Origin of the sequence: Thalassotalea profundi, from assembly GCF_014653195.1 — a bacterium.
GTDB lineage: Bacteria > Pseudomonadota > Gammaproteobacteria > Enterobacterales > Alteromonadaceae > Thalassotalea_B > Thalassotalea_B profundi.
Genome location: NZ_BNAH01000003.1, coordinates 115,343 through 173,013, shown reverse-complemented (window position 1 = coordinate 173,013; position 57,671 = coordinate 115,343). Strand labels below are relative to the sequence as shown.

The following is a 57,671-nucleotide window of genomic DNA, read 5'->3' as shown; positions in this document are numbered from 1 at the left end:
ATTACAGAATTAGCTAAACAGGCATTAGCTCACGTTAAATAATATAACATTGAGTCGTCTGTTTTGGTTGGTATAAATAAAAAGCTAGGTTTTATCCTAGCTTTTTTGTTGATTATTTTGAGGTGAACGCTAACGAATAGCATGCGTAATAAAAGTATTTACCGCATTATTTTTAACCGGATCCCTGAATGCGGGGCTGATAAATTGAGGCTCTATAAGGTATTTTTTATCAATCAAGCGCGAGATCAAAGGTAAAAATTCTAAAGATGTTTTCCCCGCTAACAGATGATTAAAGTTATTTTCATGCTCGTATGCATTTAATATCAAACTAAAGCCTTTAAGATAAAGGTAGTCTTTGGTATAGCCTCCGCCTCGATAAACGCGCGCTGTAATGGTATAAGCTTGGTTTTCTTCAACGCGATATCTTTCTTTAAGCATTAAAAACGTAGTCCGAAAGCTTTTATCCTCTATCATTGATTTAACCGCGACCACTCTTAAAGCTAATGTTTTGAGTCGATGTAAAGTTAAATTACCTGAAAGATATTCACTTAAAATAGCTAAACCTTCTTGTGTCATGGTATTTAGGGGGCAACCGAGCGACAAAATTCCTAAAGGTTGTTTGCGAGCGTTTAATGATGTGGCTAAATGCACCCCTAATTCGTGATGTGCTAAAGCGTTCGCATCTTTTTCATAGAGCTTAGCATGACTATTAATTTTAACACTAGTACCAGATACTAATGCGTTGGCCACCATCGATTCATCAAATTGCACTGTCCATTGGTACCCTTCGTCTTCAACCATCTTTGAGAGTATCTCTTTAATCCCTTGTGCATCCACTATATCTCCTTTTTTGTCGTATGGGTTTGTAGGTAAATGTAATACAAACTGAGCATTATGGAGATCTTTATCGCTAGGCTCACCATAGTATCTCAGCGAGTCATACAAAAATTCATTACTTCCAATAGATTTAAACTGATCTATTTTATCCACGTAGGAATCAATAACGGCTAAATATAGTGTGTATAAATCTTCATCTTTTATATTTTCTAACGGTAAGTTAAATAGCTGACGTTTTAATTCAAAAGGATCAATATTGGTCGTTTTGTAAGTGAAATTTGGCTCACTTGAAAAATTACTGGCAAAAAATCTTTCTTTTTCAGTTAAATAATTGAGTGGCTTTACTGCATCTAAGATATCAATACCTTTTACAAGTGAAAAAAGTTTGGCATCAATTTTAGGTATTAATGGTTCAACAATGCTTTCCATAAGAATGACTCGATAAGTTTAGTGATAACGAAAAATGTTAACACTGAATATTTATTTAAAGATGCTTAAAAATAGCGGTTGATTGGCATAGCAGTCAATCGTTATTTTAGATAAATATTTAAGTAAATTCTAAGGTTTACTCAGGGAGAGGCAATAAAATCTGATTGGTATATAAAGTTCAAAAAAACGGTAACCTAAGTTACCGTTTTATAAATGATAGCGTGTGCTATTAATTGTTTGAAATATAACTCACTAAATCTAACACTTTGTTTGAATAGCCAATTTCATTATCGTACCAAGAAACAACTTTCACAAATGAATCTGTTAACGCGATACCAGCACCGGCATCAAAAACAGAAGTGCATGTCTCACCTAGAAAATCATTAGAAACAACATTATCTTCTGTGTAACCTAATACACCAGCAAGTTCGCCTTTTGAGGCAGCTTTCATAGCGTCACAAATTTCTTGATAGCTTGCAGGATTTTTAAGATTAACCGTTAAATCTACTACAGACACATTTGGAGTAGGGACACGAAATGCCATGCCTGTTAACTTACCGTTAAGCTCAGGTATAACTTTACCTACAGCTTTTGCAGCACCTGTTGATGATGGAATAATGTTTTGTCCCGCACCACGGCCACCACGCCAATCTTTCGCTGATGGTCCATCTACCGTCTTTTGTGTTGCTGTCATCGCATGAACGGTTGTCATTAATCCGTCAGCAATACCCCAGTTATCATTTAATACTTTAGCAATAGGTGCTAAACAGTTGGTAGTACAAGATGCGTTTGAAACAATATCTTGTCCTTTGTATTCTTTGTTATTAACGCCCATAACAAACATTGGCGTGTCATCTTTTGATGGTGCTGAAAGAACAACTTTTTTAGCGCCAGCTTCAATGTGTTTACGGGCTGTTTCATCTGTTAGAAATAAGCCTGTTGATTCAACTACAACATCAACGTTAATTTCACCCCATTTTAAATCAGAAGGGTTACGTTCAGCAGTTACTCGAATTGGCTTACCATTAACGATTAATTGATCACCTTCAACTTCTACAGAGCCATTAAATCGGCCATGAGTTGAGTCATATTTCAACATATAAGCCATATAATCTAAATCAATTAAATCATTAATACCCACAATTTCAATATCAGATCTTTCTGCCGCTGCTCTAAAAACAAAACGGCCAATGCGACCAAAACCGTTTATACCAACTCGAATAGTCATACTGACTCCATAGAAAAACAATAATGTAGTAAAATTACACCAATTGTGAAAAATATCAAGTAAAATCTGACAGTAAGAGCTGTATAATATAGATTAATCACTTATAAGTTGTATTATTACGAATGAGTGGAAGCTTAATACGCTAGATTTTGCCGTAAACTGATATTAAACAACTTACTTACGTGGTAAAATATTTCGAATTTTTAAAGTGTAATTTTTGGACGTATAAGAATGACTCAGAGTACTCGCTGTGACATCGGCTTTATTGGCCTTGGTGTTATGGGTAAAAACCTCGTATTAAACCTTGCTGATAATGGCTATTCTATCGCTGCTTTTGATCTTGATAATGAAAAAGTTAAAGCTGTTATAGCTCAAGATAAATTTGAAAGTAAATCAGATAATGCGCGAGTTGTAGGCTGTTCATCTTATACAGAGTTATTATCAAAATTAAAAACCCCGCATTTAATTGTCTTATCTGTTCCTGCTGGAGCGCCTGTTGATCAAGTATGTGAAAGTTTGATCGGTGGTGGTGTTCAACCTGACGATATTGTTATTGATACTGGAAATAGCTTATGGGTTGATACCGTAAAACGAGAAGAAAAATATAAAAATAATTTTATTCTTTTTTCATCAGCGGTTTCTGGTGGTGAAGTTGGGGCCAGATTTGGTCCTGCACTTATGCCGAGCGGTTCTGCTTATGCATGGACTCGAATTCAACCTATTTGGGAAGCTATTTCAGCCAAAGTAGACAGCGTAACCGGTAAGCCGCTTGAACGGACTAAGCCAGGAGAAGTTGTCAACGAAGGTGAACCATGTACAACTTATATTGGTCCTGCTGGAGCAGGGCACTACGTAAAAATGGTTCACAACGGCATTGAATATGCTGATATGCAAATTATTTGTGAAGCCTATCAAGTATTGCGTGATGGTTTAAAGCTTAGTGCTGAAGAAATAGCTGATATTTTTGCACAATGGAATAAAGGCCCATTAAATAGTTATTTAATGGAAATATCTGTTGATGTTTTACGACATAAAATTGATGTAGACGGAAAACAAATTCCCCTTGTTGACGTAATTTTAGATAAAGCCGGCCAAAAGGGAACGGGGTTATGGACTGCTATGAGCAGTTTAGAATTAGGCACCCCAGCACCGACTATTTCACAGGCGGTTTATGCTCGTTCAATTTCATCAATGAAAAATATTAGAGTACAAGCATCAGAATTGTTAATAGGGCCAGAAACGCTTTCGTTATCTGAAGAAGAAAAACAATCATTCATCAAAAATTTACATGATGCTGTATATTGTTCAAAAATATGTGCCTATGCACAGGGCTTTCAGCTAATGAAACAAGCTGAAAATGAACATGGTTGGACACTTAACTTTTCGAGTATTGCTAAAATTTGGCGAGCAGGCTGTATTATTAGAGCGGCCTTCTTACAATCAATAACAGCAGCATTTGAGCGTAACGAACAATTAGAAAATTTATTGTTAGATCCTTACTTTGTTGAGCAATTAAATAATAATCAACTCAATTGGCGCCAAGCAATTTCTACCATTTCGTTAATGGGAATACCTGCTGGTGCTTTATCATCGTCACTGTCTTATTTTGATTCAATGCGCAGTAATGTTTTACCAGCTAACTTATTACAAGGGCAACGTGATTACTTTGGTGCTCATACTTTTGAGCGGGTAGATAAAGCCGCAGGGAAGAAGTATCATGTGGAATGGGCAACAGCTGACAAAGAAATGAAACAAGTTGAATAATGACTCAAGATCCTTATAAAGATAAATTAAGTGAAGCCGCCTATCGTGTTTGTCGATTAGCGGCAACAGAACAGCCATTTTCTGGTGAGTATAACGATCATTGGCTAGAGGGTACATATCATTGTGCTTGTTGCGAACAAGCACTTTTTGAATCATCGGCTAAGTTCAATGCTGGTTGTGGTTGGCCGAGTTTCTATCAAGGTGTTAATGAGTCAATTGCGTATTTTACCGATAATTCACACCACATGGTGCGTACCGAAATACAGTGTAAAAACTGCCAATCTCATTTAGGTCATGTATTTGATGACGGGCCAGAGCCTACGGGCAAACGTTATTGTGTCAACTCGTTAAGTCTTACTTTTATTGCTAAATAATGTGACGTTAATAGACATTATTAACAAGTGCATTTAATAAATAACTACACCTAATTGTTTAACGCTAATACTTTGGCGCTTTAAATTCACCTGCTTGTATTTTATTTAGTGTTGCACTGGCTATCTTATTGAGAAAAGCATCATCTAATTGATAACCTTTAATATAATTATCAAGGGTTTCTTGTTTTATATCTTCATCTTCGGGGGCATATAAACGTAGGACTTTAAGCCAAATATATGTTTGTTTAGCTTCCTGTTTATCAGCAAAGTAAGTCGCTATGGCTTTAAATACCTCAACATTAATTTGCTGCTTAGGTTTGACCAATTCGAGAGAATGATAAAGTAACCCTAACGTTTTAATAGGATCACGTTTGGTGTAATAGGTGGCTAGCTCGAATTGAGATTCGTGTGTCTTTAACAGTTCTGTATGCTCCAAAGCCAGAAATTTCGCTAATGCGTTTTTATCTAAATAACGTGACCAATGATAGTAAAGTAGACGTGGGTGTTCGGAATGTTTGGTGATTTCTGAGATTCTTTTAATTTTTTCTTTGGTGATAGCTAAATTATTTAAACGTCTTGTTTGCTTTTCTTTAAGTTTTATATGTTCGATTAAAGAGGCTTTAGCGATACACTTCTCATATTTTTCATACGCAATTAGTTGATTAAATTTTTCTAGATCGTGTGGGTTTTCTTTATGCTCCCAATTAGCATAGGCCACTTCAATGCGTTCTCTTTTACACCAAGTATCTTTGGTAAACTCTTGACATATTTCTGGATTTTCAGCACATAACGTTGAAAAGCTTGGACGCGAGTCACAAGCACTTAATGCTAAGATAAATAAAAGATTGATGTAAATAATTCGATTCATTAAATAAACCAATATTTATCAATTAATTTTTTGTAACTTGTGGAGAAATATTTCATGTTCTATTACAATAGCGCCGCATTTCGTTATTAATAATCTAGAATAAGATTATAATAGCTTATCGTTCATTTGACTGAAATAAAAAGGTTTACGTAATGACGTCTCATCTTGAGGAAGAATATCAAATTAGTTGGCAAGAACGCCAAACATTTGCTGAAAACATGCAACCGATTATCGGACAACTCTTTAGAAATAAAGGTGTAGAGATTTCGGTGTATGGTCGTCCATTAGTGACAGCAACATCAATTGACATTATTAAAGCGCATAAATCTGTAGCTTTGCATGAAGGAAGCAAACTACGTTTACGTGAAAGTTTTCCTTTTGTTGAAGCATTAAGCAAAATGGATTTATCACCGGCACGTATCGATGTTGGTAAACTCGCTTATCGTTATTTATTTAAAGGTGAGTCAAACGGCCTTTCAATTGAACAATATTTAGAAAAAGAGCTTGCTGATATTGGTAAATCTGCCGCCGAGCAAGCGCCTAAAGATGTAGTTTTATATGGTTTTGGACGAATTGGTCGATTACTTGCTCGATTACTAATTGAGCGAGCAGGTCCAAGTTCTAAACTTAATTTACGGGCGATTGTTATTCGTCCAGGTAAAGACGGTGATCTTGAAAAACGTGCCAGTCTATTAAGAAGAGACTCAGTTCACGGCGCGTTTAATGGAAGTATTACTATTGATGAAGAGCATAAAGTAATAAAAGCGAATGGCGCATTCATCCAAGTTATTTATGCTAAATCGCCATCAGATATCGATTATACCCAATATGGTATTAACAACGCATTAGTGGTTGATAACACAGGTATTTGGAGTGACGAAGAAGGTTTAGGTCAACATTTGCAATCGAAAGGTGTTGATAAAGTGCTATTAACAGCACCAGCGAAAGGCGATATCAAAAATATTGTTTATGGTGTGAATGAAGACATGATCTCAGCTGAAGATAAAATAGTTTCTGCAGCAAGTTGTACAACAAATGCTATAACACCAGTGCTTAAAGCAATTAATGATGAGTTTGGTATTCGTAACGGTCATGTAGAAACAGTTCATTCTTATACTAATGACCAAAATTTAATTGATAACTATCACCCAGCGCCACGCCGTGGCAGAAGTGCACCTTTAAATATGGTTATTAGCACTACAGGTGCCGCAAAGGCAGTTGCTAAAGCATTACCTGAATTAAAAGGGTTATTAACAGGCAACGCAATTAGAGTACCTACGCCAAATGTATCAATGGCAATAATGAATTTAAACCTTAAGAAATCTACAGATAAACAAGCATTAAATGATTATTTACGTAACATTTCTTTAAATTCTAAGCTGCAAAACCAAGTTGATTATACGGCGTCTACTGAGATTGTATCAACTGACTTAGTTGGATCACGTTATGCCGGTGTTGTTGATTCGCAGGCAACAATTGTTGATGGTGATCGCGCTGTATTATATGTTTGGTATGACAATGAATTTGGTTATAGCTGTCAAGTGGTCCGAGTGATGCTTGAAATGGCTGGTATATTAGTTCCAACGTTACCTGCAAACTAATACCACTTTACTAATATTTAATTAAGGCGCTACTGGTTAGCGCCTTTTTTATGCTACAACCATTAAATAATTATTAAAGTTATAAAAGAGGTTGCCGATACAGTGATGTAAGCCAATGTACTATAAAATAATTGAGGTTAGTTAAATGGCACTGAGTATGAATACTACAACCCCTGTAAACACTGAAACAGCCCATGGTATTAAAACCGCTAACTTAGTAAAAGATCAAACTGAATTAGAAGGTCAAATGGCATTAAATTTAATTCAGTCAGCTGATATTAATATGCAAGTTGCTGCGCCTACAGGGCATAAAGGTCATATCGTTAATATAAAAGTTTAGTCATAGTATTTGATAACTAAATACAGCGTGCAGGTTTTGGTAAGCCTGCATATTTTGTTGCTTGTTTGGCCGGCCCTTCAGGAAACAAGCGATACAAATAACGACTACTGGCTTTTTCTTCGCCAAATTGTGCTTTCATTGCTTTTGTCAGTGCTCTAATCGCTGGTGACGTGTTATACGTGAGATAAAATTCCCTTACAAAACGAATAACTTCCCAATGAGCTTCAGTGATTTCTACATCTTCTTGCTCAGCAATTTTTAAAGCTAGGGCTTCACTCCATAAGGTATGATCTAACAAATACCCCTGTGGGTCGGTTTCAATTATTTTATCGTTAAATTCAATCATTACTGCCAAGTGATCACATTTTGGTGGTTAAAAATTAATTCGAGTAAATATTCGTAGTTTATTACTATTGCTGTATTTACCTGAAGCCCTCTAGCGTTAATATGTTCCTCAATGGCATAACATTGCTTAAGTGGTATTATTTTTTGTGCATCACTAATAAATGCGCTATTAATATTATAACAACCGTCATCAATCAGCACTATCACATCGGTCGCACTGAGATTCGTTAAGCATAAATTTATGCTGTTATTACTTAATGCTGAATCTCTAATTAAATGTAGTGTTGTCATCAGTTACCTTAAAATGTTAGTACAGCATTGTGTTGGTGAAGTAATAATGAAAACTCTTCAGGTGAAACTACCATAACGCCTTCAATATGAAATTCAGGGGGTAAATTTCGTTCAATTAAACTTTGTTGGCACACATAAATTTTTTCAAGATCATAAAACTCGAATGCCGAAAATGTTTTTAAGAAGTCTTTAGTACCAATGATATCTGGTTGTTGTTTATCAATTAACTGATATACGCCATCGCCTTGAAAAAATAAACTTGTTTCTTGTTCAAAGCTTCCATAGATCAGCGCAACATCAAGCGCTGCTTTTGCCGCTGTTTGAGAGAAGGGCGCTTTTGTATTTAAAATAGCAACTTTTTTACTGTTACTTGTCATTATAATTGCACCAACCTGTCGGCTTGATTTGTTAGCATCACCAATTCACCTAATCCTGAGAGGGTAAACTCTGGGTGAATTAAAAAATTATCATCATCAGGAAAAATTAACCCCCGCTTTTCTGCAGCTGTAGAGCATAAATGCAAAGGCACCTGATTTTGCTGATTTAGCTTTTTCCATAACGAAATAATTTGTAATTCATCACTTGGAATAGCTAAGTATTTACTGGCATTTAGCACGCCATCTTGATAGAAAAACACACCTGTAACCGTAATATTACTTTGTATTGCTTGTTCCACAATTTTAAATGCCGTATACGATAGGTTGCTTGTGGGTGCGCTTGTAACTACAACAGCTAGAGATTGAGTCAATGAATTTACCTTTGTGAATTAAAAACCATAAAAAAAGCCTCGATTAACGAGGCTTTTTATTATAAATCAATTTATTGTAAATGTTTAATCATCGCCGCCAAAAGCACCTAATAAATGAAGTAGGCTGGTAAAGATGTTATAAATATTTAAGTATAATGATACGGTAGCGCGAATATAGTTACGCTCACCACCATTAATAATACGGCTTGTATCAAATAAAATAAGTCCTGACATGATAAAAATAATGGCAGAGCTAATTGCTAGTGATACAGCAGGTACTTGGAAAAATATATTGGCAACTGCAGCAATTAAAACCACAATTAAACCAACCATTAAAAATCCACCCATGAAAGAGAAGTCTTTCTTAGTGGTTAATGCATAACCTGATAATGAAAAGAATATTAATGCCGTTCCGCCTAAAGCTTGCATGATTAATGAACCACCGCCAGGCAATGATGCATAATAATTAAGCATTGGTCCTAAAGAAGCTCCCATTAAACCTGTAAATGCGAAAATCCAGAAAATTCCGTTCGCTTTATCTGCTTGCTTATGAACAACAAATAATAAACCAAAAGCAACAAGTGTCATTACTAAAGCCGCCATGTGAGATAAACCCATAGCCATTGATATACCAGCAGTAACAGCACTAAATGCTAAGGTCATAGACAAAAGCATGTATGTATTTTTTAATACTTTATTGATTTCAAGAGCAGAGCTTTTACTCGCTGTTTGAAAACCCATATTAGTTTGCATAAAAAATTCCTCTAAAAACTTCATTATGTTGTTATTAAGATAAGGACATTAATGTAAAGTTCAAGTGTTTAAAACAATACTTTGCAACCCTTTGACATATTATGGCATGGGTTATTTCAAATTACTACGTTATAGTTGATTAAACCGATCAATTATTTGTTTCCGTTTGTAACAGTCAAGACTATGGTCATTAATCAAGCCACACGCTTGAAGATACGCATAACAAATTGTAGACCCAACAAACTTAAAACCTCGTTTTTTCAAATCTTTACTCAGCTTATCAGAGATAGCAGAGGTAGTAGGGTGGTCGTCATTATTATTGAATTGATTAACGATAGTTTTATTCTCAACAAAGCCCCATAAATAGTCACTGAATGCTCCAAATTCATTTTGAATTTCAATAAAGCGTTTCGCATTATTTATTGTTGCAGTAATTTTAAGTCTATTTCGAATGATCTCATTATTAAGCATAAGCGATTCAACTTTGTTCTCATCGAAAGTGGCAACCGTTTTTATGTCAAAGTTTGCAAAGGCTTTACGATAACCCTCACGTCTTTTTAAAATGGTATACCAACTTAAACCTGCTTGAGCTGACTCTAATGTTAAATTTTCAAATAATTGTTGATCATTGTGAACAGGAACTCCCCATTCGTTATCATGATATTCTACATAATCGGGCTTGCTTGTATCTAACCATAAACATCTAGCTAGCGGAGTATCAGTCATAAAAAACCTTTAAATTGATTGAATCAACAACAATGTGATTAAAAAAATAGCAAACACACCAAATGTTTAAATAAGTACTTTACAAGGTGTTTTTGACACTTTAATATTCGCTCCGTTCAAAAGCAAACAGCTTTTGCACACACATGGTGAGATGGCTGAGTGGTCGAAAGCACCGGTCTTGAAAACCGGCAAGGGTTTGTAGCCCTTCTAGAGTTCAAATCTCTATCTCACCGCCATATATAGAAAAGCCGCTATTTATAGCGGCTTTTTGCTTTCTGGTGTTTTAAAATGTTAAATGAACAATTTAAAAGGGTTGGTAGCGCTAAACCTTCGAGTAGAGTTCAAATCTCTATCTCCAGGTTTTTATCACATCCCTGTGAAAACCACATAACTTCGTCCCTGAAGTTAACAGCCATATTCTAAGAAACCGTTAATTTATTAGCGTTTTTTTTCGTCTAAATATTATTTAATTACAAACAGTGGGTTTGTAACAACATACCGTCTTAATAAAATACTAATCTACATCGATAGAAATACTTAAATACTTTAGGTCGTTAAAGCTACACACTTAATCAAAAATATAATTTTAAACACTGTTATTTTGTACAGTAATAGTTAAATCCGCCTTTCCACAAGAAAGGCGGCAATTAGCCTTCTTTCACACAAATGAAAAATAGCAGCTTTTGTATAAGGTTTTGTAATTTAATATTTAATCAAGTAACCTTAGCTACAATAAAATAATCGAGGTGGATACTGTACGTTTATGGAAAGGCGGATCGTAGCCGCCTATTAAGCTGTTATGTGAAAGGGATAAATAGATACTATGGAGCAAGTGTTTTGGTTATAAGGGTGTTGGGAGTTATCGTCGGTTTGCTTTTTGTAGCTCTATCTCCGTTTATGGCGTATTCCGGCGAGGAAACTCTAACCATGTGTCTATCTATATTTATTCTAGGGGTATTGTTTTTAGTTTACGGTGTAAAAGGCAACCAGGGGTTGCTCAAAATACTTCCTAAAAATACTAATCTAAAACTGTGGTAATTACACATAACAAAAACATCAACTGGAAAACTACTCGCTGTAAAGCGCTCGTATTTTCCCGTTATATTAAGCGTTATGTGCTTCAATAAGTCTGAGCATTACTCAAGCGAGGAGAGAGTATTTTGACATTAGATGAATACAGAAAAGAATTTGAACAATCTTCAAACAGATCTATTTCAATGCCGGTTGCTGGAACCATTATTTGGAGTTTAGTTGGGCTTTTAAGTACACAATTTAGCGCAAATATTTCTATTTATATTTTACTTTTTGCAACAGGCGGGATTTTTCCTATAGCTTTATTAATTGCTAAATTTAGAAAAGAGAACTTAGTTTCCTCATCCAACCCTTTAGCAAAACTAATGGGCTTATGCATAATTATGGTTAATCTGCTTTGGGCTGTCCATATACCATTACTTTTAAATGCACCTGAATTTGTTCCTTTGAGTTTAGGCGTTGGATTAGGACTTCATTGGGTAGTATATTCTTGGATCGTTAAACATCCTGTTGGCTTAATTCATGCTGTGTTAAGAAGTATTTTAATTGTAGCAGCTTGGTATTTATTCCCTAACAGTATTATTTTAGCTATCTCTTGCGTTATTGTTTTAACTTATTTAATAAGTATTTATCAAATGTTAACCAGAGATATATCAAGCACATAACAAGCCAAATAAAGCGGGACTGCTAACAGTTTGCTCGGTTTCGCTTCGCTACACATTTTAGTAAACAATTTTTAGCTCCTTATTGGGCGTTAGAGCTAAAAGGAGAAAGCTTTGAATAAATCATAGCTATTGTTACCACTTGCACTTTTTGTTGTTTCTTGTGCTACAACAACTAAAGTTGAAGAACCAAAAATAAATTACCTCGATATATCAGATAAAGATCAAATTAAATTAATTGATGAGTATTGGACTGTTGCAAAAAGGATTGAACCTAGATATCCAATTTCAGCAGCTAAAAAAAATGTATCTGGTTGCGTTGATCTAATCGTTGGTATTGATCAAAATGGAAAAGCCCAAGGATATAAGGTTCGTTCATCGTACCCTAAAGGCGTATTCGATAAAAATGCAGCTGCTACTTTGGTTAAATGGAAGTGGCAAGCTACAGAGAAAAATAAAGATAATACACCTGTTTTAACTTCTATCCGTATGGATTTTTCAACTAGCAGGAATCCTAGTGATCCGGAATATCTACAAAACTGCCAAAACGGGAAGTTTGGCTCTATAAGGTTTTAAAGTCGGACACGTACAGTTTGCTCGCGCTCCGCGCATTTTAGCAAACTGTTACTCGCCGCTTAAAATGGCGTTGGTATGACTTCCCTTTGTCAGGCATAAGCAGTCTATGGCAACAAGAAGATTTGACAGCAGATCTACAGCGTTTATTAACAATGTGCATGTTTACTTAAAGCACTAAAGTTGATAAAAACGTTAAACAAAATTATGGTTATGTAAAGAAAAACGCAGTATTTAACTGCGTTTTATGTTGATAGATACAAGATAACGTATCTAACTATCAGGTAATTAAACTTATCAGCCTGTTAATTCTTGACTGTGCACATACTCATTTAACACCACAACTTCTGCGCGTTTGAAAAAGTTGAAATCGGTAGCGGTTGCTAAGGTGTAAGCGCCCATCATTCGGCTAATAATTAAATCACCATTGTTAAGTTTAGGTAACATGATTGATTCGCTTACTACATCGATACTATCGCATGTTGGACCTGCAAGTACTGAATCAAATCGCACACCGTCTTGTTTAACACTGTCGATCGGATAAGCAGCTTCATCAAATATTAAACCGCTGAACGAACCGTATATACCGTCATCTAAGTAGTACCATGTTTTACCTTCTCGCATAGCTTGTCCCATTACAGATGCAACACTCGTTACAGAGCTTGCAACAATAAAGCGTCCAGGTTCTGCAATTATTTGCATGGTATCGGGCAATTGCGCAAGGGCTAAGTTAATTGGCGCACAAAAAACGTCAATTGGTAGCACATCAGCGCTATAAGGCACAGGAAAACCACCGCCAATGTCTAAAGTGCTTAATGCGGGTAAACCAAGCTCGCTTACTTGTGTAATAACCTTTGCACAGGCGTTTATAGCTTCTACATATTTTGTAGGGCTTGCTGTTTGTGACCCTACATGAAACGATAAACCCTTAATACGAATACCCAATTGTTGTGCGTAGGTAATAATTTCAATTGCCATTTCTGGGCTACAACCAAACTTTTTAGATAAATCAGCAAATGCATCTTTGTTGCGAAAACTTAAACGTACTAATATTTCTGCTTGATCTTTATAAACAATAAATTTTTCTAGCTCGTTAATGTTATCGACAACAAACACAGTACAGCCATAAGCTAGTGCATCACGAATGTCGCTATCACGCTTAATTGGGTGTGTGTGAATGGTTCGTTCGCTTGGTACGCCTTCACTTGCAACTAATTCAATTTCGCCGCTGGTGGCTAAATCAAAACTGGCACCTTCAGCTAATAATGTACGTACTACTGCTGCTAATGGTAAAGGCTTTAATGCAAAGTGAAGCGTAACACCCGGTAATGCATTTTTAAGTGCATGGTATTGGCGACGAATAGCTTCGCAGTCAAGCACCATTAATGGTGCGCCGAACTGTTCTGCTAGTTGCTCAATTTCTTCATTGGTCGGTTGCACATAAGCAAAGTATTCACTTTGGTTAGCGGCAACCGCAGTTGCAGGTACTTTAATGGTGTAATCTTTTAATTGTGTTGATAAAGCCATGGTATTCTCCGAGTAACAGGGCGTTTGTATTACACCCTAAGCAACCGCTCGGATAATATTTATCTACGAGTCGGTTGAGTGATATTAATAGTGCATATGCACAGTCAAATTCACTCTTGGATAGTTACTCATTTGCCTTGCTACAAACTAAATTTGTAATGTACTCGGATTGGCTATCATCAAGAAGTGGCGAGATAGTATAGTGGCTTTTAAATTTGTGCAACAGTTAATTTCAAATAAAATAAAATAATTTTATTTTTATTTAAAACAATAGGTTGCGTGATTAAAAATAATTGTTTTATCGATAAATAAAATGAATTAAAGTCCTAAAAAGGGTTTAAATATTAAGTTGTTTATTTCATTAATTTTGTCTGTATTATAATAGTAACACTAGGGAATGTACGCTCTTACAGTTAACGTTTTTCGTTATTAGGAACTGTAGTTTCCGCAGGAATAAACTCGCCGGTTAACCCGTCAACAATACGGCCATGATCTAAACGATTTAACCAATCTATATAATCATTAAACGCCATTGGCTTAGCATAGTAATAACCTTGACCAATGTCACAACCAAAGCCTCTTAATATATTTTCGTCTTCTTTGCTGTTGATCCCTTCAGCAACCACTTCAAGTCCTAATCCTTTGGCCATCTCTACAGTAGCTTTAGTAATAACTTTACGTTTAGGATCGGCATCAATGTTTTCAACAAATTGTCGATCTACTTTTAGCTCTTGAAAAGATAAGGTATTTATTTGTGACATTGATGAATAACCCGTACCAAAATCATCAATACTAATGGTTATGCCAATATCTCTGAGCTTTTCTATCAACTCTATGGTCTGTTTGTTTGAAGAAAATGAGGCTGATTCGGTAAGCTCAAAAATAATCTTATCTGCAGGAATTTCTGATGCTTCAATAATACTTATCACATCTAAAAAGAAATGCTCTCTCGCAATGTCTTTACCGCTAATGTTAATAGACACCATGTGATTATATCCGTATTCATCTATTAAATGTTTTTGTTGTTTTAAGGCGGTTTTTATTACCCATAATGTAATTGAATTAATTAACCCAATATCTTCTGCTAAGGGAATGAAAACCGTAGGAGGAATAAACTCACCTTGAGTATTACTCCAACGTATTAAACATTCACTGCTACAAACTCGTAAAGTTTTTAAATCAATTTGTGGTTGATGATATAGTGCTAATTTATTTTGTTCTAACGCTTGTTTTAGCTCTACAGCCATTTTCATGGTGTCGCTTTCTTTTCGTAATGAGTCATCATGAAAATAAGCCCATTTTTTAGACGACTTTTCTGCAATATTTAATGAAAGTAATGCATTATTTATTAATTCATGTGGGTATTTACCATGTTTTGGGTAATGAGTTATGCCAATAACACCAGATAAAGGAATTTGTAAGTCATTAATACGAAAGTTATCAGAAATTACATCTTGCGTTGATTTTACTAGATGCTCAATGGGTTGATGACTTAATTCATTATTTAAAATAAAGGCTAGGCAATGATTATTAATAAAACATAATTTTTCATGATTATCGGTAATCGCAATAACAGCATCGTTGTATGCATATAAAGATGACAATTTATTACTGAGGTTTTTAAATAGCTCTGTGTTGGTTTTATCGTCGATGTATAAAGCAATGCGTTCAATATGTTCAGGTTTTATTACCACCACAGAAATATCATTATTGCCATTTCGAATAAGTTCAGTAACCGTAGTTTCTAAGTTGGACTTACGAGGTAAGCCACTAGCATTATGATACCTTATGGTTTGTAGTCGTTCTTTTTCATTTCTTCGCATGCGCTCAGCCAAGGCAAAAGCCATTAAAATTAGCTCAATAATAACGGCAAAAAGAAAGGCATTACGTGTATAAAAATTATTGGTAATAATATTCATCAACGATAGTGGCTGTATGGCAGCACCAATTAATAAGGGGATCCACGATAAAATATAATATCTAGCCCAAGCAAAATCAGTTTTGACACGTTTAACAACTAAAACAATGCATAACAGATAAAATAAAGGTTGAAGTGAAAAGAATATTTTAGCTTGCAGTACATGGTCAAAAAATAGTGAGCATAACGCAATAGCAGTGGTTAAACCGCATATAGTTATCGACAATTTAAATAGCCAAGACTGCTGACCATTGTATTGAAGAAAATACACAGTAAATAATATTAAAAATATAACGAGGGAGTAATGAAATATTAACGTGTATTCATTAAACCATTGATGTATCTCAAATGGAAAAATATAACGGCCAAAACCATTAATACTCGCCAATACTATTAACGCTGATATTAAATAGCCAATATAAAATAAATACACTTTATCTTGAACGGCAAAATAAATGATTAAATTATAGAGTGTCATTAATACGACAACGGCAACAAATACTGTTGATAAAACAATTGTCAGTGTTGTTAATCGTTCAAATGCTTTTGTTTCGACCAATAATACGGGGATTTTAGGTGCCGCGTCGCTTTTCAACTGAAATAAATACTTTGCTTGTTGTTTTGCTTCTAAAGAAATTGCGACATTTGGATAAAAGCTTAATAAAATATTATCATTATTTAGTTGATAAATTGGTGCGAGAGATTCAGTTAAATTTTCATCAACTTTAAATACGTTAAATGATGTTAAAATAAAATTATCGGTAAATAGTGTGACCGAACGATTAACGTTACTTGTATTCGTTAAAGTGACCAATACCCAATAACTATCATTACTTAGCGTAAACGGTACTTGGTTATCGGGTGCCGCTTTAAAAAAATGAATGTTTTTTGTTACCCAATCAACCGAGTATTTGCTGTTTTCATCTATTAAAAAAGACGTTTCTTTACGTATATCTGTAATTGATGATTGTAATAGTGGGGCAATTATTTTTTGATTATGTGAATATATGCCATAGCCTATTAAGAAAAGCACCATTAATGTAATCAAAACACTAAGGTTGACCAAGCGGTATTTAATAACCGTCGATGTTCTTTGCATGTGTAAAGAGCTGTAAGTTGGCAATAAGTATTTTTAATTTTAGCAAAATTTAGCGATTTTTTAAAAAAACTTATAAAAAGTAAGCAAATAAAATTATTTGTAAAGTGCTTGATAATATTTTCAGATAATTTTTTATCTAATAAATGTAGCTAAAAAATATAAGGTAAGATGAAACATTACTCTATTTAATGAAATGTATGAACATACCGATTAAAGATATAACCTCTGAAGTGACTTGCTCAACTTGTCAGGCATGCTGTTGCCATTTAGAAGTAATGATAATTACTGATACAGGTGTGCCTGATAATCATATTACCTATGATAAATGGGGAGGACAAACCATGTTGCGTTTAGACGATGGTTGGTGCTCTGCATTAGATAGGGACACGTTAATGTGCTCAATTTATGAAAATCGCCCTTTGATTTGTCGCGAATTTGAAATGGCATCATCAGAATGTAAAAGTGAGCGAGCTGTGCATGGAATTATTCCATAAAAATATTGTTGGTGTAAAAGTAAGAATTACGTTGGAAACCTAATGAAAAAATCAATTAAAGCCGCACTTTTATCTGCATTAATTTATCCTGGTGTTGGACATTTTTTTCTTAAAAAATATAAACATTGTATTGTTTTTTTAGTTGCTTTTACTGTGCCTTTATTTTTTATCGTAAGTGAAATAATAACGAAAGCTCAATACATTGTTGATCAAATTAATAAGGGAGTAATTCCTTTAAATGTACCTGCGATATCTCAGGCATTAAATGATTCAATGGCCGGAAATAATCCCCAAGAATTAAATATTAAAATATATGTATTGATTATTATTTGGTTGCTTAGTGTTATTGACGCCTATCGTAACGGCTAAAAAATTCAGTAATATTTGATTAAAACGTTTAACTCCTAAACATTATTTGTAATTATATAAAATTAGCTTCCTAAAATCAGTTTTAACGGTTTAGATGTAAAAGGGAGTGCTACACATTTAAATTTGCTTATACAACAAGGAATAGTAAGTGATTGATAACGTAGAATTAAAAAATATAAAAAGTGTTCTTTTTATTTGCATGGGCAATATTTGCCGTTCACCGTCAGCTGAAGCCGTTTTCCGACATAAAATTAAACAACACGAGTTAGATTTAGTGATTGATTCAGCAGGTACAACGGGAGCGCATGCTAAGCAAAAGCCTGATGCAAGAGCACAAAAGGCAGGTATTGCCCGAGGGTATTCATTTGATAACCTTAAAGCACGTAAAGTTGTAGTTGATGATTTTGAAAAATTTGATCTTATTTTAGCAATGGATAAGCACAATGTCAGTGAGCTTTTAAGTATTTGTCCTTCACATTTAACCAGTAAAGTTAAGTTATTTCTCGATTTTGCTGATGACTTTGAAGAAAACGAAGTGCCCGATCCATATTATGGTGGCGCTGGGGGCTTTAAACTTGTTTTAGATATGGTAGAAAATGCAAGTGATGGTTTAATTACTAAATTAAAGAGTAATTAATAAACGCATTCTTTATAAAATTAGATAAAAAGATGTAGTTCACTGAGTCAACCACATCTTTTATTTAGTGATCATCTATTAAATGTTTTACTAAGTAGCTCTTGCGGTAATTACCGCATTAGCCAACGTTTTTAACATGGTTTCGCTTGTTGTTAAGTCAACACAGGCATCAGTAATACTTTGTCCATAGACTAAAGGCGTGTCTGCTAATACTTTCTGATTACCCGGCACTAAAAAGCTTTCTATCATAACGCCTGATATTTTATCTTCGCCTTTACTAATTTGCTCGGCAATACTAACGGCGACATCATTTTGTTTATTATGGTCTTTAAAGCTATTACCGTGACTACAGTCAACCATAATACCCGCATTAATATTAGCAGCTGCTAGTTTTTGTTTGGTATCAGCAACATCTTGTGGAGAGTAATTAGGGGTTTTACCACCACGTAAAATAACGTGTGCATGAGGATTACCATGAGTTTGATAAATGCACATTTGACCACTTTTATCTGGAGAATAAAGTACATGCGGAACACTCGATGCTTTGATCGCATCTAATGCAATTTGAATATTTCCATCAGTACCATTTTTAAAACCAACAGGGCATGACAATGCCGAGGCTAACTCTCTATGTACTTGGCTTTCTGTTGTACGCGCACCTATGGCACCCCAGCTGATTAAGTCAGAAATATATTGCCCAGTAACCATATCGAGGAACTCAGTACCCGCAGGTAAGCCAAGGTTGTTAATATCAAGTAATAGGTTACGTGCTAAATTTAAGCCTTTAGCCACTTTAAACGATTTATCTAGATCAGGATCACTAATTAAGCCTTTCCAGCCAACGGTGGTACGAGGTTTTTCAAAATATACTCGCATAATGATCAAGAGTTCATTTTTATACTTATCATGTAAGGGCTTTAATTGTTTAGCGTAATCAATTGCTGCTGTTGTGTCATGAATAGAGCATGGGCCGATAACAACTAATAATCTGTCATCATCGCCATTAATAACAGCTTCAATTTCTTGACGACTTTTAATGATAAAATTAGCGGTATCATCGGTTAAAGGAATTTGTTCTGCTAATTCTGCAGGAGTCACTAAATTTTCTATTAGTGTAGTTCTAAACTCATCGGTTTTTATGGTCATTGCTGTCCAAATTCAATATTAATACCCGTAATTCAATTAATACGGGGAAATTTATCGCGCTAACATAGCGAAAAAGCGGCCTTATGTGAACCGCTTTATTTATCTAAGCTTAAATTTATTGATATAAAAACGTTAAATTTAATATTTATGACGATGTAAACCAGTTTCAGCTAATATTTTTGCGGTAATTTCTTCAACTGAAAACTTAGTAGTATTCAAGAAAGGAATTTTTTCTTTTTTGTAAAGCGTTTCTACGGCTCTTAGTTCCATTCGGCATTGCCTTGCTGATGCATATTTACTATTGGCGAGCCGTCCGTCTCTAATATCCATTAACCTTTGCGGATCAATGGTTAAGCCATAAAGCTTCTTTTTGTGTGGAATTAAGAAGTCCGGAATTTTAAGATCATCCATATCATCGTCAATAAAGGGATAATTTGCTGCTTTTATTCCATATTGTAATGCTAAATATAAGGAAGTTGGGGTTTTACCCGAGCGAGAAACACCCACTAAAATAACATCAGCTTGAGCATAGTTAGCTATATTTCCACCGTCATCATTCGCTAACGCATAATTAACTGCATCTATTCGATAATCATACGTATTTTCATGAATACTGTGTGTTCGATGAGCTTTTGGCATAGCTTTAATGCCTAATTGATCCTCGATTGGTGATATAAAGTGTTCTAAAAAGTTATAAATAACACCGTCACAACTATCAATTATTTCTCTTATTTCATGATTAACAAAGGTGTGAAAAACTAACGGTGCCTCGCCTGATTTTTTTGCTACTTTATTTATTATTTCTTTGGTTTCTAAGGCTTTTTTCTTTGTTTCAACGAAAGCTATTGTTTGATGGTTGAACTCTACAGGAAATAAAGAAAGTAGGGCGTGACCAAAAACTTCAGAGGTGATCGCGGTACCGTCTGAGATATAAAAAGCCGTTTTCATTAAATTTAATCCTTTTTAATACTGTAACTCTTGGTGAAAGGTTTTATAATTGTCAACATCTCGTAATTTATAGCAGTTTATAAAGTCTTAAGCATTAAATAAAGGCGAATCACTTTTTAAAACCATAATGAGGAAGTTGTTGTGCAAGAAAATGTACTTTGGTATGAAAATTTAGGAATGAACGATGTAGAACGAGTAGGTGGTAAAAATGCCTCTCTCGGTGAAATGATTTCAAATCTTGCCAATGTGGGTGTTCAAGTACCCGGCGGCTTCGCAACAACAGCTCATGCGTTTAATGAGTTTTTAGAGCAAAGTGGTTTAAATGAAAAGATTCATCAACTTTTAGACACTCTTGATGTTAGTGATGTAAATGCATTATCGGCCTGCGGTAGTACTATTCGCCAATGGATTATAGACACGCCATTTCTCCCTGCAATGCAGACTGATATAGAGCAAGCGTATAAACAACTTGCGGGTGAATTTTCTGAAGATGCTTCTTTCGCTGTGCGTTCTTCTGCAACAGCCGAAGATATGCCTGATGCATCATTTGCAGGTCAACAAGAAACTTTCCTTAATGTTCGTGGCTTCGATGCAGTTATGGTTGCTATAAAACATGTATTTGCTTCTTTATTTAATGACCGAGCAATCTCTTATCGCGTTCACCAAGGCTATGATCATCGTGGTGTAGCTTTGTCTGCTGGTATTCAGCGAATGGTTCGCAGTGATATTGCATCATCAGGTGTTATGTTTTCAATTGACACTGAATCAGGCTTTGAAGATGTTGTTTTTGTAACTTCCAGTGTCGGCTTAGGTGAGATGGTGGTTCAGGGGGCGGTTAACCCTGATGAATTTTACGTTCACAAGCCAACCCTTGCTAGTGGTAAGCCAGCTGTTGTTAGACGCAATATTGGTAGTAAAGCAATTAAAATGGTTTATGCCCAAAACCAAGACCATGGCAAACAAGTTGAAATAGTTGATGTAGAACCTGAAGTTTCTAATCAATTTTCATTGTCTGATGAAGAAGTTATGGAATTAGCTAAACAAGCAGTGATTATTGAAAAGCATTATCAACGTCCTATGGATATTGAGTGGGCTAAAGATGGTTTAGATGGCAAACTTTATATCGTTCAGGCGCGTCCAGAAACAGTTAAAAGTCGTGAAAATACTAATGTAATGGAGCAATTTCAATTACAATCGACAGCCGATGTTATTTGTGAAGGTCGTTCTATTGGGCATAAAATTGGTAGTGGTCAGGCAAAAGTTTTAGCATCGCTTGATGAAATGGATAAGATCCAACCAGGGGATGTTTTAGTTACAGACATGACAGACCCTGATTGGGAGCCTATTATGAAAAAAGCATCTGCCATTGTCACTAATCGCGGTGGTAGAACCTGTCACGCGGCTATCATAGCAAGAGAAATGGGCATACCTGCTGTTGTTGGTTGTGGCGATGCTACCAGTAAAATCGCTTATGGCGACGAAGTTACCGTTTCTTGTGCCGAAGGTGATACCGGTTTTATCTATAAAGGGAAATTAGATTTTAAGGTTACCACGTCAGAAATTGACTCAATGCCTGAATTGCCACTGAAAATTATGATGAATGTGGGCAATCCAGATCGCGCTTTTGCTTTTGCTCGTTTGCCTCATGCTGGAATTGGTTTAGCGCGATTAGAGTTTATTATCAATAAAATGATTGGTGTTCACCCTAAAGCGTTATTGAATTTTGATCAGCAATCAGAAGATTTAAAAGACGAAATTCGTGATTACATGGCTGGTTACTCTGATCCTGTTGAGTTTTATATTGCTAAATTAACCGAAGGTGTTTCTACATTGGCCGCGGCATATGCTCCTGAGAAAGTTATAGTGCGTATGTCTGACTTTAAATCTAACGAATATGCCAATTTAGTGGGGGGCGATGAATACGAGCCGCACGAAGAAAATCCAATGATAGGTTACCGTGGCGCTGCACGTTATATATCTGAAGACTTTAGAGAATGTTTTGCGCTTGAGTGTGAAGCTATTAAGCGCGTTCGAAACGATATGGGGTTAACGAATGTTGAAGTGATGATCCCGTTTGTCCGTACGCTTGAAGAAGCTGAACAAGTTATCGACATACTAGCTGAAAATGGCCTTAAACGTGGTGAAAATGGTTTACGCGTTATTATGATGTGTGAATTACCCTCTAACGCCTTATTAGCGGATCAATTTTTAGATCATTTTGACGGTTTTTCTATTGGTTCAAACGATTTAACTCAACTAACTCTTGGATTAGATCGAGACTCTGGTTTGATTGCCCATTTATTTGATGAACGTAATCCGGCCATTAAAGTATTACTAGCGATGGCGATTAAAGCTTGTAAAGCACGAGGTAAATATGTGGGTATCTGTGGTCAAGGGCCTTCAGATCATGCGGATTTTGCAGCTTGGTTAGTAGAGCAGGGAATAGATAGCGTATCGTTAAACCCTGATACTGTTTTACCTACGTGGTTATATTTAGCAGAGCAACACGCTAAGTAATTAGGTAAAGGCCTTAACATTTAAATGACAGTATTTAATGTTGAGGCCTTTATAAAGTCGTTCACTAAATTTTGTTAACAGACTGCTTGTACCTTTTACTCATTACTAAAAACAGCACAATCACGACCATTTTCTTTTGCTTGATAAAGTACTTTATCAGCTCGTTTTAACCAACTATCAGCTGTTGTATTAGGAATCCAAGTAGCCACACCAAACGAAACAGTAATACTCTTGTTGTTAGGGGTTTTTAACTCTTTTTTAATAGACTTTCTTAGGTTATCAATAAAGTTTTGCTGCTGTCCTTCAATATCAGAGACTAAAAGCACAAATTCTTCGCCTCCAAAACGATACAATCTATCGTATTTTCGAATGTTGGCTTTAGTAATAGCTACAAAGTCTTTTAACACTTTATCGCCAACAGCATGACCGAATTCGTCATTTACTTTTTTAAAATAATCTAAATCTAAAATAGCTAATAATGGCGAGTCCCCCCTACGTTCAGAGCTTGCTATTATTTCATCAATATCTGTTTTAAGCGCTCTGCGGTTGAAAGCACCTGTTAGGTCATCAATGGTATTGAGTGTTTCTAATAAGCGAAATTGTTTGAGGCTATGATTAGAATAAACAAAAGCACTCATTGTTAGCATTAACGTGGTTATAATAAATGAGTCTAGTGACATAAAAGTTAAAATATCAGCGAATAAAAGTAGTGATATTCCAGCGAGTATATTCACTATAAAAGCTTCTAAAGGTTTTAGCAGGATATATATACTTGCAAAAACAGGGTAAACCCAAAAAAAACTATCGTATCCGTTTTTAACTACAACAACGACAACTCCAACATTAATAAATACTGCGATTAACGCACTTAATATTCTAATTTTTTTAGTATAATAAGCCAATGAAACCAATACAATAATGCCAAGTATTAGAGATAAATCAATTAACGAAGAAGTGTAATTCCCTTCCAAATAGCGGCTGACGACGTATGGTGAAACACCACAAATCGCAACTGATGCTAGTAGTAATAATAATGAAAGTTGATACTTTTCTTGTAACTGGTTGATCATAATGCTCTCAAAAAATAATTTATATCAATTGATTATGTATTTTAATTGTTTAAATAAAAACTAATATTAAGTAAATTGTATATTAGCTTTTAAATTTAAATTCATTCTATATTAATTAAGCATTCAAAAGAAAAACTTCAAATTATACGATGGGATACAACTGATATATGTGGGATCAACGATACGGAGCAAAAGAGTTTGCATATGGAACGTCACCAAATGACTTCCTAAAAGAACAATATTCATGCATACCTAAAGGTGGCAATGTACTTTGTTTGGCAGAAGGTGAAGGCAGAAATGCTGTTTTCTTGGCTAAATTAGGTTATGTAGTTACAGCGGTTGACCAATCTCCTGTTGGTCTTGAAAAGGCTCAAGCATATGCTAATGAAAATGGGGTAGAAATTACTACGGTTGTAACTGACTTGGCCGATTATGATATTGGAGAGAAAATTTGGGATGGTATTGTATCTATATCAGCGCATGTACCCAGCGTTTTACGAAAAAAAATTCATCAACAAGTCGTTAGAGGGTTAAAACCTAAGGGCGTTTTTATTCTAGAAGCCTATACCGAACATCAACTAGTAATGTCTGGAATAGGCGGACCTCCAGCATCGCAAAGAGATTTATTTATGTCTCTAAACGCATTAAAAATAGAACTTAAAGGCTTGCATTTTAACATTGGAAATGAAGTTGAGCGTTTCATTTCTGAAGGGGAACATCATCAAGGTGAAAGTGCAGTTGTTCAGGTGGTTGCTTATAAAGATATCTAAGGCTCTGAATATTAGTGGTTATTCATCTTTTAAGTGATCGTTTTATTAATAGTTTAAAAAGTTATTAGTCTTTTTACTTTGAGGTCTCATTTTTGAAAAAGAGCATGGTATACTTTGCCTACTTTCCATTTTAATACTTTATTAAGCTATGTTACCTCGGTTAGATCCTCAAGAGCTGTTAGCTCCTTTATATCAAAAGTACGCAAAGGCACTTTCAGCTAGTACCTATTCAGGTGAGATCAGTACAAGTTATGGTGCTCGTTTAGCCGTTGCTACCGACAACAGTATTTATCAACAATTACCACAATTGGTTTTACATCCCAAAACGTCAACAGATATTCAAACTATTTGTTTATTAGCTAGTGAAACTCAATTTGAAGCAATTAAGTTCAGTGCCAGAGGCGGCGGAACAGGTACTAATGGACAAAGTTTAACCCCAGGTATTGTCGTTGACCTTTCTAAGCACATGAATCGTATTTTAGAAATTAATGTGGAAGAAAATTGGGTCCGAGTGGAAGCAGGAGTGGTTAAAGATCAGTTAAATGATTATTTACGCCCTTATGGTTTTTTCTTTTCTCCCGATTTATCAACAAGTAATAGGGCAACTATTGGCGGTATGGTCAATACCGACGCTTCTGGACAAGGCTCTTTAGTGTATGGCAAAACCTCTGATCATGTTTTAGGGCTAAGCTCTGTTTTAGCCAATGGTGATCTTATAAATACGCGTCCACTCACTATTGAACAAGCTAAAGAAATAGTGGATGAAAATAATAGTTACGGAAAAATACTTGCACAAGTGTTTGCAACAAGTATTGATAAACGCGAACAAATTTTAGCTAAATTCCCACGTTTAAACCGCTTTTTAACAGGTTATGACCTTGAACATGCGGTTTCTGATGATTTGAACACCATTGATGTATCGCGCTTAATTGCCGGTTCAGAGGGTTCATTAGCTATTGTTTGTGAAGCAAAACTAAACCTTACGCCAATTTCAAAAGCGAAAACGCTGATCAATATTAAATATGACAGTTTTGATTCTGCATTAAGGCATTCGCCTACCTTGGTTAAAGCAAATGCTACGTCTGTAGAGACTATAGATTCAACTGTTTTAAACTTAGCAAAGCAAGATATTATTTGGCACTCAGTTAGTGACTTAATTGAAGATGTTGAAGGTAAAGTCATGGACGGCATTAATATCGTTGAATATAACGGAATTGATGTTGAGTCTCTTGCTACACAAGTGGCTGATTTAACGGCACAACTTGATAAAGATATTGTAAATAATACAGGGGTGATTGGTTATCAAATTACTTCTGATTTAGGCAGTATAAATAAATTATACGCAATGCGTAAAAAAGCAGTAGGGCTATTAGGGAATACTAAAGGCAGTCAAAAACCATTGGCATTTGCTGAAGACACTGCTGTACCACCTGAAAATTTAGCAGATTATATTGTTGAATTTCGTCAATTGCTTGATAGTTATCAATTGCACTATGGTATGTTTGGTCATGTGGATGCAGGTGTTTTACATGTTCGACCAGCATTAGATATGTGCGACCCTGAACAAGAGAAATTGCTACGGGTTATATCAGATAAAGTTGTCGCATTAACCGCTAAATATGGTGGTTTAATGTGGGGTGAGCATGGCAAGGGGTATCGTAGCGAATATAGTCCTGAATTTTTTGGTGAAGAACTCTTTAATGAATTACGAAAAATAAAAACAGCTTTTGATCCATTCAATAAGATGAACCCTGGAAAAATTTGTACACCCATAGACTCAAGTGAAAAACTCGTTTCTGTAGATGGTAAGAAACGCGGTAGTTTCGACCGAACTATTCCTGTCACCGTAAAAGATTCATTCTCATCGGTGATGGAATGTAATGGTAATGGTTTATGCTTTAATTACGACGAAGATAGCCCAATGTGTCCATCAAGCAAGGTAACGCGTGACCGAAGACATTCGCCGAAAGGTAGAGCTGGCTTGATGCGCGAGTGGTTGCGCTTATTAGAACAAAAGGGCGTTGATGTTCTAGCGTTAGAGCAAAATATTAGTGGTTGGTCGGTAAAACAGTTATTAGATAAAGTGAAAAACCGCATAAATGGCACTAAAGAAACCGATTTTTCTCACGAAGTGATGGAAGCCATGTCTGGCTGTTTAGCATGTAAAGCGTGTGCCAGCCAATGCCCAGTAAAAGTAGATGTACCAGATTTTCGCGCAAGATTTGTTAATTTATATCATTCTCGTTACTTCAGACCACTGAAAGACCACCTTGTTGCCAACGTTGAAGTATTAACGCCGCTAATGGCAAAAACACCTGCATTGGTGAACAAAGTTTTATCGTCAAAAATATACGATAAGATATCTCAATCCACTATTGGATACGTTGATACACCATTACTTTCAATCCCCACTTTGTCAGAGCAAGTTAAACAATGTCGATATGAGAGTTTTTCATTAGAAAAGTTTACTTCGATGAGTCTTGAACAACGTAAAGAGTATGTGTTTATTGTTCAAGACCCATTTACTTCATTTTACGATGCCGACGTCGTATTAAATATGATGAAACTTATTAGTAAACTTGGCTTTAAGCCGGTATTACTTCCATTTAAACCAAATGGTAAACCACAACACGTTAAAGGCTTTTTAAAGCGCTTTGCTAAAACAGCAAAAAATACCAGTGAGTTTTTAAATCAGTTAAGTCAATTAGCTATCCCAATGATAGGTTTAGATGCCTCACTTGCATTGTGTTATCGAGATGAATATAAGCAAATTCTCAAAGGGGAAAGAGGGAATTTTGAAGTGTTATTAGCCCATGAGTGGTTAATTACGTTACTCGATCACCAAAATATTAAGACAATATCAACTGATAAAGTGACAGAGTATAAGTTGTTTGCCCATTGTACAGAAAAAACAGCGTTAGCTGGCAGCGAAAAGCAATGGCAACAAATCTTTGATGCTTTTGGTTTATCATTATCTAGTGTTGCAGTAGGTTGTTGCGGTATGGCGGGAACTTATGGCCATGAAAAAGTGAATTTAGACAATTCGACTCAACTTTATCAAATGAGTTGGCAAGAAAAAATTGAAAAGCTACAACCTAAGCAAATTGTTGCCACAGGTTATTCATGTCGTAGCCAAGTAAAACGTTTAGGTAAGGTTAAAACTCGTCATCCTATTGAAGTACTGCTGACGGCACTTACTTAAGATAAAGGTAATTAAAAAGTAAAAGGCCAGCGATATAGCTGGCCTTTGTGACTAAATTGTTTATATTCGCGATTTAATTACGACCTTTTGCAATAATGGCTCTTGCTATTTCGTCTGCTACAATTCCTGTTGGTTTATCTTCTGCTTTAGCTTTTTCAAAGACATTCATTAACGTATCATAAATTCTTTCAACAAGTTTGGTTGCTTGCTTTTCACAATAAGGTTCTGGATAAATTTCTAAAGCTACATTAATAATACCACCCGCATTAATAACATAATCAGGTACATACAAGATTGATTTGTCTTTTAATATTTGATCATGACGAGCTTCTGCGAGTTGATTATTTGCACAACCTGCAATGATAGAAGCTTTTAGTTGTGAAATTGTACCATCGTTAATTGAAGCACCTAATGCACATGGCGAGTAAACATCGACATCTTGGCTATAGATATCATCTAAGCCTACTACGGTTGCATTAAATTCAGCGGCAGCTTTCTCTAATGCCATTGGGTTAATATCAGTTACAACGAGTTCAGCACCAGCGGCGTGTAATTTTTTACATAAATCATAACCTACACTGCCTAAGCCTTGCACCGCTACTTTTACACCGGTTAAATCATCTTTACCTAATTTAAATTTAACCGCGGCTTTAATACCTAAAAAAGTACCAAGGGCAGTAAATGGGGCAGGGTTACCACTTTTACCGTCAAGGCCTGCTACATAATCAGTGACTTGATTGACGGTTGCCATATCACTTGTAGTGATGTTTACATCTTCAGCCGTATAGTAACGACCTGCAATATTATTAACAGCTTTACCAAAGGCTTTAAATAACTCAGGAGATTTTAGAGTTTTAGGGTCACCAATGATAACCGCTTTACCACCGCCAAGTTTTAAACCTGCCATGGCATTTTTGTATGTCATACCACGAGATAATCTTAATACATCAGTTAATGCCGCTTCATCATTAGCATAATCCCAAAAACGACAACCACCAGCAGCAGGGCCAAGGGCAGTATTATGTACGGCAATAATTGCTTTTAAGCCTGTTTCTTTATCACTACAGAAAACGACTTGCTCATGATCATCAAAATCTACCAAATCAAAAAATGACACTCTCTTTACTCCATACGTGTTTTAAGCTTGCTTTATATAGTTTTATCTCTATTTAAAAGCTATTCAGTGGTAATATGCGGCGCAAGATACCACTAAGGAATAAGTATATCTAGTGTTGTTTTTAATATTGTTGAAGTAAGGCTGTAAAGCTTTCAAGGCACTTTTAAACCGGCATACCAGAAAGTTAAAATTTATCTATTTAGCTAAAGTGTTCACAAAGAATTTGGTGATATATTGAACGGCAATGAAAAAAAGTGCAATTAATGACTGAGGTAAACTTTTGTATTGGTTATGTCTTCTAACGAACACACCATTCGTTGTCTCGGCATACCTGCTTCCATAAATACAGCCCCTGCGGGTATAAAGTTGTGTTTACGAAAATAGTCAACAGCGTCGAGAGGACTATAGATAAAAACTTCATCTAGCTTTAAGTCTTCTGCAATTGAAATCAATGCTTTGATTACTAACTTATCTACTTGGTATTTTCTAAAATTAGGTATTACTGCAATCCGGCTAATTTCTCCGGTGGGAAATATTCGACCTGTGGCAATCGGTTCTTGGCTGTGATCATCACATACTAATATATGTACGGCATGATGATCACGGCGATCAAATTCAATTTTTTTGGGTATACGTCGTTCGCAAACAAATACTTTTTCTCTAACTGTTTTAAGTAAGGGGGCTGCTTGTTCCCACTCTACTCGACTTATACTGAATGAAATCATATAATTTAATCTACATACCAATAACCCTTATTTAAAACTCTAGTTAACAATTGGTTGTTTTTCAAACAATGCATGTAACTTTTTGCTTTTTCCATAGTCAAAGCATTACTTCCAGCTAAAATTTTTGCTAATTCTAACGTTTTATCAGACAGTTGGAATAGATCGCCATTAATAAATAAAAATGGTTCTTTTTCATTAATTATTAACGATTTAATACCTGAAACGGGTATAAATTGAATACTTTCATCTTCGGTAAACGCTTTAACTTGTTCGTCTGTAAAAGGTTCCATTGGAATAAGTAGCTCTAATGTGTGATGACTTTGCGTTAAGTATTTTCCAATAAATTGATTAAAAAACTGATCATTTTCTAGTTGTGAAGACATAAATGCTTTAAGTGCATTTATATCATTAGCTTCAAGTAGCTCTGGTGTTAAAGTTGCTTGTCGAGCAGAATCACCAAAACGTTCTTCACCTAAATTATCGTCGATAAGCCTGTCAGCAAAGCCTGACCATAAATCTTGTTTACTTGGCGCTTGAAAACCAATCGAAAAGTTTAATGAGTTTTCAATTGAAACACCGTTGTGAGGATGATTAGGCGGAATGTAAAGTAAATCGCCCGCTTCGGTTATTTCGTCTATTATCGGCACAAATTCAGACACTTGTTTTAAATCTGGGTGTGGAATGAGATCCACTAAGCTTGCATCAGGTGCACCTACTTGCCAGCGTCTTTTTCCTTCTCCCTGAAGAATAAATACATCGTATTGATCTAGATGTGGGCCAACCCCTCCATTAGGTGTTGAAAAACTTACCATTACATCATCTATACGCCAGCGTGGAATAAAATTGAATAAGTTAATCAATGCATCTGTGTCTTGCGACCAATTATTAACGGCTTGTACGAGCAAGGTCCAATTATTTTCACCAAATTGACTAAAGTCCTCAAAAGGTCCGTGAGATACGTTCCAACTTTGATCGCTGTTTTGTGAAATAATCCGAGATTCTATTTCTTGCTCCATTGCTAAACCAGCTAATTCATTGGCATCGATAGTGCCTTGAAAACTTGGAAGTGCTTGTTTGATTAACAACGGCTTTTTTTGCCAATACTCGCTAAGAAATTTTTCAGGCGTTAGCTCGCCCCAATTAATCGTTTGAATAGTGTGCATTTTTAATACTTCCAATAAATCTTTAATTTATTATTAATGTTAAATTTATGAATGCTTAATATACTCGCAATAAAAAGGGGAGCCGTTTGGTTCCCCTTATTTTATTTACGATTTATCGTCAATATTAGTCAAGTTCGGCAATAAAAGACACTGCGCGACCAATATAGGAAGCTGGTGTTAATAAGCAAAGCTCAGCTTTAACAGCATCAGGTAATGCTAAAGTCATGATAAATTCACGCATAGAGTCACCATTAACACGTTTACCACGTGTTAACTCTTTTAATTTTTCGTAGGGCTTTTCAATACCGTAACGACGCATAACGGTTTGTACCGGTTCAGCAAGTACTTCCCAGTTATTATCAAGCTCAGCTAACAATGCTTCTTCATTCACTTCTAATTTGCTCATGCCTTTTAAGGTAGCTTGATAAGCAATAAGTGAGTGAGCAAAACCTACGCCTAAGTTTCTTAAAACAGTAGAATCTGTTAAATCACGTTGCCAACGCGAAACAGGTAGTTTTTGTGCTAAGTGTGAGAATAGGGCGTTAGCAATACCTAAGTTACCTTCTGAGTTTTCAAAATCAATCGGGTTTACTTTATGCGGCATAGTTGAAGAGCCAATTTCACCCGCTATAGTTTTTTGCTTAAAGTGTCCTAAAGCAATATAGCCCCATACATCGCGATCAAAATCGATGATAATCGTGTTTAGACGAGCAATAGCATCAAATAATTCAGCAATGTAATCATGCGGTTCTATTTGAGTGGTAAATGCGTTCCAAGTTAAGCCTAAAGACGTAACGAAGTCTTCAGAAAAACCATGCCAATTTACTTCAGGGTACGCAGAAAGATGAGCGTTGTAATTACCAACAGCGCCATTAATTTTTCCTAAAAACTCAATATTTGCAATTTGATCGCGTTGACGTTTTATACGCACATACACGTTCGCAAATTCTTTACCCATAGTACTAGGTGATGCAGGTTGACCATGCGTACGACACATCATAGGTAATGCTTTATATTCGTTAGCCAATGTTTTTAATTGAACAAGAATTTCGTCAACCATAGGTAATAAAACATTTTCACGACATTCTTTTAACATTAAGCCATGAGATAAATTGTTAATATCTTCAGAAGTACAAGCAAAATGAATAAATTCAGTTACTGCGTTTAACTCAGCGTTATCAGCAACTTTTTCTTTTAAGAAATACTCAACCGCTTTTACATCATGGTTGGTTGTTGCTTCAATAGTTTTTACACGTAGCGCATCTTCTTCATTAAAGTTTGCAACGATATCATCTAAAATTTGAGTGGCTTGCTCAGAAAAAGCCGGTACTTCGTTAATTTCTGCTGTAGCAGCAAGTTTTTGTAACCATCTTACTTCTACAGTAACACGGTATTTAATTAAGCCAAATTCACTAAAAATTGGGCGTAATGCGGTGACTTTGCTGCCATAACGACCATCTACAGGTGATATTGCACTTAACGCTGAAAGTTCCATAGTAATTTCCTGAGTTAAAAATTATAAATTAAATTCTTTTAAGTAAATCTTGTGCACATTCAACCAGTTTTGCACGAGAAAATATTATCGATCGGCGTTTTCCACCGACTTGTCGCCAAAGTACTGCGCTTCTAATACCAGCAAGTAATAAGGCTCTTATTTTATGTTGATTAGTAGGGTTTTTGAGTATTTCTGGATTACCCGCCACTTGAATAGGCGTACCTAAAGGGCTAATAATATCGCTATAAATACTCGCTAAGCTAGAAATTAACGTCTCACTGTTAATATCGTAATGTACTAATTGACGTTGGCATTGTTCTATACGTTCACCTAACGCTTGTAATTTTGAGGAATTTTTACTTAAGCGTCTTTCTAAACTTAATAAACTCACCACATAGCGAGTAACTTCGGGATCTTTTTGTTTCGCATTATTACCCAAGTGTGAGGCTAAGGTTTCTAAACCAACTTTAAGGTTTTCAACATCATCACCATACACTTCAAGGGTATTACTTGGCGAGGTAACCATAATACTTTTTAATAACACCGTAAGATCTTCATCGTTTATTTGGCCGTGCCGAGATAAACGTTGTACAGAATATGAAACTTGACAAATAGCGGCTAACGTCAATGTTTGTTCAATAAGTGGTTGCATATAAAAATAAATTCCGAAAAAGCGATTAACGTATAAGCGTATTGATAATGCCGCCACCTAAACAGGTGCTGCCTTGGTAAAATACAACCGATTGTCCTGGTGTTACTGAACTTTGTGGCTCTTCAAACATCACCTGATATTCGCCTTCAGTAGGTGAAGGCGTAACCGTACAGGCTACGTCCTGTTGGCGGTATCGAGTTTTTACTGTGCACGTTAAAGGCTCAATAATGATATTACGATCAACTAAATGCAGTTGATTGGCAATTAAACCCTTTGAAAATAGGCGAGGGTGATTATGACCTTGTCCAACAATTAATACATTGCGGTTTAGATCTTTATCAACGACATACCATGGTTCTTCGCCAGCATTAGCTAAACCACCGATACGTAAACCTTTACGTTGTCCTAACGTGTGATACATAAGCCCGTCATGTTCACCAATAACTTCACCCTCTGCTGATTCAATAACACCAGGTTGGGCTGGTAAGTAACGTTGTAAAAAGTCTTTAAACTTACGTTCACCGATAAAGCAAATACCGGTACTGTCTTTTTTATTCGCGGTCACCAAATCAGCTTCTTCTGCAATGGCGCGCACTTCAGGTTTTTCAATATGGCCAACAGGGAATAACGTTCTACCAACTTGTTCATGACTTAACGTATATAAGAAGTAACTTTGATCTTTATTATTATCTAAGCCACGAAGCATAGCCCACTTGCCATTGATAAATTCGCGTTGAACATAATGACCCGTCGCAATGTAATCGGCACCTAAGTCTTCACAAGCAAATTCTAAAAAGGCTTTAAATTTAATTTCTTTATTGCACATAATATCAGGGTTAGGTGTACGTCCGGCTTTATATTCAGCCAAGAAATATTCAAAGACATTGTCCCAATATTCTGTTGCAAAATTGATAGTATGAAGTTTTATCCCTAGTTTTTCACACACTTGTTGTGCGTCTTTTAAGTCTTCAGCAGCCGAACAATACTCGTCACTGTCATCTTCTTCCCAGTTCTTCATAAACAAGCCTTCAACCTGATAGCCTTGCTCTAATAACAGATAAGCGGAAACGGAAGAGTCGACACCACCAGACATACCAACGATTACTTTCTTCTCGCTTGGCGTTTCTCCAGCGGCTTTGGTGTTTGTCGATTGAGTACTTTTCATATTGATTGCTGACATTTAAAACGTTTTAGTCTAAGGAAAATGGCGCGAAATTATAGCACGCTAGCTTTAGCTGGCATAGGCTAAAAATTCGATTTTATCATTGAAAGATCAATTTTATTACCGGTTAAGTAATCTTCAATGCATTCAAGGACCATTGAACTTCTTAATTGCGCAGACTTTTCACGTATTTCGTCTAATGTTAACCAATGTGTTGCAATAATTTCATCGTCTTGTGGCTGGCATTCAGGAATTGTTTGTAACTTAACAACAAAACAAAACCTTAAAAAATAAAGTGATAATTCAGGACGATGAAAGTAGTAAACACCACTGCAATATTCAGGGGTAATGGTTAATCCTGTTTCTTCTAAAACTTCACGTTTACAGGCATTAATTAAATTTTCATTGGCCTCAAGGTGACCTGCTGGTTGGTTATAAACACTTTTTCCATTTTCTATTTCTTCAACGAGTAAGAACTTATTATTACAAACAATAACCGCTGCAACCGTAGTATTGGGCTTAAATTGTTCGGCTCCATGAGGACTAACTGCTATGCAACTTGACTGAGATGGTGTCATTAATTTTTTCACTCTAAAATAAGTTTATTCATTTATATAAGGGCGGTAATTATGAAATTTCACGATAATCGCCATTAGTAATATTATCGATGGTATATTTTCCTATGCTATAACGAATTAATCTTAGTGTAGGAAAGCCAATAAAAGCGGTCATACGTCTAACTTGCCTGTTTCTTCCTTCAGAAATACTTATGCTCACCCAGGTTGTGGGAATGCTAGCGCGCTCGCGAATAGGGGGAATTCTGTCCCATATGTCAGGCTCATCCATTATTGACACTTGCGCAGGTTGGGTTAAGCCATCTTTTAATATTACGCCTTTACGGAGTTTATCTAAGTCAGCTTCAGTGGGGGAGCCTTCAACTTGTGCCCAATATGTTTTAGTTGTTTTTTGTTTTGGGTTAGCAAGTTTATGTTGTAATTTTCCATCATTTGTTAACAACAGTAGACCTTCGCTGTCTCGATCTAAGCGTCCAGCGGCATAAACTTCTTTAATTGGAATAAAGTCTTTTAATGTTTTCCGGTTATCGTCATCGGTAAACTGACTTAAAACATCAAACGGCTTATTAAAAAGTACAATCTTTTGCTTCTCGTTAACTGGTCGTACCTTATGGTTTTGTCTAGCCTTACTGCTTGAATTATAGCGTTTTCGTTTAAATTCCACTTAACTTTACCTTAAAAATGTTGTTACTTGTTTTCATCTACCTATTTTAAAATGCCTTGAATTCCTATAATATGCGCGCGCAAAATAATTTTATGGCAAAGTGAATTTCAAATTGTAAATCATGAATTTTTATTCACTTTGTCACTAGCTCGCCTAAATATTAGCAGGAAAAGAAATGACTAAAATCATTTATACCATTACAGATGAAGCGCCAGCATTGGCAACACATTCTTTATTACCTATCATTCAAGCATTTACTGCATCTTCAGGTATCGATGTTGATACTCGTGATATTTCTTTAGCAGGTCGCATTATAGCGAATTTTCCTAAGTATTTAACTGAGGAACAACGTATAAATGACGCATTAGCTGAATTAGGTGAGTTAGCCAAAACACCTGAAGCAAATATTATCAAATTACCGAATATATCTGCATCAATTCCACAGTTACAAGCAACTATTAAAGAATTACAGGCGAAAGGTTATAACTTACCTAATTACCCTGAAGAACCTCAAAACGAAGCGGAAGAGTCAATTAAATTAACTTACGCTAAAGTATTAGGTTCAGTAGTAAACCCAGTATTACGAGAAGGTAACTCTGACCGTCGTGCTCCTGCTTCTGTTAAGCAATATGCTCGTAATAACCCACACTCAATGGGTGCTTGGTCAAAAGATTCAAAATCGCACGTTGCACATATGAATTCTGGCGATTTCTACGGTAGTGAAAAATCAGTAACTGTTGACGGCGATACTAGCGTCAAAATTGAATTTGTTAATGCAAATGGCGACGTAAAAGTTTTAAAAGAAAACTTAAACTTATTAGATAAAGAAGTTATTGATGCTTCTGTAATGAGCAAATCGGCACTTGTAGAGTTTTTTGATACTGAAATTAACAAAGCAAAAGAAGAAGATGTTTTATTATCGTTGCACTTAAAAGCAACCATGATGAAAGTATCTGACCCTATTATGTTTGGTCATGCGGTTAAAGTTTTCTATAAAGATGTTTTCGAAAAGCATGCCGCTACATTTGAGCAATTAGGTGTTGATGTTAATAACGGTATTGGCGATGTTTACGCTAAAATTGGCCGTTTATCAGCAGAGAAAAAAGCTGAAATTGAAGCAGACATACAAGCGGTATACGCTACACGCCCAGACATGGCAATGGTTGATTCAGATAAAGGCATTACCAACTTGCACGTACCAAGTGATGTAATTATTGATGCGTCTATGCCAGCAGCACTTAGAGCCTCAGGGCAAATGTGGGGTCCAGATGGTAAGCAAAAAGATACTAAGTTTATGATCCCAGATCGCAACTACGCGGGTGTTTTTTCTGCTGTTGTTGATTTTTGTCGTGAGAACGGTGCATTTAACCCAACAACCATGGGTTCAGTACCAAACGTTGGTTTAATGGCACAAAAAGCTGAAGAATACGGCTCACATGATAAAACATTTACAATGCCAGCAAATGGTACCGTTAATGTAGTTGATGCGAATGGTAAAACATTACTTTCTCATAATGTTGAGCAAGGCGATATTTGGAGAATGTGTCAAGCTAAAGATGCGCCAATTCAAGATTGGGTTAAATTAGCAGTAACCCGTGCTAAAGCAACAAACACACCAGCGGTATTTTGGTTAGATGAAAACCGCGGTCACGATGCTCAAATGATTAAAAAGGTAAATACCTATTTAGCTGACCATGATACATCGGGCTTAGACATTCAAATTTTAGAGCCAGTTAAAGCATGTCAGTTTACACTTGAGCGTTGTGCAAAAGGTTTAGACACTATTTCTGTAACAGGTAACGTATTACGTGACTACTTAACCGATTTATTCCCAATTTTAGAACTAGGCACAAGTGCTAAAATGCTTTCAATCGTACCGTTAATGAATGGCGGTGGCTTATTTGAAACTGGGGCAGGTGGTTCAGCGCCTAAGCACGTACAACAATTTGAAAAAGAAAACCATTTACGTTGGGATTCTTTAGGTGAATTTTTAGCGCTTGCCGCTTCTTTAGAGCATGTTGCTGTTAATACAGGTAATAGTAAAGCTCAAGTATTGGCTGACACCTTAGATGCGGCAACAGGTAAATTTTTAGATACTAACAAATCACCATCACGTAAAGTAGGTGAGTTAGATAACCGTGGTAGTCACTTCTATTTAGGCTTGTATTGGGCACAAGCATTAGCTGAACAAACCGCTGACGAAGAACTTAAAACTGCATTTACTGCCGTTGCTCAAGCGTTAACTAAACAAGAAGCTAAAATTGTTGACGAATTAAATAGCGCACAAGGAACAGCAGTTGATATTGGTGGTTATTACTTCCCTAACCCTGAATTAGCATCAAAAGCCATGCGCCCAAGTGAAACATTAAATACTATTTTAACAAGCTTGTTATAGTTTTTAATTTTACTGTTTAAAAACAATTTTAAACAAAATATTAAAGGGTTAAGCATTTTGTGCTTAACCCTTTTTTTATCGATAGCTGTTTGTTTACTATTCATTTTAATGAAATTTGATGATTAATTTTCCATTAACTCAAAAAAACTGATGAAAAGTTTAATTTTTACTTTACAAATAAGACACTACTCTTTAATATTCGCCCCGTTCAAAAGCAAAGAGCTTTTGCACACACATGGTGAGATGGCTGAGTGGTCGAAAGCACCGGTCTTGAAAACCGGCAAGGGTTTGTAGCCCTTCTAGAGTTCAAATCTCTATCTCACCGCCATATTTAGAAAAGCCGCTATTTATAGCGGCTTTTTGCTTTCTGATGTTTTAAAGTGTTAAATGAACAACCCAAAAGGGTTTGTAGCGCTAAACCTTCGAGTAGAGTTCAAATCTCTATCTCCAGGTTTTTATCACATCCCTGTGAAAACCACATAACTTCGTCCCTGAAGTTAACAGCCATATTCTAAGAAACCGCTCATTTATTTGCGGTTTTTTTCGTCTTAAGATTATAGAACTTAAAAAAAGTTTTTTAGCACAATACCATCTATATAGAGTTTGAATTTTTATCTATATAGATACTTGAATATTTCAAGCCCTTAAAGAAAACAATACATTTAATATAAAAATATAATTATTAATCTGTTCATTTATACCGTTGTGGTTTAATCCGCCTTTTAACAAGAAAGGCGGCAAATTGCCTTCTTTCACGCAAATGTAAAATAAACGCCTATTGCATAAGGTTTTGTAATTTAATATTTATTCGAGTAATCTTAGCTACAATAAAATAATTAAGGTGGTTAATTCGCAGTTGCAGAAAGGCGGATCGTAGCCGCCTATTAAGCTGTTAGGTTTTTAATGAAAGCAATCAGTCTTCCCAAAGCTATTCCAATTCGCTTTTATTTAGATGGAGAGAAGCCTAAATCAATATCTTCTGGTAGCTCGCTAAATATAGACTTGGATATAATTGAAAAAAACACCTCTGAAATTATATCTGCAGCAATTATGCTAGAAGACAGAATGGTTGAAGCAGTAAGTAAAATCCTTTTTGGTTTATCTAAAGACAAAAAAGAGCGCCGTGACTTCTTTACTAATGAAATCATGGGGACTTCTGATTTTTCATATGCTTTTAAAAGGCGTGTATTCACCAGATTATTAGAGCAAATGAATCTTTTACCAGTCGACAAAATAAAAATATTAAAATCTGGTTTAAATAAAGTAATGGGTTGGCGAAATGCTTTTGCTCATGGAACTGTACTCCATGAGCATGGTGCAGGTTACATGTTGCAATATTATAGTGGTGGTCATAAAGAAGTAGTGCTCGATGATGCATACTTTGAAAATATTGAACTTACGATTCGTGAGTGTTTGTATATTTGTAATGGCGTTATTCAGGCGTAACAAAAGCCTAATAAGTCACTTAAAAGGACAAAAAAACAGCTGGTTTTTGCCTGTGCCTCGCTTTTTAACCAGCTATTTTATTGCCTCTGAATGAGGCGTTAAGTTCGAACAGTCGTTTAATTAAATCATAGAGAGGAAAGCAAAATGACAGATATTGATATTGGTATTAATACGGAAGACAGGGTGAAGATCGCTGAAGGTCTCAAACGTCTTTTAGCCGATTCATATACTTTATATTTACAAACACATAATTTTCATTGGAATGTAACTGGCCTGCAATTTCGTGAGCTACATTTAATGTTTGAAGAGCACTATACAGAGTTAGCTGTCGCAGTTGATGATATTGCAGAACGTATTCGCACTCTAGATGTGGCAGCTCCTGGAACCTACAAAGAATTTTCAAAACTTAGCTCTATTGAAGAAGTTGAAGGTGTTCCTAGCTCAGAAAAAATGGTCGACTTGTTGACCAAAGGACATGAACAAGTAATTAAGACATCTAGAGATGTATTAAAACTTGCACAGTCTGCAGATGACGAGTCAACAGCGGCATTGGTCTCTGATCGTATGCGCATACATGAAAAAACCTCATGGATGCTGAGAGCTACGAGAAAGTAAGTTAGGGGGTCAGAACTAAACAAGTCAAAACACTGGCGGAGCATTGCTGCGCCAGTGTTTTAGGCGTTAGGCCAACCGAGAGAGAGTATCAAATTGCACTTTAAACTAATAATAATCTTCTTTGTTTTCTTAACTGGGTGTACAAGTACAAAAGTTCATTTATATACTAAATATTTATCAGAAAATGAGTCACAAGATATAACTAAAGAGCTTGAAAATAATAATTTTACTGTTATTGAAAATACACTTTCAATTCCAGAGGGTATTAGGGAATCCACGATTATCTACTCACCTTTTCTCAAGAGCAGAGAAGATCTAAATAATACTGTAGATTTATTATCTAGAGTAGGATGGTCAGACATTAAATTAGAGTCTCTTGTTAAAGGTAACCATTGGTACGGAAAAAACAGTTTCGGCTTAATTCTAATACCTAATGGATTAATAAATAAAGACTGGGAAATAAAAAAAGATTTATCTCATAAATACGTTGGTACTAATTGTGATGCTCAAGTTGAAATAGAGTTACAAGATAATAATCTCTACAAAATAACCTACACACAAAAAAAACAAACAAAGGTAAAGAAAGGCTTCTGGAAAGTTAGTAGCTATCCTTATTTGGAACTTTCCGCTGGAAACGGTTCTTTGCCTATGTATTTTGAAACTATAAAAAGAATAGAAGAAGATCTTATTGGTAAGGTCAACATTATTGAGATTAAGCCAATCCAAAGTTACCAAATGTTTTCTAATTGTAGTTTTAGTTATGGTTTGAGAAATTGAGAAAACAAGTATCACAAGAACATTAAACGGACAAATTACAGTTGGTTTTTTGTTCGTACCTCACTTGTTTTAGCCAACAGCAATTTGCAGCTTAAAACGGCTACATGGACTCCCCTTTGTCAAGTAATAGCATGTCTTACAATAAGAAGATCTGACAGCAGCTCTACATTCGGCGTTTAGTAGCTTTTTTACGCTATCGCCCTGATGATTTGCGCTTGAGCAATGCCTCATTCGTTAAACAGAGTTTTATCACTTCCTTACTAATCAGGCTTTCTTGCTCTCGGTCTGACCGTGTTATCGTCAATTGCTAATGCAAAGACTCGTGGGGTTAACCGTTCAGGTTTACCTTACTAGTTAAAAAAACTATTTTACATAATCTACCTGATATTCTTTTTCTGAGCGTAACAGTGCCCAAATTAATCGGGCATTTTTAGCGGCCAATGCCAATGCCACTGTTGCTCGTTTGAACCCTCGTCGCTTAACAAGGTCTTTTATCCATAAACTGGTTCTATCGGTTTTATTTTTACAGGTAGCAATTACGGCGCGTGCGCCATGAATAAGCGAGGTACGAATGTGCTTTTCGCCACGTTCATTAATACGCCCTAAATGTACTTTCCCGCCCGTGTGTATTATCTCGGTACTAAGCCTATCCATGCGGCAAATAAACGGCTGATATCAAAATGCTTAGCGTCATTCTTTTCATTTTTCCTGTAAGGTATGAAAAATTGAGATGCCATGATACGTACATCATGCCCAAGCTGGGAAAATTCTCTTGCCCATGTGCGTCTGAGCAGGCTTCCATGCCAATGATACACAGTGGTATTTTTGCTATTTTAGCTAAGAGGTTGTTTCGTTTGACAGTTTACGTAATTTACACTTGTCATGTTCGTCGACACTGCTGATACTACAAATAATTTGGCTAAATCGATGCCAACTGTTTTAATTGGATACCTATGGATTTTCATTTGTATTGATGTAATTATAAACTAACAAAAAATAAGCGGTTGTCTTGAAAGTACAAAAGTTAGCTTATGCACTGTTACTTTTACTTTATGATTTATAAGGAATTTAAATGATATTTTCACGTGTAGTTTTAATCTTGATAATGGTGCTTTTTCTACATGATGTGTTTGCTCAGGACAATTCTCGCCGCCGTAGTGGGCCGCCATCTAATGCGCATTCAAAAAAAGCTGCAATACCTACAGACGCTGAAATGTATGCTAAGACTAAGGCGAATAATGAGGAATTTTTTAAGCAACAAGTTGAACGTCATAAAAAAAGCAGGCAGATCCTTATTGACACTTATGTTATTGAGGCAAAGTACAAATTCATAGATGATCAAGGACGAGAGCCTATTGAAGAAGAATATGAGGAAATACGTTTTCAAGCGTCGATTAAAGCGGACAAAGAAATTGCTTTTGCGATTGATGCAACTCGTAAAGGCGTAGATAAAAATTTGGCTAGGTATGCCGCTTATCAGGCGGATGTAAAAAAACAACAGGAAGAAAAAATAGCTAAACTAATTGCCGATCATGAAGCGCGTAAGTTACCCGAAGATTGGCATCATATGTATGTAGTTCTCAATAATGGTATGGTCCTACGGATGTTTAAACGGGATCCCATGCAATCATATCCCTATATGCTTTATGTCGAAAAGTTAAGTGGTCTTGCTCATGAAATGGGTATTAAGGAAAACTCACTGTTTGGCAGGGCGCGATATAATGATCGTGAAGGCACTTTTGAATATGAATTAGTTATCGATTATAGCAAAGCCTTCGACATTCCCTTAAATTACGAGTTGGTCAAGCAAGGCTGTGGCACAATTTACGATTCCAATGAACTTTCATTCTCGATTCAAGCGCCTGATGCTGATGATCTGACCGGAGATGGCCGCGTCAAGCAATGGCACGCGCCGGGAACTGGTAATGTTTGTCCTTTTGTCGAAATGGATTATGCCAACTGTAAGGTTAAGCGCTGCTTGAAAAGGGTTTCGTCTGATTTAGATGCGACATTGATGCCGGCTGATGCAACCAAACAAGCCTATGAATTAGCTAAACATCACTTTGCTGAGGCAGAAAAAGAGCGTAAAAGCTATGCTGAACATCAAGCGGAATTGCAGTCGATTGTAGCCAAAATTAACCAAGAAACAAAACGCAAAAAACAACAAGCGACGCGAGCTAAATGCCCGCGAGCCATGTGTGATGATATTGTGATTAATCAATTTATTATTGACCAAGCTTGGGGAAGGTCGGCTAGTGAGAAGCCTGTTTGGTAATAAGAATACAGGCTCGAAAATGGCTTTTTTATGGGTTTATAGGGGCTGACTACACACACAAATGGCAGCGTAATCATTTTTAATGCATGTGCTATAGCTCTATAAATTTAATTTCATACTGTAGCTTCGTCCCAATTTAATGGGCATCTCCTCATGGCTTTTATTTAAGAGCGTGTTCTTATTTCCTATCAGTGTTTTACAGTAGACTTAGGCATTAACTTTAATAATTGCCCTTGAGGACTATCTGTTAAAATATAGATATATCCGTCTGGGCCTGTTCTTATGTCACGTATCCGTTGATTACGATCTGCTAACATTACTTCTTCTTCAATTACCTTGTTACCATCTAATACTAATCGTCTGACACTTTGTCCGGCTAGGGCAGCTATAAATAAATTACCTTGCCATTGGGGGAATATATCGCCTTGGTATTCCGTCATACCCGCAGGGGCAATTGAAGGTATCCAATATTTTATGGGTTGTTCCATACATTCAGCTTCTGTAAAAGGTGAAATAATCGCGCCTGAGTAATCTATTCCATGCGTTATAGCAGGCCAGCCATAATTAAGTCCTGGTTTTAATAAATTTAATTCATCGCCGCCTTTAGGACCATGTTCATGCAACCATATTTTATTACTTTTACTGATTAATATGGCTTGTGGATTACGGTGTCCGTAGGTATATATCTCTGGTCTTATACCTTTTTCACCTATAAATGGATTATCTGCAGGTATACTACCATCCGTGTTAATTCTAAGGACTTTACCTAACATGCTATCAAGCGATTGCGCTTGATCTCTCATGTTGAAGCCGTCACCAGCTGTTATTAATAGGGTGTCATCAGGTAAAAATGCCATTCTTGCGCCATGATGATGAGGGGTGTTTCTAGGGGAGCCGGTAAATATTACTTTAGTTTGTTTTAGAGCCATATCTTGAAGTGTTGCGCTGATCACTTCTACATAATTATTATCGGCAGAGCCGCCACTATAAGAGATATAAAGCTTTTGATTTGAAGAAAAATTAGGATCTAATACCACATCGAATAAGCCGGCAGGTCCTCTTACATATATTTCAGGCAGGCCGGTAATTTTTTGTTCGAGTAACTTTCCATCTCGGATCATTCGCAAACTTCCACCGCGTTCAGATACCAACATGTCGTTGTTCGGTAAGAAAGCTAATGACCATGGAAATTTTAGTTTATTAACTACAGTAGATACTTGGTAATTAGTAGTGGCCGTTTCAGCGTAAGTAATAGTACTGGCAACAAGTAAACATAAACCTATACCAAATCTTTTTACCATTTTATGATTATTGTTCATTATTTTTGCCTTGTGTGTGATTCGAGTTTTAATTTTGCACTGTTTTATTATCGTTTGAATTGTTTAAGGTTAAACGTGCGTAAATCCATGTTGAAACAATACAACAACAAGTGATTAAAAATAGTCCTAATGGTGTGCGTGCTGATGCGATAACGGTGAGTCCCATAGTATATTGAATGAGGTACATTGTTAGTGGGAAGGTAGTACAACCGGCAGCAATAAACCAAGCTGTTCTGTTACCGCCAATAAACTGATAGGCATATTTAGCGATAATAAAACCGATTAAAAAGCCACTTGCTATGATTAAAAAGAGAATAGGGCCTAAGCCAACTAAATCTGTCATTGTTGCGTGTAGTCGAACAGGTATTGACACACTAAGACCAAAAGATTGTACTTCAGCAAGTATTATTTGCGTTGATACAATACAAACAAGCAATGTCGCTAATAAGCTTATACCGATAAAAAGTACACTAGTTTTAACCATAAATTACCTTGTGTTGTTACAAGCAAATGCGTCTTATACTTGTTCACATAATATAATAGACTAACAGCTGTCTTTTTGAATGATAAGTTTTGTTGAAAATAAAGTTACGATCTTTTTGGAGTGTAGTATTTTGAAAAAACTCATTTTTATATGTTTTGTTGTTTTTAACGCATTAAATGCAAACGCAAGTAAGGTGATCACAAATGAGTTTACGGGCAAAGAGTCGGGTATAAAACACCCCGTGACCGTTATTTTACCCACGTCATATAACGAGGATAAGCAATATAATGTTATTTATGTATTGCATGGCCATAGTGGTGACAACACCAATTGGACTGAAAAAACGAATATTGAACGTTTAGCCGATACCTTTAATGTGATTATTGTGACACCTAATGGTGGTTATGATTCTTGGTATATTGATTCTAAAATAAAGCAAAATTCATTGTATGAAACTTATATCGCTAAAGATGTTGTTAGTTATATAGACCAAAATTATTCGACATACGCTAATCGATTCAGCCGCGCTATTACAGGTTTATCAATGGGGGGATTTGGTGCGCTTCATATCGCTATAAATAATCAACACGTATTTGCTGCTGTTGGGGCTATGTCGGCAGGTGTTGATTTTCGTCCTTTTCCCAATAAGTTTGGCATTGATAAAATATTAGGGAATTATAATGAATTTGCTAATGAGTGGTCTGACATAGCGATTATTAATAATCTCGACAAAATTAACGTGTCACAAAATAAAGATCCTAAAAGTGATCATAAAGTTGAAGTTAATCAATTATCCATTAGGATTGATATTGGTTTATCAGACTTCTTTTTATCAATAAATCGTCAACTTCATTACGCTATGTTAGCTAAAAATATTCCACATGAATATGTTGAGCAAGAGGGCGGCCATACGTGGAAGTATTGGGATACAGCTATAGTGGGTCAGTTTAAGTTTTTAACAAGTACCTTTCCTCAATAGTGCTAGTCATCGTTGTGTTGGAACGTATTTTCTATAATTAAAATACCAAACAAATACAGCATTTATTTTTCTCACTGCTAAACTAAATATAAAGCCTTAACAGAAATGTTAGGGCTTTATTGTTTCTATCAACAAATAAGTTATAAAAAACAAAATTGACATTTGTGTCAGGTTTTAAATCTGTTATATTTAAATTTATTGAAATTAAGCCATTCTTAAAAGTTAAACAAAACGTTGATTAGGATGAGCTTAATGACGGAAGCGATATGAAAAATAGCACAGTGAGTTTCTTATTAAACAATGATGTTGTGACGTTAGATAACCTTGATCCAAACCTAACGGTTTTACAATACCTGCGTGAAATACAATTTAAAACCGGATCCAAAGAAGGCTGTGCTTCAGGAGATTGTGGCGCTTGTACTGTGGTGGTTGCTGATTTAGAAAGAAACAACCCAAATAGGCTTCATTATAAATCAATAAACGCTTGTATTACCTTTGTTGGTAATTTACATGCGAAACAGTTGATTACTGTTGAGCATTTGAAAGAGGGTGCCAAACTGCATCACGCTCAACAAACCATTGTTGATAATCATGGATCTCAATGTGGCTTCTGTACCCCTGGCTTTGTTATGTCATCGTTTGCTTTACATAAACATAATAAAGCACCAACACGTGCTCAGGTACTTGAAGCACTGGCTGGCAATTTATGCCGTTGCACAGGTTATCGTTCAATTATTGAAGCGGCTATTACTTCAAGTGAACATATTGAAGAAGACGCTTCTGCTCTTCATTATCAAAAAACGGTTGCTGAACTTACGACACTGAAAAAATTATCGTCTCCTATTCTGTCAGGGAATGGCCACAAATATGTAGCACCTAAAAATATTAATGAATTAGCTTACGAGCTAGTTAGTGAGCCTAAATCAACTTTAGTGGCTGGAGGTACAGATTTAGCGCTATCAGTTACTCAAAATTTAGCCACTATTAACCAGCTTGTTTACGTGGGTAATGTTGAAGAACTAACCACAATTGAAGAAACAGCAACGGAGATTATTATTGGTTCGGCTACTTCGTACAGCCAATTTATTGAAACGCTACATCACTATTATCCTGATTTAGGTGAAATGATCGAACGTATTGGCTCAAAACAAATACGTAATACTGGCACTTTGGGCGGCAATATAGGTAATGCATCACCTATTGGTGATATGCCACCAGCTCTTATCGCACTGGGCGCATCGATAACACTTCACCTTAACGGAGTAGAACGTACTATTTTAGTAGAAGACTACTTTGTTGATTACAAACAAACGGTGTTGCAAGCGTCAGAATTTATCAAATCAGTACAAATTCCTAAACCTTCGAATGGACAAACATTAAAAATTTATAAAATATCTAAACGTATTGATGATGATATTTCTGCTGTATTAGCAGCCTTCTTTATTGAAATTAATAATGAACCACAAGAAGCTTTAAAGGTTGCCAATATTCGTATGGCCTTTGGTGGTATGGCGGGAATACCTAAACGTGCCAAAGCCACAGAGAATATAATTATCGGTAAAGTACTGACCAAAGAAGTTGTCGAGCAAGCAAAAACAGCATTAATCAGCGATTTTCAACCGATGTCTGATGTTAGGGCTTCAGATAAGTACCGAATGACTGTCGCGCAAAACCTCATAGAAAAATGTTATTTAGAGCTTAAATTTGCTCAAGAAAGTAATGTGATAGAAACGCGAGTGGTCAATTATGCGTAGTCTTATCGATATAAAAAAGCTCAATGTAAAAGCAGCAAATACTAACAGTCAGCAAAGTCTTGAAAATGAAAAAAACACTATTGGTTTAGGTGGCGTTGGACGTTCAAAAAAACACGAAAGCGCAGACAAACAAGTTGCAGGTGAGGCCATTTATGTGGATGACCGTTCACCTTTGCGTGGTGAGCTATATGCCGCTGTAGGCCAATCTGAACATGCACATGCAAACATTGTCGCTATGGATTTATCAAAGGTAAAAACTGCTGAAGGTGTTCTTGCAGTAATAACCGTTGAAGATGTGCCTGGTCATACAGATATTGGTCCTGTATTTCCTGGTGACCCCGTACTTGCACTTGGAAAAGTAGAGTATATCGGCCAACCCATATTTGCCGTAGCAGCCAGCAGTTATGAACTAGCTCGAAAAGCGGTTAAATTAGCTAAGATTGAATATGAAGAGCTTGAAGCAGTATTAACGATTAAAGATGCCTTAGCAAAACAAAACTTTGTACGTCCGCCATTTACCATGAAACGTGGTGACTCAGAAAAAGCTATTGAAGGCGCTGAACATCAATTGTCAGGTAGTATTGTTGTTGGTGGTCAAGAGCATATGTATTTAGAAGGGCAAGTGTCTACTGCTGAGCCAACTGAAGATGGCGGCATGAATATTTTTACCTCATCGCAACATCCAAGTGAAGTACAAAAGCTCGTTGCTGAAGTGTTAGATATTCCCTTAAACAAAGTGCTTGTTGATATGCGTCGCATGGGCGGTGGTTTTGGTGGTAAAGAAACACAAGCTGCGCCATGGGCTTGTATTGCTGCTTTACTGGCTAATATAACTAAGCGTCCAGTTAAATTTAAATTATCACGTGTAGACGACATGGTAATGACAGGTAAACGTCATCCGTTTGAGAATAATTATACCGTAGGATTTGACAGCGACGGAGTGATTAAAGGTATCAAAATTGAAGTAAATAGTAACTGTGGTTACTCACCTGATTTATCTGATGCAATTACCGATCGCGCCATGTTCCATTCAGACAATGCCTACTATTTAGATCAAGCAACGGTAACGGGCAATAGATGTAAACTTAATACGGTTTCTCATACCGCTTTTCGTGGTTTTGGTGGTCCTCAAGGAATGATGACGATAGAAATGGTTATGGACGATATCGCTCGTCATATTGGTAAAGATCCTTTAGAAATTCGTATGCTAAATTTATATGGAAAAGAGGATAGGAATGTTACGCATTATCATCAAAAGGTTGAACATAATAACTTAGCTGAACTTATCGAGACCTTAGCAGAAAGTTCTGATTATCAAGCACGTAGACAAACAATAACTGAGTTCAATAAAAGTAACGCGATACTTAAAAAGGGCATTGCTTTAACACCGGTAAAATTCGGCATTTCCTTTACTGTTCAACACCTTAACCAAGCTGGGGCACTCGTGCATATTTATACTGATGGTACTATTCATTTAAACCACGGTGGCACTGAAATGGGACAGGGATTAAATACGAAAATAGCTCAAGTTGTTGCCGAAGTATTTCAAGTTGATGTAGATACGGTCGCTATTTCCTCAGCGCGTACTGATAAAGTGCCTAATACGTCTCCTACTGCGGCATCTTCTGGTACTGACTTAAACGGTAAAGCAGCACAAGCAGCGGCAAAAACCATTAAACAGCGTTTAATAGATTTTGCTTGCGAAAAATATCAAGTCAGAGCTGATCAAGTTAAATTTGAAAATAGTCATATTATTGTGGGCGATCAAACCTTTAGTTTTGCAGAGTTTTCTCAAATTGCATACATGGGGCGTGTTTCTTTATCTTCAACAGGGTTTTATAAAACCCCTAAAATACACTTTGACCGAGCGAAAGGAAAAGGGCGTCCATTCTTTTACTTTGCAACGGGTGCTGCTGTATCAGAAGTGATAATTGATACTTTAACGGGGGAATATAAAACTTTACGCACTGATATTTTACAAGATGTTGGGCATTCCATTAATCCTGCTATTGATATTGGCCAAATAGAGGGCGCATTTATACAAGGTATGGGGTGGTTAACTACTGAAGAATTAATCTGGAATGAAAAAGGGCGTTTACTTTCAAATAATCCAGCTACTTATAAAATTCCAGCAATTAATGATGCACCCGCTGACTTTCGCGTTGCATTAGTAACTGATGCGCCTAATCGCGAACATACTATATATAACTCAAAAGCCGTAGGTGAGCCGCCATTTATGTTGGGTATGTCGGTTTGGTCTGCTTTAAAAGATGCAATATCCAGTATTTCTGATTATAAGCAAAGTCCTGTTCTTGATACACCAGCAACACCAGAGCGAGTGCTTTGGGCGGTTGAATCAATGAAAGCAGCTAGTAAGTAAGGTGCCCAAGATGAACTCATTCGATAATAATCGTTTTGACCAAGAGCCCACTGCTAGTGGCAATTCTTTTAATAACAATCCAGCGCATAAATTAAACTGGAATCAAGCTAGTCTTGAGTTAGCTCAAAAAGGAAAAGCCTATGTTTTAATTACCATTATTGGTGTTTCCGGCTCTACACCACGTAATAGTGGTACAAAAATGGTTGTTACCTTAAATAATACGGCAGAGATCATTTCTTATGACACTATTGGTGGTGGACACCTTGAATATAAGGCGATAAAACACGCACAAACACTTTTAATGGCTAATAAAGATTGCCAAACGATTGAACATTTTCAATTAGGGAGTCAGCTAGGTCAGTGCTGTGGTGGTAATGCTAGTTTACTGTTTGAATGTTTTGCGACCAATGCCATTCATATTGCTGTATTTGGTGCTGGCCATGTAGGCCAGGCATTAATGCCAATGTTGGCAGGTCTACCTTGCCGTGTAACTTGGCTTGATAATCGAGAGTCGCAGTTCTCACATCATATTCAAGGTTCTATTTACGCTAATGTAACTCAACTTATTACAGATGATCCGGCAAGTGAAGTGGCGTCAATGCCAATAAATACTATATACGTGGTAATGACACATAACCATCAATTAGATTTTGATATAAGCCTTGAGATATTAAAGCGAGAAGATTTTCATTATCTCGGTTTAATTGCCTCAGATACCAAATGGCGACGTTTTCAACAACGCTATAAACACAGAGAAATAAGTCCATCCTTAGTAGAGCGCATGAACTGCCCAATAGGGCTTGAACAAGTGGTTGGTAAAATGCCGATGGAAGTAGCGGTGAGTGTCGCAGGAAAGATAATTGAGTCTTATCAGGCTTTGTTGCCCAATATAAATTTATCGCGCAATCAAAAAAATAAAGGAGTAAGTTTTAAGGAAATTAAACAACTGCTTTCGAGCCAGCAAGTAGAAAATCAATCAACATTGAATGAACAATCAATCACTAATCTAAATGCAACTATCAATTTAATGCCATACGCTAAAAACGAAGATGAAGATTATTCTATTATGAATAATGAGCGAGACAGTCAAAATAATAGAGCAACTGAAATTGGAACTACAAAGTGAAGCATTTTGCCTTAAAAAGTAAAAACGTCATTATCAACGATGAAATGAAACCTGCAATCATAGAGGTTAAAGATGAATTGATTTTCGCTATTCATGGTTATGAACACGAATTATCATGTGAAATAAAAGACTTTGGCTCGTTAGTTATTATGCCAGGATTAGTTGACTCTCACGTTCATATAAATGAACCGGGGCGAACGGAATGGGAAGGTTTTAATACGGCAACACAAGCTGCCGCCGCCGGAGGTATAACCACCTTAGTTGATATGCCGTTAAATTGCATTCCAGTAACAACAACAAAAGCGGCATTTCAGGAAAAACTAGAAGCTGTACATGATAAATTATGGGTTGATTGTGGTTTTTGGGGAGGAGTTATTCCTCAAAACATTGGTGACTTAGATGAGTTATTAAATGCTGGTGTTTTAGGTGTTAAATCATTCTTAATCGATTCAGGTATTACAGAATTCCCCAATGTAGAAGCTAAAGATATCAGAGCTGCTATGCCGATATTGGCAAAACACGACGTTCCTTATTTAATTCATGCTGAGTTAGATTGTGGTGGCTTTAATGATGTAGTGATCAGCGATAAATACAATAGCTTTCTTGAGTCTCGGCCTAAAAAATGGGAAAACGATGCTATTGCGCTAATGGTTGAAATGGCAAGAGAGTCCAAGGCAAAAGGTGATAATTGTAAAGTGCATATTGTGCATTTATCGTCTGATGAAGCTTTAGACACGATTGAAAAAGCTAAAAAAGAAGGCTTGCGTTTTACTGCTGAAACTTGTCCACATTACTTAACCATAGCCTCTGAGAATATCCCTGACGGTAAAACGTTATTTAAATGTTGTCCGCCAATTCGTGATAATAAAAATCGTGAACATTTATGGCAAGCAATAACCGATGGCCGGCTAGATTTTATTGTCTCTGATCATTCCCCCTGTACGCCAGAATTGAAACACATTGATACCGGTGACATAGAAAAAGCATGGGGAGGCATTTCAGCATTACAATTTGGCTTGCCTTTAATTTGGTCTGAAGCTAAAGAACGCGGATTTAGTTTAGTCGATATTACAAAGTTGATGTCGAGTAAAACGGCTAAATTTGCTGGTTTAGATCGCATTAAAGGACAAATAGCTACAGGCTTTCATGCGGATTTTTTAATTTTTAATCCCGATCATCGATATGAAATAACAAATGAAATGATAAAGCATCGCCATAATATTACGCCCTACGCTGGCCGTTGGGTTACAGGGCAGGTCGAACATACCTTTGTGCGTGGGCATCACGTTTATCAACAAGATCAATTCATTAATGAACCTATTGGCAAACCATTACTTAAAGGTAAGTTATAAATAAACCATATACTGATCAGTAGCATGAAGTTAAATAATTAGGATAAAAATCATGATGGCAAATATCGACACTCAACAACAAAACAAGTTGAGTGGCAAAGCATTAGCGTTAGAGCAAAAATTAAAAACCTATAGTGTTGATTTAGCTAGTGAACGACTGGGTGGTGAAACATTATCATGCAGTGACGACTTTTTCGCAGGAATGGAAAACCTCATCAAACCAGGTCGTGGGATATTTATAGACGATAAATTTACTGATCGTGGTAAATGGATGGATGGTTGGGAGTCTCGTCGCAGTTACGGGCGCGATAATGGTCGTGAATATGACTGGTGTATTATTCGTTTAGGGGTAAAAGGTGTTATTAGAGGTTTTGACATTGACACTAATTATTTTCGCGGTAATGCACCCGAACAAGTCTCTGTTGAAGGGTGTGTATGTAAAGAAGAGCCTAACGAATCAACTGTTTGGGATGTTATTTTAGACAAGGCATCGGTTGACGCTCATAGCCAAAACATATTTGAACTTAATAATACAACAAACAAACCTTATACCCATGTACGTTTAAATATGTTTCCTGATGGTGGCATTGCTAGATTTCGTGTTTATGGTGAGGTAGAGGTTAATTGGAATGATTTTATTGATGGTGAACTCATTGACCTAGCGGCAATTAAAAATGGTGGCAAGGCTTTACTGGTCAGTGATATGTTTTTTAGTGATAAAAACAATTTAATCTTACCTGAACGTGGAAAAAATATGGGCGATGGGTGGGAAACCAAGCGCCGTCGTGATCCCGGTCCAGATTGGTCAATCGTAAAGCTAGCTTGTCAAGGGAGCATTGAAAAGGTAATTGTTGATACTTGTCACTTTAAAGGTAATTTTCCCGATACTTTTACGTTAGAGGGGATGGTTACTAACAGTGATGATTTTACTGATGGTAAACAAGAGGAACATTGGCAACCTATCATAGATCGAACTCAATTATATGCTAACCGCGAGCATTTATTTATTAATGAGATGCTTGTTAATAATTCACAAAGTTTTACCCACATCCGTTTAAATATATTTCCTGATGGCGGTGTTTCTCGCTTACGCGTATTTGGTAAACCTCTAAAATATAAAGGTTAATATGAGTTTAGATAACTTAAATAACACAACGCTTGAGCAAGCTAAACACAGTTTCATGCAATGTTGTACTTCAAGCCAGTGGGTTAATGCTATGGCTATTGCTCGCCCGTTCTCCAGTATCGAATCCATGCTCAAACATGCAGATGCTGTATGGGATAAGTTAAATGAATCAGATTATTTAGAAGCGTTTGAAGGTCACCCACAAATAGGTAATGTAAACACTTTACGTGCTAAGTATGCCAATACCAAAGCCTTAGCTAGTGGCGAGCAAAGTGCTGTTCAAGAAGCAAGCGATCAAGTATTACACGCTCTTGCAAAAGGAAATACAGACTATCTTAATAAATTTGGTTTTATTTTTATTGTCTGCGCCACAGGTAAAACGGCAAGCCAAATGTTAGCACTTTTAGAAGCTCGTTTACCTAATAATAGAGCGACAGAGCTTGCTAATGCCGCAGAAGAACAACGTAAAATATTTCAACTGAGATTAGAGAAGTTAGTATGAGTCAAATAACCACACATGTTTTAGATACCACACGAGGTAAACCAGCACATAATTTACCAATTATACTATTTGGCCAAACTAAAGATGGATGGCAAGAACTCGCATCAGGTATGACTAATAGTGATGGTCGCATTGCCGATTTATTTACAAAAGACGTTGTATTACCCGTGGGTATTTATCGCATGAGGTTTGATACAAAAGCGTATTTTGAAGCAAATAAAGAGACGGGGTTTTACCCATTTGTAGATATTGTATTTGAGCTAAATGAGTCATCTCATAATAGCAAAAGTCATTATCACATCCCTTTATTATTGTCTGCGTATGGTTATTCAACCTACCGTGGCAGTTAGTTACGCGAAGTGGTGAATTCAATGTTGGATAACGTACAATATATAACGCCTAAACCATTAACTAACGAGGCTTTTAGTGCATATGGCGATGTAATACAAGCGAGCAATGATACTAACAACTTCACCATCAATAATGGCTTTACTCACCGCTTTCATGATTTAGCCAACATAGATGTTAACGATGATAATGGACGTGCGTTACTTAATATTTTTCGTTCTACGCCTTTAGAGCAACCTATAGCGATTAAAATGATGGAAAGACACCCAAAAGGCAGCCAAGCATTTATTCCTTTGGGAAATAATCCTTACTTAGTTGTTGTTGCCCCAGCTGGTGAGTTTAACAGTAAAAATATAGAAGTATTTATTGCTAATTCTGATCAAGGAGTGAATTACCATAAAGGGACTTGGCATCATTTCTGTTTAGCCTTAGTCAGTGTGAGTGATTTTTTAGTTATCGATAGAGGGGGAGAAGGCGATAACTGCGACGTGGTTGATTTAGATGGTTCATTAGTTATTACAACAGTTTAATCTGGTTTAGTTTAATTAGATTTATTTTAAATATTGCCAATATATTAAAAAAACTTGGCAGAGCATATTATGTATTAGGTGTGACTAAATGTTAAAAGTATTTCGTGGGGAGTTACTACACTTTTTGGCTGATCCAGCTAAAGTACCCCTAGAAGAGAGTTACCAATATTTTGAAGATGGCTTACTACTCATTAAAAATGGCATAGTCGAGCAAGTCGGTGATGCAGCAGATTTATTACCCACGTTAGATGAAAGCGTTAAGGTAACGCATTATCGTAGTGGGTTAATTATGCCAGGTTTTATAGACACCCATGTACATTATCCTCAAACTGAAATGATCGCCTCGTATGGTGAACAATTACTTGAATGGCTAGAAAATTATACCTTCCCATTTGAACAACAATTTTCGGATTTTGAACATGGTAAAAGTGTTGCTGAATTCTTTTTAACGCAACTACTTGCTGCTGGAACAACGACTGCATTAGTGTTTGGTACTGTGCATAAAGAGTCTGTTGATGCTTTTTTTACTATTGCTCAACAGAAAAAACTTCGCATGATCTGTGGTAAAGTATTGATGGATCAAAATTGCCCTGATTACTTATCTGACACAGCACAAAGTGGCTATGATGAAAGCAAAGCATTAATTGAAAAATGGCATAATAAAGACCGTTTACAATATGCCATTACACCACGTTTTGCTCCTACTTGTTCCAAAGAACAATTAGATAAAGCAGGGCAATTACTCAATGAAAATCCCAGTGTTTATTTACATACCCATTTAAGTGAAAACCAAGCCGAAATTGCTTGGGTTAAAGAGCTGTATCCTGAGAATGATGGTTACTTAGACGTATATGATAAAAGTAAATTACTTGGCCGCCGCAGTGTGTTTGCTCACGGTGTACATTTACATGATAGGGAATGTCAGCGTTTAGGAGAAAGTCATTCTGCTATTGCTTTTTGTCCAAGTTCTAATTTATTTCTAGGTAGTGGATTATTTAATTTACAACAAGCACAAAAATTTAATGTCAATGTAAGTTACGGCACAGATATTGGAGCTGGCACTACATTTTCTATGTTAAGTACACTTAATGAAGCATATAAAACCCAGCAACTTCGTTCAGAAAAACTAGATCCTTTTCAATCTTTTTATCTAGCGACGTTAGGTGGCGCTAGGGCGTTAGATTTAGAAGGTGTTATTGGTAACTTTAGCCAAGGTGCAGAAGCAGACTTTATCGTTTTAGACTATAACGCAACACCACTTATTGAGCGCAGAATGCGACATTGTACTAACGTATCTGAAAAGCTTTTTATTTTGAGCATGATAGGTGACGAACGACATATTAAATCGACCTATATTATGGGTGAAAAAGTAGTAGGTTTATAAATAATTAATGCTTCAATACCTGTTCATGTAAAGAAGCTAAAAATCAATTAAGGGATAAAATGGATCCGTATATTACAGAATGGCTCAATTTAATAATTCGCTTTGCTCATCTTATTACCGGTATTGCATGGATTGGCGCGTCATTTTATTTTGTTTGGCTCGATAACCATTTAGAAAACCCACCACAATGGAAAACAGACAAAGGCATTGGAGGTGACTTATGGGCTATTCATGGCGGTGGTTTTTATGAAGTTGCCAAATATAAACTTGCCCCTGAAAAAATGCCAAGCACATTACATTGGTTTAAATGGGAAGCCTATACCACATGGATAACAGGATTCTTACTCATGTCTTTAATGTTTTATGTGGGGGCAGAGTCTTATTTAATTGATAAAAGGGTCGCAGATTTAACACAATTACAAGCTATCGGGTTAGGTATTGGTGCAATTGTGTTTGGCGTAACAGTTTATGAAGTTTTAGTAAGAACAACGTTACGTAACCATAGTGTTATCTTAGGTGTGATATTAATCATTTTTGCTACTGGGTTATCGTATGGCTTAACTCAAGTATTTAGTGCTCGTGGTGCTTATATGCATATGGGAGCGATCATTGGTACTATTATGGCGGGCAATGTATTTTTTGGCATTATGCCTTCTCAACGTGCCTTGGTAAAAGCGGTTAACGAAGGAAAAGCACCTGATCCTGCATTCGGACTAAATGCAAAACTTCGTTCAACTCATAACACGTATACCACGCTTCCTATTATTTTTATTATGATCTCAAACCATTACCCAATGACTTATAATCATAATGCTAATTGGTTAGTGTTAATTGCTATAATTTTAATAACCGCAGCTATTCGTCAATACTTTGTTTTACGTCACTTTGGTAAACAAAAACCGTTAATATTAGTCGGTGCGGTATTGGCAACTATTGCGCTTGCCTTTGTTATTGCGCCGAAAGCTACAAACTTGACTGAAGCACAAAAACAGCAAACTGTTTCTAGAGAACAAGTGCAAACGATCATAAAAGAGCGTTGCAGTTCTTGTCACTCTGAA

At 36.3% G+C, this 57,671-nt stretch carries 53 protein-coding genes, 2 tRNA genes and 1 pseudogene (2 of these 56 running past the window's edge); 31 read left to right on the top strand and 25 right to left on the bottom strand.

Annotated features, from left to right (window positions below; all coding sequences use genetic code 11):
• Positions 1–42, top strand: partial view of a bifunctional 4-hydroxy-2-oxoglutarate aldolase/2-dehydro-3-deoxy-phosphogluconate aldolase gene (locus IE155_RS04810; protein ID WP_189376968.1) — the 3' end only. It extends 606 nt beyond the left edge of the window; only the last 42 of its 648 coding nucleotides appear in the window; the start codon falls outside the window, past its left edge; its stop codon occupies positions 40–42.
• 87 nt (positions 43–129) lie between these two features.
• On the opposite strand, the gene IE155_RS04805 is transcribed toward IE155_RS04810, so the two are convergent.
• Both IE155_RS04805 and gap read right to left on the bottom strand, forming a co-directional pair.
• A complete protein-coding gene (locus IE155_RS04805; protein ID WP_189376967.1) occupies positions 130–1,266 on the bottom strand; it encodes a flavohemoglobin expression-modulating QEGLA motif protein in 1,137 nt (378 codons plus the stop codon).
• Positions 1,267–1,495: 229 nt separating this feature from the next.
• Positions 1,496–2,494, bottom strand: a complete 999-nt coding sequence (gene gap, locus IE155_RS04800) for a type I glyceraldehyde-3-phosphate dehydrogenase (RefSeq protein ID WP_189376966.1) — start codon at positions 2,492–2,494, stop codon at positions 1,496–1,498.
• A gap of 231 nt (positions 2,495–2,725) precedes the next feature.
• On the opposite strand from gap, the gene gnd reads away from it, so the two are divergent.
• Both gnd and msrB read left to right on the top strand, forming a co-directional pair.
• Complete coding sequence (gnd, locus tag IE155_RS04795) at positions 2,726–4,258, top strand: NADP-dependent phosphogluconate dehydrogenase (protein WP_189376965.1); 1,533 nt, start codon at positions 2,726–2,728, stop codon at positions 4,256–4,258.
• Entirely contained in the window at positions 4,258–4,632 is a 375-nt protein-coding gene (gene msrB / locus IE155_RS04790) for a peptide-methionine (R)-S-oxide reductase MsrB (RefSeq protein ID WP_189376964.1), read from the top strand. The genes gnd and msrB overlap by 1 nt, the downstream gene beginning before the upstream one ends.
• A gap of 64 nt (positions 4,633–4,696) precedes the next feature.
• Here the strand turns inward: msrB and IE155_RS04785 are convergent, their stop codons facing one another.
• Positions 4,697–5,500, bottom strand: coding sequence for a DUF2989 domain-containing protein (locus IE155_RS04785; RefSeq protein ID WP_189376963.1), 804 nt, complete (start codon positions 5,498–5,500; stop codon positions 4,697–4,699).
• Between the two features lie 152 nt (positions 5,501–5,652).
• On the opposite strand from IE155_RS04785, the gene IE155_RS04780 reads away from it, so the two are divergent.
• A complete protein-coding gene (locus IE155_RS04780) occupies positions 5,653–7,101 on the top strand; it encodes a glyceraldehyde-3-phosphate dehydrogenase (RefSeq protein WP_189376962.1) in 1,449 nt (482 codons plus the stop codon).
• Between the two features lie 157 nt (positions 7,102–7,258).
• The gene (locus IE155_RS04775; protein ID WP_189376961.1) at positions 7,259–7,441 is read left to right on the top strand and encodes a cytoplasmic protein; all 183 of its coding nucleotides are present in this window, start codon (positions 7,259–7,261) and stop codon (positions 7,439–7,441) included.
• Positions 7,442–7,457: 16 nt separating this feature from the next.
• Here the strand turns inward: IE155_RS04775 and IE155_RS04770 are convergent, their stop codons facing one another.
• The 6 genes from IE155_RS04770 to IE155_RS04745 all read right to left on the bottom strand — a co-directional run bounded on the left by IE155_RS04770 (position 7,458) and on the right by IE155_RS04745 (position 10,304).
• Complete coding sequence (locus tag IE155_RS04770; RefSeq protein WP_189377137.1) at positions 7,458–7,787, bottom strand: TusE/DsrC/DsvC family sulfur relay protein; 330 nt, start codon at positions 7,785–7,787, stop codon at positions 7,458–7,460.
• A complete protein-coding gene (gene tusB, locus IE155_RS04765; RefSeq protein ID WP_189376960.1) occupies positions 7,787–8,077 on the bottom strand; it encodes a sulfurtransferase complex subunit TusB in 291 nt (96 codons plus the stop codon). The genes IE155_RS04770 and tusB overlap by 1 nt, the downstream gene beginning before the upstream one ends.
• Positions 8,078–8,085: 8 nt before the next feature.
• On the bottom strand, positions 8,086–8,454 hold the full coding sequence (gene tusC, locus IE155_RS04760) for a sulfurtransferase complex subunit TusC (RefSeq protein ID WP_189376959.1): 369 nt from the start codon (positions 8,452–8,454) through the stop codon (positions 8,086–8,088).
• A complete protein-coding gene (gene tusD / locus IE155_RS04755; protein ID WP_189376958.1) occupies positions 8,454–8,825 on the bottom strand; it encodes a sulfurtransferase complex subunit TusD in 372 nt (123 codons plus the stop codon). Before tusD ends, tusC begins: the two co-directional genes overlap by 1 nt.
• An 84-nt stretch (positions 8,826–8,909) precedes the next feature.
• Positions 8,910–9,578, bottom strand: coding sequence for a Bax inhibitor-1/YccA family protein (locus IE155_RS04750; protein ID WP_189376957.1), 669 nt, complete (start codon positions 9,576–9,578; stop codon positions 8,910–8,912).
• A gap of 129 nt (positions 9,579–9,707) precedes the next feature.
• Positions 9,708–10,304, bottom strand: coding sequence for a DNA-3-methyladenine glycosylase I (locus IE155_RS04745; RefSeq protein ID WP_189376956.1), 597 nt, complete (start codon positions 10,302–10,304; stop codon positions 9,708–9,710).
• Positions 10,305–10,449: 145 nt separating this feature from the next.
• Here IE155_RS04745 and IE155_RS04740 point away from each other — a divergent pair.
• The 3 genes from IE155_RS04740 (at position 10,450) to IE155_RS04730 (ending at position 12,574) form a co-directional block, all read left to right on the top strand.
• Positions 10,450–10,540: transfer RNA gene (locus IE155_RS04740), tRNA-Ser, on the top strand.
• 924 nt (positions 10,541–11,464) lie between these two features.
• The gene (locus tag IE155_RS04735) at positions 11,465–12,001 is read left to right on the top strand and encodes a DUF7010 family protein (RefSeq protein ID WP_189376955.1); all 537 of its coding nucleotides are present in this window, start codon (positions 11,465–11,467) and stop codon (positions 11,999–12,001) included.
• Between the two features lie 129 nt (positions 12,002–12,130).
• Positions 12,131–12,574 (top strand): energy transducer TonB, encoded by a 444-nt coding sequence (locus IE155_RS04730; protein WP_189376954.1) that lies wholly within the window; start codon positions 12,131–12,133, stop codon positions 12,572–12,574.
• Between the two features lie 294 nt (positions 12,575–12,868).
• Here the strand turns inward: IE155_RS04730 and IE155_RS04725 are convergent, their stop codons facing one another.
• Both IE155_RS04725 and IE155_RS04720 read right to left on the bottom strand, forming a co-directional pair.
• Entirely contained in the window at positions 12,869–14,098 is a 1,230-nt protein-coding gene (locus IE155_RS04725) for a type III PLP-dependent enzyme (protein WP_189376953.1), read from the bottom strand.
• A gap of 413 nt (positions 14,099–14,511) precedes the next feature.
• Positions 14,512–17,115, bottom strand: a complete 2,604-nt coding sequence (locus IE155_RS04720) for an EAL domain-containing protein (RefSeq protein WP_189376952.1) — start codon at positions 17,113–17,115, stop codon at positions 14,512–14,514.
• Positions 17,116–17,312: 197 nt separating this feature from the next.
• Here IE155_RS04720 and IE155_RS04715 point away from each other — a divergent pair, with 197 nt between their 5' ends.
• From IE155_RS04715 to IE155_RS04705, 3 genes are all read left to right on the top strand, one after another.
• Positions 17,313–17,609 (top strand): YkgJ family cysteine cluster protein, encoded by a 297-nt coding sequence (locus IE155_RS04715; RefSeq protein ID WP_189376951.1) that lies wholly within the window; start codon positions 17,313–17,315, stop codon positions 17,607–17,609.
• A gap of 42 nt (positions 17,610–17,651) precedes the next feature.
• A complete protein-coding gene (locus IE155_RS04710) occupies positions 17,652–17,978 on the top strand; it encodes a hypothetical protein (protein WP_189376950.1) in 327 nt (108 codons plus the stop codon).
• 148 nt (positions 17,979–18,126) lie between these two features.
• Positions 18,127–18,615: a low molecular weight protein-tyrosine-phosphatase gene (locus tag IE155_RS04705; RefSeq protein ID WP_268245238.1), complete on the top strand. Its 489-nt coding sequence runs from the start codon at positions 18,127–18,129 to the stop codon at positions 18,613–18,615.
• A 90-nt stretch (positions 18,616–18,705) separates the two neighbouring features.
• Here IE155_RS04705 and IE155_RS04700 read toward each other — a convergent pair whose 3' ends face one another.
• Complete coding sequence (locus tag IE155_RS04700; protein WP_189376949.1) at positions 18,706–19,761, bottom strand: 3-deoxy-7-phosphoheptulonate synthase; 1,056 nt, start codon at positions 19,759–19,761, stop codon at positions 18,706–18,708.
• A gap of 138 nt (positions 19,762–19,899) precedes the next feature.
• Positions 19,900–20,709, bottom strand: coding sequence for a posphoenolpyruvate synthetase regulatory kinase/phosphorylase PpsR (ppsR, locus tag IE155_RS04695; protein WP_189376948.1), 810 nt, complete (start codon positions 20,707–20,709; stop codon positions 19,900–19,902).
• A gap of 141 nt (positions 20,710–20,850) precedes the next feature.
• Between ppsR and ppsA the strand changes: the two genes are divergently transcribed.
• Positions 20,851–23,226, top strand: a complete 2,376-nt coding sequence (ppsA, locus tag IE155_RS04690) for a phosphoenolpyruvate synthase (protein ID WP_189376947.1) — start codon at positions 20,851–20,853, stop codon at positions 23,224–23,226.
• Between the two features lie 95 nt (positions 23,227–23,321).
• Here the strand turns inward: ppsA and IE155_RS04685 are convergent, their stop codons facing one another.
• On the bottom strand, positions 23,322–24,296 hold the full coding sequence (locus tag IE155_RS04685) for a GGDEF domain-containing protein (protein WP_189376946.1): 975 nt from the start codon (positions 24,294–24,296) through the stop codon (positions 23,322–23,324).
• A 167-nt stretch (positions 24,297–24,463) separates the two neighbouring features.
• Here IE155_RS04685 and IE155_RS04680 point away from each other — a divergent pair, with 167 nt between their 5' ends.
• Both IE155_RS04680 and ydiJ read left to right on the top strand, forming a co-directional pair.
• Entirely contained in the window at positions 24,464–25,066 is a 603-nt protein-coding gene (locus IE155_RS04680) for a class I SAM-dependent methyltransferase (protein ID WP_189376945.1), read from the top strand.
• A gap of 148 nt (positions 25,067–25,214) precedes the next feature.
• On the top strand, positions 25,215–28,268 hold the full coding sequence (ydiJ, locus tag IE155_RS04675) for a D-2-hydroxyglutarate dehydrogenase YdiJ (protein WP_189376944.1): 3,054 nt from the start codon (positions 25,215–25,217) through the stop codon (positions 28,266–28,268).
• Positions 28,269–28,341: 73 nt separating this feature from the next.
• On the opposite strand, the gene IE155_RS04670 is transcribed toward ydiJ, so the two are convergent.
• The 8 genes from IE155_RS04670 to IE155_RS04635 all read right to left on the bottom strand — a co-directional run bounded on the left by IE155_RS04670 (position 28,342) and on the right by IE155_RS04635 (position 35,821).
• Positions 28,342–29,385: a Glu/Leu/Phe/Val family dehydrogenase gene (locus tag IE155_RS04670; protein WP_189376943.1), complete on the bottom strand. Its 1,044-nt coding sequence runs from the start codon at positions 29,383–29,385 to the stop codon at positions 28,342–28,344.
• 260 nt (positions 29,386–29,645) lie between these two features.
• Positions 29,646–30,110 (bottom strand): GNAT family N-acetyltransferase, encoded by a 465-nt coding sequence (locus tag IE155_RS04665; RefSeq protein ID WP_189376942.1) that lies wholly within the window; start codon positions 30,108–30,110, stop codon positions 29,646–29,648.
• Between the two features lie 5 nt (positions 30,111–30,115).
• Positions 30,116–31,273 carry a cupin domain-containing protein gene (locus IE155_RS04660; RefSeq protein WP_189376941.1) on the bottom strand — a complete coding sequence of 386 codons (1,158 nt, stop codon included), beginning with the start codon at positions 31,271–31,273 and terminating at the stop codon, positions 30,116–30,118.
• A gap of 124 nt (positions 31,274–31,397) precedes the next feature.
• The gene (gene purB / locus IE155_RS04655) at positions 31,398–32,768 is read right to left on the bottom strand and encodes an adenylosuccinate lyase (RefSeq protein WP_189376940.1); all 1,371 of its coding nucleotides are present in this window, start codon (positions 32,766–32,768) and stop codon (positions 31,398–31,400) included.
• A gap of 28 nt (positions 32,769–32,796) precedes the next feature.
• Complete coding sequence (gene hflD, locus IE155_RS04650; RefSeq protein WP_189376939.1) at positions 32,797–33,420, bottom strand: high frequency lysogenization protein HflD; 624 nt, start codon at positions 33,418–33,420, stop codon at positions 32,797–32,799.
• A gap of 25 nt (positions 33,421–33,445) precedes the next feature.
• The gene (gene mnmA, locus IE155_RS04645; protein ID WP_189376938.1) at positions 33,446–34,585 is read right to left on the bottom strand and encodes a tRNA 2-thiouridine(34) synthase MnmA; all 1,140 of its coding nucleotides are present in this window, start codon (positions 34,583–34,585) and stop codon (positions 33,446–33,448) included.
• An 80-nt stretch (positions 34,586–34,665) separates the two neighbouring features.
• A complete protein-coding gene (locus tag IE155_RS04640; protein ID WP_189376937.1) occupies positions 34,666–35,160 on the bottom strand; it encodes an NUDIX hydrolase in 495 nt (164 codons plus the stop codon).
• Between the two features lie 49 nt (positions 35,161–35,209).
• Entirely contained in the window at positions 35,210–35,821 is a 612-nt protein-coding gene (locus tag IE155_RS04635) for a pseudouridine synthase (RefSeq protein ID WP_189376936.1), read from the bottom strand.
• A gap of 175 nt (positions 35,822–35,996) precedes the next feature.
• On the opposite strand from IE155_RS04635, the gene IE155_RS04630 reads away from it, so the two are divergent.
• The 5 genes from IE155_RS04630 (at position 35,997) to IE155_RS04610 (ending at position 41,054) form a co-directional block, all read left to right on the top strand.
• A complete protein-coding gene (locus IE155_RS04630) occupies positions 35,997–38,216 on the top strand; it encodes an NADP-dependent isocitrate dehydrogenase (protein WP_189376935.1) in 2,220 nt (739 codons plus the stop codon).
• A gap of 237 nt (positions 38,217–38,453) precedes the next feature.
• Positions 38,454–38,544 (top strand) — tRNA-Ser (locus IE155_RS04625).
• A gap of 575 nt (positions 38,545–39,119) precedes the next feature.
• Positions 39,120–39,662 carry a hypothetical protein gene (locus IE155_RS04620; RefSeq protein ID WP_189376934.1) on the top strand — a complete coding sequence of 181 codons (543 nt, stop codon included), beginning with the start codon at positions 39,120–39,122 and terminating at the stop codon, positions 39,660–39,662.
• A 144-nt stretch (positions 39,663–39,806) separates the two neighbouring features.
• Entirely contained in the window at positions 39,807–40,277 is a 471-nt protein-coding gene (locus tag IE155_RS04615) for a Dps family protein (RefSeq protein ID WP_189376933.1), read from the top strand.
• A gap of 93 nt (positions 40,278–40,370) precedes the next feature.
• Positions 40,371–41,054, top strand: coding sequence for a hypothetical protein (locus IE155_RS04610; protein WP_189376932.1), 684 nt, complete (start codon positions 40,371–40,373; stop codon positions 41,052–41,054).
• Between the two features lie 363 nt (positions 41,055–41,417).
• On the opposite strand, the pseudogene IE155_RS04605 reads toward IE155_RS04610, so the two are convergent.
• A pseudogene (locus IE155_RS04605) lies at positions 41,418–42,019 on the bottom strand (transposase).
• Positions 42,020–42,126: 107 nt separating this feature from the next.
• Between IE155_RS04605 and IE155_RS04600 the strand changes: the two are divergent.
• On the top strand, positions 42,127–43,329 hold the full coding sequence (locus tag IE155_RS04600) for a hypothetical protein (protein ID WP_189376931.1): 1,203 nt from the start codon (positions 42,127–42,129) through the stop codon (positions 43,327–43,329).
• Positions 43,330–43,517: 188 nt separating this feature from the next.
• Here IE155_RS04600 and IE155_RS04595 read toward each other — a convergent pair whose 3' ends face one another.
• The gene (locus tag IE155_RS04595; protein ID WP_229817033.1) at positions 43,518–44,648 is read right to left on the bottom strand and encodes a PQQ-dependent sugar dehydrogenase; all 1,131 of its coding nucleotides are present in this window, start codon (positions 44,646–44,648) and stop codon (positions 43,518–43,520) included.
• A 28-nt stretch (positions 44,649–44,676) separates the two neighbouring features.
• Positions 44,677–45,132, bottom strand: a complete 456-nt coding sequence (locus IE155_RS04590) for a hypothetical protein (protein WP_189376930.1) — start codon at positions 45,130–45,132, stop codon at positions 44,677–44,679.
• A gap of 130 nt (positions 45,133–45,262) precedes the next feature.
• On the opposite strand from IE155_RS04590, the gene IE155_RS04585 reads away from it, so the two are divergent.
• The 11 genes from IE155_RS04585 to IE155_RS04535 all read left to right on the top strand — a co-directional run.
• On the top strand, positions 45,263–46,111 hold the full coding sequence (locus IE155_RS04585; protein ID WP_229817031.1) for an alpha/beta hydrolase: 849 nt from the start codon (positions 45,263–45,265) through the stop codon (positions 46,109–46,111).
• A gap of 266 nt (positions 46,112–46,377) precedes the next feature.
• On the top strand, positions 46,378–47,865 hold the full coding sequence (xdhA, locus tag IE155_RS04580) for a xanthine dehydrogenase small subunit (protein WP_189376928.1): 1,488 nt from the start codon (positions 46,378–46,380) through the stop codon (positions 47,863–47,865).
• Positions 47,858–50,245 (top strand): xanthine dehydrogenase molybdopterin binding subunit, encoded by a 2,388-nt coding sequence (xdhB, locus tag IE155_RS04575; protein ID WP_189376927.1) that lies wholly within the window; start codon positions 47,858–47,860, stop codon positions 50,243–50,245. The genes xdhA and xdhB overlap by 8 nt, the downstream gene beginning before the upstream one ends.
• Positions 50,246–50,255: 10 nt before the next feature.
• The gene (xdhC, locus tag IE155_RS04570; protein WP_189376926.1) at positions 50,256–51,371 is read left to right on the top strand and encodes a xanthine dehydrogenase accessory protein XdhC; all 1,116 of its coding nucleotides are present in this window, start codon (positions 50,256–50,258) and stop codon (positions 51,369–51,371) included.
• On the top strand, positions 51,368–52,723 hold the full coding sequence (gene allB, locus IE155_RS04565; protein ID WP_189376925.1) for an allantoinase AllB: 1,356 nt from the start codon (positions 51,368–51,370) through the stop codon (positions 52,721–52,723). Before xdhC ends, allB begins: the two co-directional genes overlap by 4 nt.
• Positions 52,724–52,775: 52 nt before the next feature.
• A complete protein-coding gene (alc, locus tag IE155_RS04560) occupies positions 52,776–53,849 on the top strand; it encodes an allantoicase (RefSeq protein ID WP_189376924.1) in 1,074 nt (357 codons plus the stop codon).
• A 1-nt stretch (position 53,850) separates the two neighbouring features.
• Positions 53,851–54,351, top strand: coding sequence for a 2-oxo-4-hydroxy-4-carboxy-5-ureidoimidazoline decarboxylase (gene uraD, locus IE155_RS04555; RefSeq protein ID WP_189376923.1), 501 nt, complete (start codon positions 53,851–53,853; stop codon positions 54,349–54,351).
• Entirely contained in the window at positions 54,348–54,701 is a 354-nt protein-coding gene (gene uraH / locus IE155_RS04550) for a hydroxyisourate hydrolase (protein WP_189376922.1), read from the top strand. The genes uraD and uraH overlap by 4 nt, the downstream gene beginning before the upstream one ends.
• 21 nt (positions 54,702–54,722) lie before the next feature.
• On the top strand, positions 54,723–55,229 hold the full coding sequence (locus IE155_RS04545) for an ureidoglycolate lyase (RefSeq protein ID WP_189376921.1): 507 nt from the start codon (positions 54,723–54,725) through the stop codon (positions 55,227–55,229).
• An 88-nt stretch (positions 55,230–55,317) separates the two neighbouring features.
• Positions 55,318–56,613, top strand: a complete 1,296-nt coding sequence (guaD, locus tag IE155_RS04540) for a guanine deaminase (RefSeq protein WP_189376920.1) — start codon at positions 55,318–55,320, stop codon at positions 56,611–56,613.
• Positions 56,614–56,672: 59 nt separating this feature from the next.
• Positions 56,673–57,671 carry the 5' portion of a urate hydroxylase PuuD gene (locus IE155_RS04535; protein WP_189376919.1) on the top strand. 204 nt of this gene lie beyond the right edge of the window, so only the first 999 of its 1,203 coding nucleotides appear in the window; it begins with the start codon at positions 56,673–56,675; its stop codon lies beyond the right edge, outside the window.

Excerpts from the sequence above, each read along its gene's own strand:
- IE155_RS04805 (WP_189376967.1), bottom strand. The coding sequence starts at position 1,266 with ATGGAAAGCATTGTTGAACCATTAATACCTAAAATTGATGCCAAACTT.
- gap (WP_189376966.1), bottom strand. The coding sequence starts at position 2,494 with ATGACTATTCGAGTTGGTATAAACGGTTTTGGTCGCATTGGCCGTTTT.
- gnd (WP_189376965.1), top strand. The coding sequence starts at position 2,726 with ATGACTCAGAGTACTCGCTGTGACATCGGCTTTATTGGCCTTGGTGTT.
- msrB (WP_189376964.1), top strand. The coding sequence starts at position 4,258 with ATGACTCAAGATCCTTATAAAGATAAATTAAGTGAAGCCGCCTATCGT.
- IE155_RS04785 (WP_189376963.1), bottom strand. The coding sequence starts at position 5,500 with ATGAATCGAATTATTTACATCAATCTTTTATTTATCTTAGCATTAAGT.
- IE155_RS04780 (WP_189376962.1), top strand. The coding sequence starts at position 5,653 with ATGACGTCTCATCTTGAGGAAGAATATCAAATTAGTTGGCAAGAACGC.
- IE155_RS04775 (WP_189376961.1), top strand. The coding sequence starts at position 7,259 with ATGAATACTACAACCCCTGTAAACACTGAAACAGCCCATGGTATTAAA.
- IE155_RS04770 (WP_189377137.1), bottom strand. The coding sequence starts at position 7,787 with ATGATTGAATTTAACGATAAAATAATTGAAACCGACCCACAGGGGTAT.
- tusB (WP_189376960.1), bottom strand. The coding sequence starts at position 8,077 with ATGACAACACTACATTTAATTAGAGATTCAGCATTAAGTAATAACAGC.
- tusC (WP_189376959.1), bottom strand. The coding sequence starts at position 8,454 with ATGACAAGTAACAGTAAAAAAGTTGCTATTTTAAATACAAAAGCGCCC.
- IE155_RS04750 (WP_189376957.1), bottom strand. The coding sequence starts at position 9,578 with ATGCAAACTAATATGGGTTTTCAAACAGCGAGTAAAAGCTCTGCTCTT.
- IE155_RS04745 (WP_189376956.1), bottom strand. The coding sequence starts at position 10,304 with ATGACTGATACTCCGCTAGCTAGATGTTTATGGTTAGATACAAGCAAG.
- IE155_RS04725 (WP_189376953.1), bottom strand. The coding sequence starts at position 14,098 with ATGGCTTTATCAACACAATTAAAAGATTACACCATTAAAGTACCTGCA.
- IE155_RS04720 (WP_189376952.1), bottom strand. The coding sequence starts at position 17,115 with ATGCAAAGAACATCGACGGTTATTAAATACCGCTTGGTCAACCTTAGT.
- IE155_RS04715 (WP_189376951.1), top strand. The coding sequence starts at position 17,313 with ATGAACATACCGATTAAAGATATAACCTCTGAAGTGACTTGCTCAACT.
- IE155_RS04710 (WP_189376950.1), top strand. The coding sequence starts at position 17,652 with ATGAAAAAATCAATTAAAGCCGCACTTTTATCTGCATTAATTTATCCT.
- IE155_RS04700 (WP_189376949.1), bottom strand. The coding sequence starts at position 19,761 with ATGACCATAAAAACCGATGAGTTTAGAACTACACTAATAGAAAATTTA.
- ppsR (WP_189376948.1), bottom strand. The coding sequence starts at position 20,709 with ATGAAAACGGCTTTTTATATCTCAGACGGTACCGCGATCACCTCTGAA.
- IE155_RS04685 (WP_189376946.1), bottom strand. The coding sequence starts at position 24,296 with ATGATCAACCAGTTACAAGAAAAGTATCAACTTTCATTATTATTACTA.
- IE155_RS04680 (WP_189376945.1), top strand. The coding sequence starts at position 24,464 with ATGTGGGATCAACGATACGGAGCAAAAGAGTTTGCATATGGAACGTCA.
- ydiJ (WP_189376944.1), top strand. The coding sequence starts at position 25,215 with ATGTTACCTCGGTTAGATCCTCAAGAGCTGTTAGCTCCTTTATATCAA.
- IE155_RS04665 (WP_189376942.1), bottom strand. The coding sequence starts at position 30,110 with ATGATTTCATTCAGTATAAGTCGAGTAGAGTGGGAACAAGCAGCCCCC.
- IE155_RS04660 (WP_189376941.1), bottom strand. The coding sequence starts at position 31,273 with ATGCACACTATTCAAACGATTAATTGGGGCGAGCTAACGCCTGAAAAA.
- purB (WP_189376940.1), bottom strand. The coding sequence starts at position 32,768 with ATGGAACTTTCAGCGTTAAGTGCAATATCACCTGTAGATGGTCGTTAT.
- hflD (WP_189376939.1), bottom strand. The coding sequence starts at position 33,420 with ATGCAACCACTTATTGAACAAACATTGACGTTAGCCGCTATTTGTCAA.
- mnmA (WP_189376938.1), bottom strand. The coding sequence starts at position 34,585 with ATGAAAAGTACTCAATCGACAAACACCAAAGCCGCTGGAGAAACGCCA.
- IE155_RS04640 (WP_189376937.1), bottom strand. The coding sequence starts at position 35,160 with ATGACACCATCTCAGTCAAGTTGCATAGCAGTTAGTCCTCATGGAGCC.
- IE155_RS04630 (WP_189376935.1), top strand. The coding sequence starts at position 35,997 with ATGACTAAAATCATTTATACCATTACAGATGAAGCGCCAGCATTGGCA.
- IE155_RS04620 (WP_189376934.1), top strand. The coding sequence starts at position 39,120 with ATGAAAGCAATCAGTCTTCCCAAAGCTATTCCAATTCGCTTTTATTTA.
- IE155_RS04615 (WP_189376933.1), top strand. The coding sequence starts at position 39,807 with ATGACAGATATTGATATTGGTATTAATACGGAAGACAGGGTGAAGATC.
- IE155_RS04600 (WP_189376931.1), top strand. The coding sequence starts at position 42,127 with ATGATATTTTCACGTGTAGTTTTAATCTTGATAATGGTGCTTTTTCTA.
- IE155_RS04595 (WP_229817033.1), bottom strand. The coding sequence starts at position 44,648 with ATGAACAATAATCATAAAATGGTAAAAAGATTTGGTATAGGTTTATGT.
- IE155_RS04590 (WP_189376930.1), bottom strand. The coding sequence starts at position 45,132 with ATGGTTAAAACTAGTGTACTTTTTATCGGTATAAGCTTATTAGCGACA.
- xdhA (WP_189376928.1), top strand. The coding sequence starts at position 46,378 with ATGAAAAATAGCACAGTGAGTTTCTTATTAAACAATGATGTTGTGACG.
- xdhB (WP_189376927.1), top strand. The coding sequence starts at position 47,858 with ATGCGTAGTCTTATCGATATAAAAAAGCTCAATGTAAAAGCAGCAAAT.
- xdhC (WP_189376926.1), top strand. The coding sequence starts at position 50,256 with ATGAACTCATTCGATAATAATCGTTTTGACCAAGAGCCCACTGCTAGT.
- alc (WP_189376924.1), top strand. The coding sequence starts at position 52,776 with ATGATGGCAAATATCGACACTCAACAACAAAACAAGTTGAGTGGCAAA.
- uraD (WP_189376923.1), top strand. The coding sequence starts at position 53,851 with ATGAGTTTAGATAACTTAAATAACACAACGCTTGAGCAAGCTAAACAC.
- uraH (WP_189376922.1), top strand. The coding sequence starts at position 54,348 with ATGAGTCAAATAACCACACATGTTTTAGATACCACACGAGGTAAACCA.
- IE155_RS04545 (WP_189376921.1), top strand. The coding sequence starts at position 54,723 with ATGTTGGATAACGTACAATATATAACGCCTAAACCATTAACTAACGAG.
- guaD (WP_189376920.1), top strand. The coding sequence starts at position 55,318 with ATGTTAAAAGTATTTCGTGGGGAGTTACTACACTTTTTGGCTGATCCA.